This is a genomic window from Acidimicrobiales bacterium, from assembly GCA_035547835.1.
In the GTDB taxonomy this organism is placed as follows: domain Bacteria; phylum Actinomycetota; class Acidimicrobiia; order Acidimicrobiales; family Iamiaceae; genus DASZTW01.
In genome coordinates this window covers 1-56,281 of sequence record DASZTW010000020.1, presented here as the reverse complement: position 1 = coordinate 56,281, position 56,281 = coordinate 1, and the positions used below count along the sequence as shown (strand labels likewise).

56 protein-coding genes (1 of these 56 cut by a window edge) are annotated in these 56,281 nt (G+C 70.5%); 28 read left to right on the top strand and 28 right to left on the bottom strand.

Going from position 1 to position 56,281, the window contains the following annotated elements:
• Positions 1-331, top strand: the 3' portion of a protein-coding gene (locus VHA73_16375) for an SDR family NAD(P)-dependent oxidoreductase (GenBank protein HVX19600.1). The gene continues 482 nt to the left of window position 1, outside the view; the window shows 331 of its 813 coding nt (coding positions 483-813); the start codon falls outside the window, past its left edge; the stop codon is at positions 329-331.
• A 33-nt stretch (positions 332-364) separates the two neighbouring features.
• Here VHA73_16375 and VHA73_16370 read toward each other — a convergent pair whose 3' ends face one another.
• On the bottom strand, positions 365-1,243 hold the full coding sequence (locus VHA73_16370) for an enoyl-CoA hydratase-related protein (protein HVX19599.1): 879 nt from the start codon (positions 1,241-1,243) through the stop codon (positions 365-367).
• Between the two features lie 146 nt (positions 1,244-1,389).
• Here VHA73_16370 and VHA73_16365 point away from each other — a divergent pair, with 146 nt between their 5' ends.
• Entirely contained in the window at positions 1,390-2,208 is an 819-nt protein-coding gene (locus VHA73_16365) for a ribonuclease Z (protein HVX19598.1), read from the top strand.
• A gap of 510 nt (positions 2,209-2,718) precedes the next feature.
• Here VHA73_16365 and VHA73_16360 read toward each other — a convergent pair.
• From VHA73_16360 to VHA73_16330, 7 genes are all read right to left on the bottom strand, one after another.
• On the bottom strand, positions 2,719-3,336 hold the full coding sequence (locus VHA73_16360) for a class I SAM-dependent methyltransferase (GenBank protein ID HVX19597.1): 618 nt from the start codon (positions 3,334-3,336) through the stop codon (positions 2,719-2,721).
• Positions 3,337-3,353: 17 nt separating this feature from the next.
• On the bottom strand, positions 3,354-3,815 hold the full coding sequence (locus tag VHA73_16355; protein ID HVX19596.1) for an SRPBCC family protein: 462 nt from the start codon (positions 3,813-3,815) through the stop codon (positions 3,354-3,356).
• Positions 3,816-3,833: 18 nt separating this feature from the next.
• Positions 3,834-4,310 (bottom strand): limonene-1,2-epoxide hydrolase family protein, encoded by a 477-nt coding sequence (locus VHA73_16350; GenBank protein ID HVX19595.1) that lies wholly within the window; start codon positions 4,308-4,310, stop codon positions 3,834-3,836.
• Between the two features lie 22 nt (positions 4,311-4,332).
• On the bottom strand, positions 4,333-5,172 hold the full coding sequence (locus tag VHA73_16345; protein ID HVX19594.1) for a 5'/3'-nucleotidase SurE: 840 nt from the start codon (positions 5,170-5,172) through the stop codon (positions 4,333-4,335).
• Positions 5,173-5,236: 64 nt separating this feature from the next.
• A complete protein-coding gene (locus VHA73_16340) occupies positions 5,237-5,521 on the bottom strand; it encodes a GNAT family N-acetyltransferase (protein ID HVX19593.1) in 285 nt (94 codons plus the stop codon).
• Positions 5,522-5,585: 64 nt separating this feature from the next.
• Positions 5,586-6,320, bottom strand: a complete 735-nt coding sequence (locus VHA73_16335) for an ABC transporter permease (protein HVX19592.1) — start codon at positions 6,318-6,320, stop codon at positions 5,586-5,588.
• The gene (locus tag VHA73_16330; GenBank protein ID HVX19591.1) at positions 6,317-7,318 is read right to left on the bottom strand and encodes an ABC transporter ATP-binding protein; all 1,002 of its coding nucleotides are present in this window, start codon (positions 7,316-7,318) and stop codon (positions 6,317-6,319) included. Before VHA73_16330 ends, VHA73_16335 begins: the two co-directional genes overlap by 4 nt.
• Before the next feature lie 95 nt (positions 7,319-7,413).
• On the opposite strand from VHA73_16330, the gene VHA73_16325 reads away from it, so the two are divergent.
• Both VHA73_16325 and VHA73_16320 read left to right on the top strand, forming a co-directional pair.
• On the top strand, positions 7,414-7,905 hold the full coding sequence (locus VHA73_16325) for a nuclear transport factor 2 family protein (protein ID HVX19590.1): 492 nt from the start codon (positions 7,414-7,416) through the stop codon (positions 7,903-7,905).
• A gap of 18 nt (positions 7,906-7,923) precedes the next feature.
• Entirely contained in the window at positions 7,924-8,874 is a 951-nt protein-coding gene (locus VHA73_16320) for an NAD(P)-dependent oxidoreductase (GenBank protein HVX19589.1), read from the top strand.
• Positions 8,875-8,912: 38 nt separating this feature from the next.
• Here the strand turns inward: VHA73_16320 and VHA73_16315 are convergent, their stop codons facing one another.
• Together VHA73_16315 and VHA73_16310 are read right to left on the bottom strand one after the other, a co-directional pair.
• Positions 8,913-9,038 (bottom strand): hypothetical protein, encoded by a 126-nt coding sequence (locus VHA73_16315; protein HVX19588.1) that lies wholly within the window; start codon positions 9,036-9,038, stop codon positions 8,913-8,915.
• Entirely contained in the window at positions 9,035-10,012 is a 978-nt protein-coding gene (locus VHA73_16310; protein HVX19587.1) for an NADPH:quinone oxidoreductase family protein, read from the bottom strand. The genes VHA73_16315 and VHA73_16310 overlap by 4 nt, the downstream gene beginning before the upstream one ends.
• Before the next feature lie 110 nt (positions 10,013-10,122).
• On the opposite strand from VHA73_16310, the gene VHA73_16305 reads away from it, so the two are divergent.
• Both VHA73_16305 and VHA73_16300 read left to right on the top strand, forming a co-directional pair.
• Positions 10,123-10,956 carry an MOSC N-terminal beta barrel domain-containing protein gene (locus tag VHA73_16305; protein HVX19586.1) on the top strand — a complete coding sequence of 278 codons (834 nt, stop codon included), beginning with the start codon at positions 10,123-10,125 and terminating at the stop codon, positions 10,954-10,956.
• A gap of 188 nt (positions 10,957-11,144) precedes the next feature.
• Positions 11,145-11,492, top strand: a complete 348-nt coding sequence (locus VHA73_16300) for an FKBP-type peptidyl-prolyl cis-trans isomerase (protein ID HVX19585.1) — start codon at positions 11,145-11,147, stop codon at positions 11,490-11,492.
• Positions 11,493-11,566: 74 nt separating this feature from the next.
• Here VHA73_16300 and valS read toward each other — a convergent pair whose 3' ends face one another.
• Positions 11,567-14,194, bottom strand: coding sequence for a valine--tRNA ligase (gene valS / locus VHA73_16295; protein HVX19584.1), 2,628 nt, complete (start codon positions 14,192-14,194; stop codon positions 11,567-11,569).
• An 89-nt stretch (positions 14,195-14,283) separates the two neighbouring features.
• Here valS and VHA73_16290 point away from each other — a divergent pair, with 89 nt between their 5' ends.
• Complete coding sequence (locus VHA73_16290) at positions 14,284-14,544, top strand: hypothetical protein (protein ID HVX19583.1); 261 nt, start codon at positions 14,284-14,286, stop codon at positions 14,542-14,544.
• 15 nt (positions 14,545-14,559) lie between these two features.
• On the opposite strand, the gene VHA73_16285 is transcribed toward VHA73_16290, so the two are convergent.
• Positions 14,560-15,114, bottom strand: a complete 555-nt coding sequence (locus VHA73_16285) for a TIGR03086 family metal-binding protein (protein HVX19582.1) — start codon at positions 15,112-15,114, stop codon at positions 14,560-14,562.
• 74 nt (positions 15,115-15,188) lie between these two features.
• On the opposite strand from VHA73_16285, the gene cysS reads away from it, so the two are divergent.
• Positions 15,189-16,583, top strand: a complete 1,395-nt coding sequence (gene cysS / locus VHA73_16280) for a cysteine--tRNA ligase (protein ID HVX19581.1) — start codon at positions 15,189-15,191, stop codon at positions 16,581-16,583.
• A 188-nt stretch (positions 16,584-16,771) separates the two neighbouring features.
• Here cysS and VHA73_16275 read toward each other — a convergent pair whose 3' ends face one another.
• Positions 16,772-18,532, bottom strand: a complete 1,761-nt coding sequence (locus VHA73_16275; GenBank protein HVX19580.1) for a zf-HC2 domain-containing protein — start codon at positions 18,530-18,532, stop codon at positions 16,772-16,774.
• Between the two features lie 325 nt (positions 18,533-18,857).
• On the opposite strand from VHA73_16275, the gene VHA73_16270 reads away from it, so the two are divergent.
• The 3 genes from VHA73_16270 to VHA73_16260 all read left to right on the top strand — a co-directional run bounded on the left by VHA73_16270 (position 18,858) and on the right by VHA73_16260 (position 23,216).
• Positions 18,858-20,093, top strand: a complete 1,236-nt coding sequence (locus VHA73_16270) for an acyl-CoA dehydrogenase family protein (protein ID HVX19579.1) — start codon at positions 18,858-18,860, stop codon at positions 20,091-20,093.
• 506 nt (positions 20,094-20,599) lie between these two features.
• Entirely contained in the window at positions 20,600-20,932 is a 333-nt protein-coding gene (locus tag VHA73_16265; protein HVX19578.1) for a transposase, read from the top strand.
• Between the two features lie 1,147 nt (positions 20,933-22,079).
• Positions 22,080-23,216: an isochorismatase family protein gene (locus VHA73_16260; GenBank protein ID HVX19577.1), complete on the top strand. Its 1,137-nt coding sequence runs from the start codon at positions 22,080-22,082 to the stop codon at positions 23,214-23,216.
• Positions 23,217-23,230: 14 nt separating this feature from the next.
• Here VHA73_16260 and VHA73_16255 read toward each other — a convergent pair whose 3' ends face one another.
• Entirely contained in the window at positions 23,231-23,590 is a 360-nt protein-coding gene (locus VHA73_16255) for a hypothetical protein (protein ID HVX19576.1), read from the bottom strand.
• Positions 23,591-23,645: 55 nt separating this feature from the next.
• On the opposite strand from VHA73_16255, the gene VHA73_16250 reads away from it, so the two are divergent.
• From VHA73_16250 to VHA73_16235, 4 genes are all read left to right on the top strand, one after another.
• Positions 23,646-24,692, top strand: a complete 1,047-nt coding sequence (locus tag VHA73_16250; protein HVX19575.1) for a hypothetical protein — start codon at positions 23,646-23,648, stop codon at positions 24,690-24,692.
• Between the two features lie 78 nt (positions 24,693-24,770).
• The gene (locus VHA73_16245) at positions 24,771-27,017 is read left to right on the top strand and encodes a DUF2232 domain-containing protein (GenBank protein HVX19574.1); all 2,247 of its coding nucleotides are present in this window, start codon (positions 24,771-24,773) and stop codon (positions 27,015-27,017) included.
• Positions 27,014-27,805 (top strand): energy-coupling factor transporter transmembrane protein EcfT, encoded by a 792-nt coding sequence (locus VHA73_16240; protein HVX19573.1) that lies wholly within the window; start codon positions 27,014-27,016, stop codon positions 27,803-27,805. Before VHA73_16245 ends, VHA73_16240 begins: the two co-directional genes overlap by 4 nt.
• A gap of 332 nt (positions 27,806-28,137) precedes the next feature.
• Positions 28,138-28,959, top strand: coding sequence for a MerR family transcriptional regulator (locus VHA73_16235; protein HVX19572.1), 822 nt, complete (start codon positions 28,138-28,140; stop codon positions 28,957-28,959).
• A 36-nt stretch (positions 28,960-28,995) separates the two neighbouring features.
• On the opposite strand, the gene VHA73_16230 is transcribed toward VHA73_16235, so the two are convergent.
• The 3 genes from VHA73_16230 to VHA73_16220 all read right to left on the bottom strand — a co-directional run bounded on the left by VHA73_16230 (position 28,996) and on the right by VHA73_16220 (position 32,195).
• Positions 28,996-29,571 carry a TIGR03086 family metal-binding protein gene (locus VHA73_16230; protein ID HVX19571.1) on the bottom strand — a complete coding sequence of 192 codons (576 nt, stop codon included), beginning with the start codon at positions 29,569-29,571 and terminating at the stop codon, positions 28,996-28,998.
• Between the two features lie 93 nt (positions 29,572-29,664).
• On the bottom strand, positions 29,665-30,474 hold the full coding sequence (locus VHA73_16225; protein HVX19570.1) for a DUF1353 domain-containing protein: 810 nt from the start codon (positions 30,472-30,474) through the stop codon (positions 29,665-29,667).
• Between the two features lie 38 nt (positions 30,475-30,512).
• Positions 30,513-32,195 (bottom strand): amidohydrolase family protein, encoded by a 1,683-nt coding sequence (locus VHA73_16220; protein ID HVX19569.1) that lies wholly within the window; start codon positions 32,193-32,195, stop codon positions 30,513-30,515.
• A gap of 160 nt (positions 32,196-32,355) precedes the next feature.
• Here VHA73_16220 and VHA73_16215 point away from each other — a divergent pair, with 160 nt between their 5' ends.
• A complete protein-coding gene (locus tag VHA73_16215; protein HVX19568.1) occupies positions 32,356-33,756 on the top strand; it encodes an aldehyde dehydrogenase family protein in 1,401 nt (466 codons plus the stop codon).
• A gap of 124 nt (positions 33,757-33,880) precedes the next feature.
• Here VHA73_16215 and VHA73_16210 read toward each other — a convergent pair whose 3' ends face one another.
• Positions 33,881-34,882, bottom strand: a complete 1,002-nt coding sequence (locus tag VHA73_16210; GenBank protein ID HVX19567.1) for an alpha/beta hydrolase — start codon at positions 34,880-34,882, stop codon at positions 33,881-33,883.
• Positions 34,879-35,658 carry an enoyl-CoA hydratase-related protein gene (locus VHA73_16205; protein HVX19566.1) on the bottom strand — a complete coding sequence of 260 codons (780 nt, stop codon included), beginning with the start codon at positions 35,656-35,658 and terminating at the stop codon, positions 34,879-34,881. The genes VHA73_16210 and VHA73_16205 overlap by 4 nt, the downstream gene beginning before the upstream one ends.
• Positions 35,659-35,804: 146 nt before the next feature.
• On the opposite strand from VHA73_16205, the gene VHA73_16200 reads away from it, so the two are divergent.
• Positions 35,805-36,629 (top strand): methyltransferase domain-containing protein, encoded by an 825-nt coding sequence (locus VHA73_16200; protein ID HVX19565.1) that lies wholly within the window; start codon positions 35,805-35,807, stop codon positions 36,627-36,629.
• Positions 36,630-36,914: 285 nt separating this feature from the next.
• Here the strand turns inward: VHA73_16200 and VHA73_16195 are convergent, their stop codons facing one another.
• From VHA73_16195 to folP, 5 genes are all read right to left on the bottom strand, one after another.
• On the bottom strand, positions 36,915-38,162 hold the full coding sequence (locus tag VHA73_16195; GenBank protein ID HVX19564.1) for an alpha/beta fold hydrolase: 1,248 nt from the start codon (positions 38,160-38,162) through the stop codon (positions 36,915-36,917).
• A 129-nt stretch (positions 38,163-38,291) separates the two neighbouring features.
• Positions 38,292-39,983 (bottom strand): DUF885 domain-containing protein, encoded by a 1,692-nt coding sequence (locus tag VHA73_16190; GenBank protein HVX19563.1) that lies wholly within the window; start codon positions 39,981-39,983, stop codon positions 38,292-38,294.
• A 119-nt stretch (positions 39,984-40,102) separates the two neighbouring features.
• On the bottom strand, positions 40,103-40,696 hold the full coding sequence (locus tag VHA73_16185; GenBank protein ID HVX19562.1) for a TetR/AcrR family transcriptional regulator: 594 nt from the start codon (positions 40,694-40,696) through the stop codon (positions 40,103-40,105).
• 435 nt (positions 40,697-41,131) lie between these two features.
• The gene (locus tag VHA73_16180) at positions 41,132-41,422 is read right to left on the bottom strand and encodes a hypothetical protein (protein ID HVX19561.1); all 291 of its coding nucleotides are present in this window, start codon (positions 41,420-41,422) and stop codon (positions 41,132-41,134) included.
• Positions 41,419-42,417: a dihydropteroate synthase gene (folP, locus tag VHA73_16175; GenBank protein HVX19560.1), complete on the bottom strand. Its 999-nt coding sequence runs from the start codon at positions 42,415-42,417 to the stop codon at positions 41,419-41,421. The genes VHA73_16180 and folP overlap by 4 nt, the downstream gene beginning before the upstream one ends.
• 49 nt (positions 42,418-42,466) lie before the next feature.
• Here folP and VHA73_16170 point away from each other — a divergent pair, with 49 nt between their 5' ends.
• The gene (locus VHA73_16170) at positions 42,467-43,246 is read left to right on the top strand and encodes an enoyl-CoA hydratase-related protein (GenBank protein ID HVX19559.1); all 780 of its coding nucleotides are present in this window, start codon (positions 42,467-42,469) and stop codon (positions 43,244-43,246) included.
• 3 nt (positions 43,247-43,249) lie between these two features.
• Here VHA73_16170 and VHA73_16165 read toward each other — a convergent pair whose 3' ends face one another.
• On the bottom strand, positions 43,250-43,516 hold the full coding sequence (locus tag VHA73_16165) for a DUF2277 domain-containing protein (protein HVX19558.1): 267 nt from the start codon (positions 43,514-43,516) through the stop codon (positions 43,250-43,252).
• Positions 43,517-43,570: 54 nt separating this feature from the next.
• On the opposite strand from VHA73_16165, the gene VHA73_16160 reads away from it, so the two are divergent.
• Positions 43,571-44,317, top strand: coding sequence for an enoyl-CoA hydratase-related protein (locus tag VHA73_16160; protein HVX19557.1), 747 nt, complete (start codon positions 43,571-43,573; stop codon positions 44,315-44,317).
• 18 nt (positions 44,318-44,335) lie between these two features.
• Here VHA73_16160 and VHA73_16155 read toward each other — a convergent pair whose 3' ends face one another.
• Positions 44,336-45,301 (bottom strand): class E sortase, encoded by a 966-nt coding sequence (locus VHA73_16155; GenBank protein ID HVX19556.1) that lies wholly within the window; start codon positions 45,299-45,301, stop codon positions 44,336-44,338.
• Between the two features lie 156 nt (positions 45,302-45,457).
• Here VHA73_16155 and ccmA point away from each other — a divergent pair, with 156 nt between their 5' ends.
• The 9 genes from ccmA to VHA73_16110 are packed head-to-tail and all read left to right on the top strand — an operon-like array spanning position 45,458 to position 52,525.
• Positions 45,458-46,192: a heme ABC exporter ATP-binding protein CcmA gene (ccmA, locus tag VHA73_16150; GenBank protein ID HVX19555.1), complete on the top strand. Its 735-nt coding sequence runs from the start codon at positions 45,458-45,460 to the stop codon at positions 46,190-46,192.
• Entirely contained in the window at positions 46,182-46,865 is a 684-nt protein-coding gene (locus VHA73_16145) for a heme exporter protein CcmB (protein ID HVX19554.1), read from the top strand. The genes ccmA and VHA73_16145 overlap by 11 nt, the downstream gene beginning before the upstream one ends.
• Positions 46,862-47,674, top strand: a complete 813-nt coding sequence (ccsA, locus tag VHA73_16140; GenBank protein HVX19553.1) for a cytochrome c biogenesis protein CcsA — start codon at positions 46,862-46,864, stop codon at positions 47,672-47,674. Before VHA73_16145 ends, ccsA begins: the two co-directional genes overlap by 4 nt.
• Positions 47,671-47,952, top strand: a complete 282-nt coding sequence (locus VHA73_16135; GenBank protein HVX19552.1) for a hypothetical protein — start codon at positions 47,671-47,673, stop codon at positions 47,950-47,952. Before ccsA ends, VHA73_16135 begins: the two co-directional genes overlap by 4 nt.
• On the top strand, positions 47,949-48,527 hold the full coding sequence (locus VHA73_16130; GenBank protein HVX19551.1) for a cytochrome c maturation protein CcmE: 579 nt from the start codon (positions 47,949-47,951) through the stop codon (positions 48,525-48,527). The genes VHA73_16135 and VHA73_16130 overlap by 4 nt, the downstream gene beginning before the upstream one ends.
• Positions 48,524-50,527 carry a heme lyase CcmF/NrfE family subunit gene (locus VHA73_16125; GenBank protein ID HVX19550.1) on the top strand — a complete coding sequence of 668 codons (2,004 nt, stop codon included), beginning with the start codon at positions 48,524-48,526 and terminating at the stop codon, positions 50,525-50,527. Before VHA73_16130 ends, VHA73_16125 begins: the two co-directional genes overlap by 4 nt.
• The gene (locus VHA73_16120; GenBank protein ID HVX19549.1) at positions 50,524-51,132 is read left to right on the top strand and encodes a redoxin domain-containing protein; all 609 of its coding nucleotides are present in this window, start codon (positions 50,524-50,526) and stop codon (positions 51,130-51,132) included. Before VHA73_16125 ends, VHA73_16120 begins: the two co-directional genes overlap by 4 nt.
• Positions 51,129-51,662 carry a cytochrome c-type biogenesis protein CcmH gene (locus tag VHA73_16115; protein ID HVX19548.1) on the top strand — a complete coding sequence of 178 codons (534 nt, stop codon included), beginning with the start codon at positions 51,129-51,131 and terminating at the stop codon, positions 51,660-51,662. The genes VHA73_16120 and VHA73_16115 overlap by 4 nt, the downstream gene beginning before the upstream one ends.
• On the top strand, positions 51,659-52,525 hold the full coding sequence (locus tag VHA73_16110) for a hypothetical protein (protein ID HVX19547.1): 867 nt from the start codon (positions 51,659-51,661) through the stop codon (positions 52,523-52,525). The genes VHA73_16115 and VHA73_16110 overlap by 4 nt, the downstream gene beginning before the upstream one ends.
• 1,564 nt (positions 52,526-54,089) lie before the next feature.
• Here VHA73_16110 and VHA73_16105 read toward each other — a convergent pair.
• A complete protein-coding gene (locus VHA73_16105; protein HVX19546.1) occupies positions 54,090-55,001 on the bottom strand; it encodes an RHS repeat-associated core domain-containing protein in 912 nt (303 codons plus the stop codon).
• A gap of 751 nt (positions 55,002-55,752) precedes the next feature.
• Positions 55,753-56,281: RHS repeat-associated core domain-containing protein (locus VHA73_16100; GenBank protein HVX19545.1), on the bottom strand; the 529-nt coding region annotated here is incomplete at its 5' end.

Below are 56,281 nucleotides of genomic sequence, written 5' to 3'. Positions count from 1 at the left end.
TCCGGTGTTCGACAACTTCTCCTATGGCCCGTCCAAAGCGGCGGTCCACGCGCTGACCCGCCAGTTGGGCGCGGCGCTGATCCGTCGCAACGTGCTGGTGAACGGCATCGCTCCGGGCGCCTTCCCGACCTGGATGCTCAGCACGGGTGTGGGTACCGGTGGCGACGTGGAGGGCACCGACTGGGACGCGCTCGGCAAAGGCATGGCGCGCGGCCGGATCGGCACGCCCGAGGACGTCGCCGGGGTCACGATGATGCTCGCATCGCGGGCCGGCGCCTTCCTGGCCGGCGAGGTGGTGGTGCTCGACGGCGGCGCGGTGGTGGCCCGCTAGCCCGAAGTCGATCGCGGCCCCCGGCCGCGGCCGTCAGTCGTCGTGTGACTCGACGGTGCGGTAGTCGCCGAACGGCTCGTCGCGGTGTTGCAGCGCCTTGGTCAGGCCGCCGCGCATCTCCTTGATGAACTGGTACATGGTCTCCTGCTTGGTACCGAGCGCGCACAGCTCGGTGCCGGCGCGGATGGCCGAGCGGAGGCCCATGATCTCCATGCCGCGGTGCACCACCCGCTTGTTCAGCTGGGCCATGTCGGGCGGGACCAACGCGATCCGCTTCGCCACGGCGACGACTTCGTCGCCCAGCCGGTCGGCTGGGAACGCCCGGTTCGCCCATCCGAGCTCCACGGCTTCGGTGCCGGAGATGGAGTCGCCGGTGAGCATCATCTCCATGGCGGCCCGCATGCCGCACAACCACGCGTGGAAGTGCATGTCGGGCACCCCGAAGCGGACGGCGGGATAGCCGATCTGCGCGTCTTCGGCGACGTACACGAGGTCGCAACCCGTGGCCAGCTCGCTGCCGCCTGCCAGGCAGTAGCCGTGGACCTGGGCGATCACCGGTTTGGCGAGGTCCCAGATGCTCATCCACCCTTCAGTGACATGGCGGGGCCACTGCCCATCGCCGCCTGGCGTGTAGTACGGCAGGTCGAGCCCTTCGTTGCCGTTGCCGAGCTCGTAGCCGGCCGAGAAGCACTTGCCGGCGCCTCGCACGATCTGCACACGCACCTCGGGGTCGGCGTCGCCGTCACGCAAGGCCTGGAGGATCCCGCCGCGCAGCGCGTGGTTCAGCGCGTTGCGCTTCCCGGGTCGGTTCAGCGTGACGCGCCGGACGTGAGGCGCAGGCTCATCGACCAGGACGACTTCGTCGTGGTGCTCGTGGGTGTTGAAGACGTCGGTCGTGTTGGCGTTGGTCATGAATGCGGTCCTCCCTGTGCACGGCGGACTGTACGACACGAGCGGATCGGGGCAGCCACCGCGTCGGCGCATGTATTGACATAACGACTGTCACAACTTAGGGTCGGCGGCAAGCGGGTACCTGGCGGGCGAGCGGGAGGTGTGGGATGGAAGTGGTCCTGTTGGGGACCGGCAGCCCCTTGCCGGATCCAAATCGGGCGGGTCCGGCAACGCTGGTGCGCGCCGGAGGGCAGGACCTCCTGTTCGACGCAGGCCGCGGTCTCCTGTTGCGGGCCTCGGCAGCCGGCACCGGGCCGGGCCAGCTCGCGACCGTGTACCTCACCCATCTGCACAGCGATCACCTGACCGACCTCAACGACGTGATCACGTCGCGGTGGGTGCTGTCGTTCGAGCCTTCGCCGCTGCGGATCGTCGGCCCACCGGGCACGCGCCAGGTCGTCGACGCGCTGCTGGCCTCGCTGCAGCTCGACATCGGCTACCGCCTGGCCCACCACGAGGACCTCACGTGGGAACCGCCGGTGGTGGTGGAGGAAGTCACCGAAGGCGAGGTCACCAGCGGCGACGTGCGTGTGGTGGCGGGCCCCACCGACCACCGGCCGGTCCAGCCGACGGTTGGCTACCGCGTGGAACACGACGGCAAGGCGGTGGTCATCGCCGGCGACACGGTGCCGTGTGAGGGTCTCGACCGGCTGTGCGCCGGCGCCGACGTCCTCGTCCACACGGTGCTGCGGGCCGACCTCGTGCAGCACGCGCCGGTGCAGCGCCTCGTCGACATCTGCGACTACCACTCGTCGGTCGAGCAGGCGGCGCAGACCGCCGCCCGTGCCGGCGTCGACACCCTCGTGCTCACCCATTACGTGCCGGCATTGGTGCCCGGCGACGAGGACGCCTGGCGGGCGCTGGCGGCGCCGCACTTCGATGGCCGGGTCGAGCTCGGCGACGACTTGCTGACGGTGCAGGTCTGACCGTCCTGCTGTGCGCGCTCAGCCACCTCCCAGGTGGCCAAGTGCTCACAGCAGGGTGTTGGGCAGGCCGGCTGGGCGGCGCGGGCGCTCACTGGTCCGCCGGTCCGCGGTCTGCCGGTCCGCGGTCTGCCGGTCAGCCGGTCAGCCGGTCCGCGGTCTGCCGGTCAGCGGTCCGCGGGTCAGGGGGTCTGCCGGGTCGAGCTCGGCGACGACTTGCTGACCGGTGCGGGTCTGACCGTCCTGCTGTGCGCGCTCAGCCACCTGCCAGGTGGCCAAGTGCTCACAGCACGGTGTTGGGCAGGCCGGCCGGGCGGCGCGGGCGCTCACCGGTCCGCGGTCCGCCGGTCCGCGGTCTGCCGGTCCGCGGTCCGCCGGTCCGCGGTCCGCCGGTCCGCGGTCAGCCGGTCTGCGGTCAGCCGGTCTGCCGGTCCGCGGTCAGCCGATCAGCCGGTCCGCGGTCCGCGGGTCAGGCCGGTCCGCGGTCCGCGGTCTGCCGGTCAGCTGCCCCGCTCAGGACTTGGTGGCCACCCCTCGGTAGAAGTAGCTGAACGACTTGGGCATGCCCGGCGTGTGGCCGGTGTCGAGCTCCGTGAGCTCCAACCCCGCGCCTTCGATGAGGTCCGCGATGGGCCGGTTGAGGTTGCAGCCACCCGCGATCCGTTGCTGGATCGGGTTGAGCCGGTCCTGCCAGCGCACGACTTTGGGGTCCTCGGCACGGCCGTGCTCCACGAAGTGCATGGTGCCGCTGGGCCGCAGCACGCGATTGATCTCACGGAGTGCCTGGTGGGCATCGGGGATGGTGCACAAGGTCCAGGTGATCAGCACCGTGTCGATCTCATCGTCGGCGACCGGGAGCTGTTCGCCGTCGAGCCCGATGAACTCGATCGGCGTCGAGCTGGCGGCGACGTGCTTGCCCGACATCGCGCGGCCCACGGAGGACGGATCGACGGCGAGGACCCGATCGACGGTCCCGGGGTAGTGAGGAACGTTGCGCCCGGAGCCGAAACCCACCTCCAGGACCGTGCCCCGCAGACCCGCCGCCACCTCGGCGCGGATGCCCTCGATCGTCTTGCCTCGAAGCGTCACGTCGACCAGCCGCGGCACGACATGCTTCTCATAGACGCCCATGGCCCCTCCGTTCTCGTTCAGGCCTCGGACTCGGCGACCGCCTTGATCCGCTCGAGGGTGGTGCGCATGCCTTCGGCATTGGTGCGGCCGCGGAGCTTGCCGAGCAGCGCCCAGTAGATTTTCAGCGGCAGGCGCGGTGCGAGCTGGAACCATTCGGTGACGTCGGTGCCGTCGCCCGCGGCCGCGAAGCGGTAGCCCCAGGAGTTGACGGCCTTGTCGCCGGGGCCGACCACGTCGAACGCGAACTCCTTGCCGGGCTCACAAGCCGTGATGCGACACACGGTCCAGTACGTGGGGCCGCGACCGTTGCGTTTGACGTGGCCCCGGAAGCGGACGCCTACATCGGGCCCGGTGGCGCCGTCGAGCCACTCGGCTTCGAACGTCTCGGGGCTGAACTTGCCCGTGTTGGTGATGTCGCTGACCAGCTCCCAGACGCGCTGGGGTGACGCCGACATGTGGACCGTGACCGAGTCCTGCATGGGTGGAACCCTACGACTTCAGCGCTTGCCGAACCTGGCGGTCACCGCGCCGACCGCCGCCCGCACCGCGCCTTTCGCCGTGGCGACCGTGACAGTGGGCCAATCGAAGTAGTCGCGCCACAGCAGGATCTTGCCCTCGCGCACCTCGAACGTGCCGCAGACCCAGAACTCGGCCCGGAACCGGTGTGCCTCGAGGGCGTCGGTCCGCTCGGTCAAGACGGTGTCGCCCGAGGCGGCGATGTGGTGGATCACCGCTTCGAAACCCGTTCCGTAGCGGGCCATCGCCCGCATCTGCTTCTCGAACTCCGCTCGTCCCCGGGCGGGTCGCAGCGGCACGTTCTGATACGTGATGTCGTCGGAAGTGAACGTGAGGGCCCGGTCGATGTCGAGCTCCTCGAGTGCCCGCAGGAACCCACGGACCACGTCGATCGGTTCGGTGGCCGCGGACCCGCCGGATGCGCCGTTCACGGGGATCGGCGTGGTCGAGTTGTCCATCGCTCCAGTATGGGCGCGCCGGTCAGCCCGGCACAGGGGACAGCACGCTCTCGGTGCTGAAGCCGTTGTGGAACGCCACGACGTCGTTCGGCAGGTCGGTCAGGGTCGACGTGCAGTCGGGAGGCTGGATGCTGGCCGCGAGGTGGGCTCTGTCGAGGTCGGCGGGCACCTGCCGCAGACCACGGACCTCGCCGGTCGGACACGTCGGGGAGTTGAACGAGACGATCTCGATCGCCGCGCGCCCGTCGAGCAGTCCGGCGCGGTGCTGGCGGATCCAGTCACCCACCAACGTGGCCGGCGTGGTGTAGTCGACGGGCGAACCGAGGCCGGCGCTCACCGCGATGGCCGGCACATGGCGAGCGACGGCAGCCCTCGCCGCGCCGACCGTTCCCGACAAGTCGACGGCCGGCCCGAGGTTTTGGCCCTGGTTGATGCCCGACACGACGAGGTCCGGTCGCAGCTTCAGGTCGTCGAACGCGGCGCGGATCGTGTCCGCGGGGGTGCCCTTCACCGCGTGGGCGGCGTAGCCGCTCAAGGTCTTGCCGTCGACCGTGACGAGTGGACCGGTCGTGACCTTGGCGCCGGCCCCGCTGTTTTGGCCCTCGGGGGCGACCACGATGACCTTGGTGCCGGGAATCCGGGTGAGGGTGCGGACGATCGCGTCGATCCCTTCGGCGCGGTAGCCGTCATCGTTGGTGACCACCACTTCGAGTTGGCGGGCCGGTTCCGTGGTGGACGTCGGCGCGGCCGAGCCGGTGGTCCTCGTGGAGCCCGAGGTGCTGCAAGCCGCCAGGGCGGTGGCGACCGTGGCGATGGCGAGCACCGCAGTCGCGGCCCGTCGCCTCGCTTTCGTGCAGCGCATCCCTGGTGCCCCCAATGTCGATCCGTGGTCGGACCGCGGACCCTAACGCACCCCCGCCGTGGTCTCAGTGGGCGACGAGGTCGTGGTACTGATCGTGGCGCTCGATGTAGTTCTGGACGTACTCGCACTTCGCCTCGACCTTGCGGCCTGACGCCCGGATGTCGTCGAGCGCGAACGCGACCACCCGCCCGGCGAGCCCCCGACCCTTGTAGGCAGGATCGGACTCGGTGTGCGGCATCACCACGCGGTCACCGTCGACCTCGAACTGCGTGAGCGCGAGCACCTTGCCGTCAGCGTCGGTCAGCTCGTACTGGCCGGCTTCGTCGTTGCGTCGCAGTTCATCGGTCATGCGGGCTCCTCGTGGTCGCAAGATTCGTCGTCTTGATGCCCGGAACGGGTGGTCTTGGTGGTTGTCAGACGCGCTTGGTGTCGCGTTGGTACACGCGCATGGTGACGCGGACGAGCACGAGCGTCCACACGGCGATCACGATCCATGCCTCGAGTGGCCATGAGCCCCGGTCGACCACCGACTGGCTCGCGCGGGTGAGCCAGAACGACGGGAGGAGCTTCTCGATCTTCTCCACCCACGAGCCCTGGGCGCCGAGCGGGCCCCACGCGCCGCCGAGCAGTGCGAACAACGAGGTGATGCCACCCATGGCCGGACCCATGCTCTCGGTGGTGACGAGGTGGCCGATCAACACCCCCATGACCCCGAACGGGATGAGGCCGATCAGCGTCAGACCCGTCATGGTGATCCAGTTGGTGGCGCTCAGGTGCACGCCCATCGACACGCCTGAGGCATAGAGGACCACGATGCTCACGACCGCCATGGCGTAGCCGGTGAGGACCTTGGCGGCCATGTAGACGGTGGGCGACAGCGGGGTGAGTCGGAGTTGACGGTTCCAACCGACGCTTCGCTCGGCTGCGATGCGGGCGCCGCCTGCGATGACCGCGGCCATGGCACCCCACGAGACCATCCCCGACATGTAGTAGAGCGGGAACGGGATCCCGACGAGGTGCGCGTGGCGGTTTGGCCCGGCGATCAGGAAGTACAACAGCACGGGGAACACCAGGGAGAACAGCATGAAGCGCACGTTGCGGAACATGCGCAGCAACTCGAAGCGTGTGTAGGCGAGCGAGACGTTCACCGGGCTTCCTCCACCACGCCGTCGTGCTGCCGGCCGTCAGCCGTCGGGCCATCGCCCGCTCGGCCATTGCTCGTGGGGCCGTCGCTCGTTTGGCCGTCGTCGGCGGTGAGCGCCAGGAACGCCTCCTCCAACCCGGCGCCGCGGACTTCGATGTCGTGCGCGGCGGGGAAGCGGGCGAGCAGCTCGCGCAGCGCCTGATCTGAGTCGTTGCAACTCAACGTGACGGTGGCGCCGCGCTGTTCGACCGAGTCGACGCCGGTCATCGCCTCGAGCGCGGCGAGGTCAGGCTCGACGAGCGTGGCCGAGATCACCCGCCGGCCGACCAGCGACTTGATCTCGGTGGTGGCGCCATCGGCGACGACGCGACCCCCGGCGAGCAACACGATCCGGTCGGCGTGCGCGTCGGCTTCGTCGAGGTAGTGCGTGGCGAACAGGACGGTCTTGCCGCGCCCGGTGACCGTGCGCATCGTGGCCCAGAAGTCGCGGCGGCCTTCGACGTCCATGGCGACCGTCGGCTCGTCGAGGACGAGCAGGTCGGGGTTCGACACCATCGCCACCGCGAAGCGCACTCGCTGCGTCTCGCCGCCGGAGAGCTTGTTGGTGCGGCGGTCGGCGATGGTCTCGACGCCGGCGAGTTGGAGGACTTCGTCGACCGGCGAGGGGTCGGGGTACAGCGAGGCCATCACGGCCACGAGCTCGCGCACCGACACGTCGCGGATCACCGCGCCGGATTGCAGCATCACGCCGATGGCGCCGGCACGGACGGCATCGGCAGGGCTCATTCCGAACAGCGAGACGGATCCCGCGTCGGGCTTGTTCAGTCCCAGCAGCATGTCGATGGTGGTGGACTTGCCCGCACCGTTCGGGCCCAGCAGCGCCACCGTCTGTCCGGCCGGGATCGACAAGTCGACCCCGCGGACGGCGTGCACGGCGCCGAACGACTTGTGCAGCCCTACCGCCACGACTCCGGACGAGGAGGGGGCGTTGGCAAGGGACATGGGGTCAAGGATGCGGGCTGACCCGCGTCGTTGCAAAGCCGTTGGGGTGCGCGCCGCCCGAACCGGCCGCGGTGCCACACGGTACGGTCGCCCGCGTGACACCCGAAGACCTGGTCGAGATCGAGCTCGTGAAGCGGCTGAAGTACCGCTACCTGCGGTGCCTAGACCAAAAGGAGTGGGACGAGCTCGCCACGTGCTTCACCCCTGATGCGACGGCCGCGTACGGGGGAGGGGCGCACCGCTACGACGGGCGCGAGGCGATCATGGAGTTCCTCCGGACCTCGATGGGCGCCACCACCATGCTCACCAGCCATCGGTGCCACCACCCCGAGATCGACCTCACCGGGCCCACCACAGCCGAGGGCACCTGGGCGCTCGAGGACGTGGTCGTGCTCGTCGACGTCGGGGTCACCGTGCAGGGCGCGGCGTTCTACTCCGACCGCTACGTCAAGGTCGACGGGGCTTGGCTGATCGCGCACACGGGCTATCGCCGGACGTACGAGGAGATCTTCCCGAGAGCGTCGATCGAAGGCTTGAAGCTGACCGCGCAGTGGTGGGCCACCGACGGCCGGTCCAAGCTGAGCTGACGGCGCTACGTTGCCTCCATGACCGAGGCTTCACCCGCGACATCGTCCACGTCCCCGGCCGCTGGGTTTCAGGGAAAGCGGCTTCTGTTCACCGGCCCCACGAGCCAAGTCGGCGAGCCGATCGCGAAGGCGCTCGCGGCGGGCAACGAGGTGTTCGGCGTCGCCAGGTTCTCGAACCCGAAAGCCCGAGCTCGCCTCGAGGAGGCCGGCGTCACCTGCATCACGTGCGACCTCACCAGCGACGACTTCACGGACCTGCCCGACGACATCGACTACGTCGTGAACTTCGCCGTCACGCACGGCACCGATTGGGACGCCGACATCGAGGCCAACTGCGTGTCACCCGGCCGCCTGATGTACCGCTACGAGTCCGCCCTCGCGTTCCTGCACTGCTCGTCGACCGCGGTCTACGAGCACGCCGGCCCGGCACCGCGCAAGGAGACCGACCCGCTCGGCGACAACCACCGTGGCTTCATGGAGACGTACTCGATCGTGAAGATCGCGGCCGAAGTGGTGGCCCGCACCATGGCGCGCACGTTGGGCCTGCCGACCACGATCGCACGCCTCAACGTGCCCTACGGCAACAGCGGGGGTTGGCCGCTGATCCACCTCGACATGATGCGCGGTGGCATGCGGATCGACCTCCACCCGGAGCGGCCCAACGTCTTCACGTTGCTGCACGAAGACGACATGGTGCGGATGTTGCCGGGACTCCTCGCCGCGGCGTCGGTCCCGGCCACGGTCGTGAACTGGGGCGGCGAGGACGTCGTCAGCATCGAAGAGTGGTGCGGGTTCCTGACCGAGCTGACCGGGATCGAAGCCGAGTTCGGCGAGAACCCCGCCATGATCGGCAGCGTTGTTCCCGACCTCACCAAGATGCGCGAGTTGGTCGGTCCTGCCACGATCGCCTGGCGCGACGGCGTGCGTCGCATGGTGCAAGCCCGCCGGCCCGACCTGCTCCGCGCCTGACCGCTCGTACGCCGCGGCGACGGCTTCCGCCTTCCCGCTCAGGGGTGGACGGCGAGCAGCACCGCGACAGAGACGGCGGCGACGGCCAGCGCGAGCACCAACCCGCGCACCGGGAGGATCGCGCGTTGCGATCGGGCGCGCTGACGCTGCGCACGCCGGGTCATGGCACCAGCGCCACCTTGCCGGCGACCTGCCGGTCGAGGAGCTCTCGCAACACCCCGGCCACGTCAGTGAGCGGCCGGGTCGACGGTGCCACGGGCAACAAGTTGCCCTGCTCGACCATGTGCAGGAGGTCGCCGAGCAGGGTCGCCTGCTCGCGCGGGTGCTGCAACGCCCAGGCCCCCCAGTCGACGCCGACCACCGACCGGTTCCGCAGCAGGATCTGATTGGTCGGCAGGCTCGCGATGGTGCCCGACGCGAAGCCGATCACCCCGAAGCGACCGCCGTTGCCGAGCGCCCGCAGCGCGGGCTCGGCCAGCTCACCGCCGACCGGGTCGATCACCGCGTCGAGTTGGCCGCCGGCCCATTCGCGGGCCGCCGACTTCAGGTGGTCGGTGCCGAGCGACGTATCGATCGTGAGATCCGCGCCCGCCGCCGCGGCGAGGTCGCGCTTCGCTCCGGTCGACGCCGCGCCGGCCACGGTCGCGCCGAGCGCCTTGGCCACTTGGATCGTGGCCAGCCCGACGCCCCCGCCCGCGCCGAGCACCAACAAGCGTTCCCCCGCTTGCAGGTCGAGTCGGTCGCGCAGGGAGAACAGCGCAGTGCAGAAGCTCTGCGTGAAGGTGGCGGCCCGGGGCGCGTCGAGCACGTCGGGGATGGCGATGGCGGCCGATGTGTCGGCTACGAGCTGGTCGGCGAACCCGCCGAGGCCCGAGCTGACGAGGACCCGCTCGCCGACCCGGCTGTCTTCCACACCGTTGCCCACCGCGCGGATCGTGCCGGCGACTTCGCTGCCGGGCACGAACGGAGTGGGCGGTTTGATCTGGTATTGGCCTTGCACGAACAGCGCGTCGACGAAGTTGACGCCGGCCGCCTCGACGTCGAGCACGACCTGTCGGTCGCCAGGCATCGGGTCCGGCCGCTCTTCGATCTCGAGGTTCTCGACAGGTCCGAACGCCTTGCACACGACCGCACGCATGGTGACGCAGCCTGTCGCGGCCCGGCGCCGTGCGCCAATGGTCCCGCCGAGCACTGCTGTCGGGTCGGGTGGGTTCTCCGCAGACGTCCTGCTCTGGCACGCTGTGGACCATGACCGACACGTCGAGGGCAGCCGACCGCGCCGCGGGCAGAGCGGTCGGCGTGGTCGCGGAAGTCTGGCGGTTCCCGGTGAAGTCCTTCCAGGGCGAGCAGGTCGAGCGGGTCGGTTTCGACGCCCATGCGATGGACGGCGACCGTCGCTACGCCGTGCGCGACCAGCGCGACGGCAAGGTGTGGTCGGCCAAGCGCCATGGCTCGTTGCTCGACGCGTGGGCGGTGACCGACGGCGGCGACGTGCGCATCGGCTTGCCGACTGGCGCAACCTTCTTGGCGTCCTCACCCGACGCCGACGCCCATCTGGCGGAGTGGTTGGGCGGCGGCGTCCACCTCGACCGCGTGTCCGACGACCCCACGGCCGCGAACGGTGTCTACGAGTTCGCGTTCGACATCGACGACGACCCCGACGCGGAGTGGTTCGACATCGACACGCCCGCAGGGTCCTTCGCCGACTTGGCGCACGTCCACGTCCTCACCACTGCGAGCATCGCTGCCGCGGCCGGCGGGCACCCCGACGGTGAGTGGGACTCGCGCCGGTTCCGTCCCTCGGTGCTGATCGACACGGGCGATGCCGCGGGGTTCGTGGAGGACGAGTGGCTGGGTCGTGACCTGGAGATCGGCAGCTTGGTCGTGCACGTCGACTTGCCGACGATCCGCTGCGTGATGCCGACCCGTCCGCAACCCGCGCTCGGCGCGGCGCCGGCGTTGGTGCGCGACAAGCAGATCTCCCGCACGATCGCGGATCTCCACGGCTTCAACCTCGGTGCGTACACGTCGATCGTCACGCCCGGCGAGGTCGCGGTCGGCGACGAGGTGGTGGTCTGGTGACCGGTGGGGGGTCGAGGGAGCGGGTGTCTCGGGTGCGCCGCGGCCTTGCGGCCTTCGGCGTCGTTGCGCTGGTGTCGCTGGTCGCCCTCCCTGGCTGCACCAGCGACGGAGGCGGGGCCATTGGCGGTGACGCGAGTGCGTGCAAGCCCTCGACGGCGCCGTCTGTGCCGGGCAAGCCGGCTGTCACCATGCCCACGCAACGGCCGGCCAAGTTGGTCACTGACGACCTCGAGGTCGGGACCGGTCCGGCGGTCACCGCGCAGTCGACCGTCACCGTGCAGTTCGTGGGCGTGGCGTGCTCGACCGGCCGGCAAGTCGACAGCACGTGGGACGACGGACGCCCGTACACGACCACGTTGGCGAAGGGGAAGGTCATCGAGGCGTGGCGTCAGGGCCTCGTCGGCATGAAACAAGGGGGCCGCCGCGAGCTCGTGGTGCCACCGACGCTCGGCTACGGCGATTCGCCACCGGTGGGCTTCCACCTCGCAGCCGGCGAGACGGTGGTGTACGTGGTGGACCTGCTCAAAGTGAGCTGAGCGCGCTGCCGGATCGCCGGCCCAAACCGAGGTGTGCCGCGGTCGGGAGGCCGGCCCACGCGGGGTGCGGGCGATCAGGCTGGATCCGGCGCCAGCGTGACCTCGATCGAGGCGGCGGCGCCGTCGACCAGCTTCACCGACTCGAGTGCCGCGATCGAGCCGGCCTCTCGCACGTCGACCTCGGCCTCGGCCAGGGCCGACAAACGCGCCGGCGTGTCGGTGATCACGACTCGTTCGACCGGCGCGCGCATCGACCGTTTGGCGTCGGACTTGGCCCGCCGAACCGCTTGCAGCACCTCGGCCGCGACCTCGGCGACCGTCGTGTCGGCACCGGTCGCGGGCGCGAGCTCGGCGGGATCGGGCCAGGACGTGGTGTGCACCGAGCCGTCCTGCCACCACGACCACACTTCTTCGGTGACGAACGGCAGGAACGGCGCGAACAACCGCAGCGTGACCGACAACGCCAGCTCGAGCGTGACGCGTGCGGACCGGGTCGCGGCCTCGCTGAAACCTTCGCCGCCGTACGCGCGGCCCTTGACCAGTTCGAGGTGGTCGTCGCACAACGACCAGAAGAACGCTTCGGTGTGCTCGAGGCAGCGCGCGTAGTCGAACGCTTCGAACGCCGCCGTCGCGTCGACCACCAGGCCGCCCAGCGCAGAGAGCAGCGCCCGGTCGATCGGCTCGGTGACGTCGGCGGGCGTGCCGGACAGCCCGCGGGCTGCGTCGTCGCCCGACTGGCGCAGCGCGAACCGTGATGCGTTGAGGATCTTGATGGCGAGGCGGCGCCCGATCTTCATCTGGCCCTCGTCGAACGCGGTGTCGGTACCGGGCCGCGCGCTGGTGGACCAGTAGCGAACCGCGTCGGTGCCGTACTGCTCGAGGAGCGCGATCGGGGTGACCACGTTGCCCTTCGACTTCGACATCTTCTTGCGGTCAGGGTCGAGGATCCACCCGTTGATCGACGCGTTGACCCAGGGCAGCGTCCCGTGCTCGAAGTGTGCACGCACGACCGTGTCGAACAGCCACGTGCGGATGATCTCGGGGCCTTGCGGGCGAAGGTCCATCGGGAACGTGCGAGCGAACAGGTCGTCGTCTCGGCACCAGCCGGTGGCGATCTGCGGGGTGAGCGACGAAGTGGCCCAGGTGTCGAACACGTCGGGGTCGCCGACGAACCCGCCCGGCTTGCCACGCTGCGATTCGCTGTAGCCCGGCGGGGTGTCGCTGGTCGGGTCGACCGGCAGCGACGCGTCGTCGGGGACGATCGGCGTGTCGTAGTTCGGCTCGCCGTCGGCGTCGAGCGGGTACCAGATCGGGAACGGCGGCCCGAAGAAGCGCTGGCGGCTGATGAGCCAGTCGCCGTTGAGGCCGTCGACCCAGTGCTCGTAGCGGTGCCGCATGTGGTCGGGCACCCAGTGCAGCTCCTCGCCGCGTCGCTTGAAGATCTCGCGCAGGTCGGTGTCGCGGCCGCCGTTGCGGAAGTACCACTGCCGGCTGGTGACGATCTCGAGTGGCTTGTCGCCCTTCTCGTAGAACTTCACCGGGTGGGTGATCTTGTTGGGCTCGCCGCGCAAGTCGCCCGACTCGGCGAGCAGCTCGACCATGCGCTGTTGCGCGGTGAACACCGTGGCACCGGCCAGTTGCTCGTACGCGGCGACCGAGTCGGGGCCGGCGTCGCGGATCCAGTCGGGGACCTCGGTCTTCACGCGCCCGTCGCGGCCGAGGATCGCCCGGGTGGGGAGTTGGAGCTCGCGCCACCACGTGACGTCGGTGGTGTCGCCGAACGTGCAGATCATGGCGATGCCGGAGCCTTTGTCCGGCTCGGCCAACTCGTGCGCGACCACCGGCACTTCGACGCCGAACACCGGGGTGCGAACCGTCGTGCCGAACAGGGGCTGGTAGCGCTCGTCGGTCGGGTGGGCCACCAGCGCGACGCACGCGGCGAGCAGCTCGGGCCGCGTGGTCTCGATCAGCACCGCGTCGCCGCCCCCGGTGGGGTGGAAGGCGAGGCGGTGGTAGGCGCCGGGGACCTCGCGGTCCTCGAGCTCCGCCTGCGCGACCGCGGTGCGGAACGTGACGTCCCACAACGTGGGCGCGTCGGCTTGGTACGCCTCACCGCGCGCCAAGTTGCGCAAGAACCCACGCTGGCACGTGGCGCGGCTGTCGTCGGAGATCGTCTGGTACAGCAGCTGCCAGTCGACGCTGAGCCCGACGCGGCGCCACAGCCGCTCGAACTCGACTTCGTCGTCGGTGATGAGCCGGATGCACAGCTCCACGAAGTTGCGTCGCGAGCACGACACGGTCCCCTTCAGCTTCTTGCCGTCGGGACCCAGGCCTTCTGTGCCCGGTGGCGTGAAGTCCGGGTCGTACGGCAGCGAAGGGTCGCAGCGCACACCGAAGAAGTTCTGGGTGCGGCGCTCGGTCGGTAGCCCGTTGTCGTCCCAACCGATCGGGTAGAAGACCGCCTTGCCCCGCATGCGCTGGAAGCGAGCGATCGCGTCGACCTGCACGTAGCCGAACACCGACCCCATGTGGAGGCTGCCCGACACCGTGGGCGGCGGCGTGTCGATCGAGAACACGTCGGCTCGTTCGGCCGTGCGATCGAAGCGGTACGTGCCGTCCGCTTCCCAGCGTGCGTCCCAGCCCTCTTCGAGGCCGTCGAGTGTGGGCTTGTCGGGAACGGAGCGGCGGGCGCGGACGGTCATGATGGGCAAACGGTACCGGCTCTGTTTGTGCGCTCACGAACCAGAGCGCCGCGGCAGTTCGCCCGTCACTCCCGACCTACGGTTTCGGCGTGGGATGGCGACGGGTGTGGCGCGACGTGCGACTGCGCCGTCCCGCGTTCGACTTGATCGCCGACCCCGACCATCCCGTCTGGTACCGGGGGCGGCCGTTCTCGCTCGAACGTCTCGCGGTCAACGACAGCGTGCGGGCGCGCATCGCCCGGTGGGGGCGCGACGGCGATGCCGAGGGCGGGCGGGAGCTCGCTGCCGAGCTGGCCGATCTGATGCGCGCGCCAGTGGTGTTCGACGGCGAGGTGCACCGCTCCGGTTGAGCGGGCGGCGGACGGTCAGCCGGCCTGCATGGGCCGGCGCCCGAAGAACGCCGCCAGCTCGCCGAGGGGCGGTGCGTCCGGCGGCGGGGTCTGCTCCGGGCCGAACGGCCCGCCTTCGCGCCGCATCTCCGGGCGCAGCATCTGGCGCGACACGACGAGCAGCTCGGCGGCGAGCTCCGGCTCGAAGTCGGATGCCTGGCCGGTTGCCTGCGCCAAGTCCCACGCATGGGCGAGCGCGTCGCTCGTCATCATGTGCACGAGCACGGTGCCCGGCACGTTGCCGAACGGCAGCTCGTACACCCGCTCCATCGCGCCGTCGTCGGCGAACACGGCGTTGGCGGCGTCGGCGCTGGCGCGGTGGCTGGCCAGGGCTTCGGCGACGGTCGAGGGAGCCGCCACTTGCTGGTCCACCAACCGCGCGGAGCCGCCGATCACGTGGACGATCAGGTCACGAACGGCCCACTCCGAACACGGTGTGGGCGAGTCGAGCTGGTCGTCGCGGACACCGCTCAACACCGACGCGAACGCGTCGTGGGCGCGGCGGTGTCCTTCGGGTTGTTGGGTCGCCATGGCAGGGCTCCTCGATCGGCGGTTGTCGAAACCCTGTCTATCGCCCCGGACCGGCGCAGCTACCGTGACCAGCCATGTTGCGCCTGTTCGACACCGCCGAGGGGGCCGTCGTCCCCTTCGAGCCCGCCCAACCCGGCAAGGTGTCGATGTACGTGTGCGGGCCCACCGTGTACGGCCCGCCGCACCTCGGCCACGGGCGCTTCGCCCTCGTGTTCGACGTGTTGCGCCGCTACCTCGAGTGGACGGGTGCCGAGGTCACGTACGCGTCGAACATCACCGACATCGACGACAAGATCATCGCCCGCGCCGCCGACGAAGGCCGCTCCGCGGAGGCTGTCGCGACGGAGTACGAACAGCTGTGGTGGGAGGTGATGGAGGCGATCGGCGTGGCACGCCCCACCTATGACCCGCACGCCACCGCCTACGTCGACGAGATGATCGAGCTCATCGGCCGACTCGTCGCGCAAGGGGTGGCGTATCAGACCAGCGACGGCGTGTACTTCGAGGCGTCCAAGGTCGCCGATTACGGGTTGCTGGCCCGCCAGTCGATCGACAGCCTGCGAGCCGGCGCTCGGGTGGAGGCCAACGAGGAGAAGCGCTCACCGGTCGACTTTGCGTTGTGGAAGAAGGCCAAGCCGGGCGAGCCGTCGTGGCCGTCACCGTGGGGTGACGGCAGACCGGGCTGGCACACCGAGTGCGTCGTCATGAGCCTCGGCCTGCTCGGCGACGGCTTCGACCTGCACGGCGGCGGCCAGGACCTCGCCTTCCCGCACCACGAGAACGAGCGGGCGCAAGCCGTCGTCCTCGGCAACCGGTTCGCACGCCATTGGATGCACAACGGGTTCGTCGAGGTGGCGGGCGAGAAGATGTCGAAGTCGCTCGGCAACTTCACCAACCTCGTCGACCTCATCGAGCAGGTCGATCCTCGTGCCTACCGGCTGTTGGTGCTGCGGTCGCACTACCGCTCGCCGATCGACGTCACGCCGGTGACGACCGCGGATGCTGCTGCCGCGCTGCAACGGCTCGACGCGCTCGTCCGCCGCGCGGGCGGCGCCGGGTCGGGCGCGGGAGCGGCCGATGCCCGTCGGACCGGTGGGTCGGGTCCGGACCCCGATGCCGAGGTGCTCGATCAGTTCCGCTCCGCGATGGACGACGACCTCGACACCCCGGCGGCCATGGCCTTGCTGTTCGACACGGTCCGGCGCGCCAACACCGAGCTCGACGCGGGTGACGGCGCCGGCGCAGCGCCGTTGGTCGGCGCGGTGGAGGAGATCTGCCGGGCGGTGGGCCTGCGACTGGGGGGATCGGCCGAGTCGGTCCCGCCCGAGGTCGCCGATCAGCTCGCCCGCCGCGAGGCGGCACGTGCGGCCAAGGACTTCGTGACCGCCGACGCCATCCGTGATCAACTCGCGCGCGACGGCTGGGTCATCGAAGACGGCCCCACCGGCGCCACCCCCCGCCGCGCCTGACCCAACCCTTCGTGCGGTGAGCACTCAGGAGGCCAGCCGATAGTCGAGCCGACCATCAACACGGCGTCTGTTCGCCAGGCGCGGCCTGGCGAATCGAACGGTGACCCGCGACTCGGGCGACCTATCCGCGCAGGTCCTTCGCCCGCTGTGCGGTGGTCAAGTGCTCACAGCACGAGGTTTCTTCGGGGTCAGGAGCTCCACTTGGCGCAGATGCCGTTGCCGGTGAGGGGACCGGGCGGGAGCAGCCACGTGATGCAATGCCGTGCGGTCGTGGGGGGCGACGGCTTCGTGGTGGTCGTCGCCGGTGCGGTGGTGCTCGGCGACGCGGCCGTGGTGGATGGCGCGCGGGTGGTGGGTGCCGCGGTGCCGGGCACGGTCCCGCCCTGGCGAGTGGCACGACCGGAGCCGGCGGGCAGCACCGAGGTGCTGGGGCCGTTGAGCCAAGCCTCGAGCGCCGCCAGATCGACGCCGCTCGGCAGACCGGCCAGTGCGCCCGGAGCCGTGGTCGTCGTGGCGGGCTGGGTGGTGGTCGAGCGGGTGACGACCACCTGGCCGGTCGCGCCGCCGTCGGTGGCGAGCGCCGAGCGGACGTCCTGGCTGGGGGTGCGGTGCACCGCCGCGCCGATGCCGCCGGCGAGCACGAGCGCGGCGGCCGCCGCGGCCACGACCCGGCGACGGTTGCGCGACGGGGCGACGGGTCCCGGCTTGGCGAGTGTCCGCTTCCACCGCTCCATCGTCGGCTCGGGCATGTCGAAAAGCGCACCGCCGCCTTTGGTCGAGGCGATGCGGTGCTCACCGGTGGTGCCGTTCGACCCGTTGCGGACGATCGGGATCCGACCGGTCTGCACCAGTGGGAGCCCCACCTCTTCGCGCCAGTGGTTGAGGGTGTCGCGTTCGAGCGCGGGAGGAAGCTGCGGGACCATCGCCCCCAACTCATCGGCGATGCTGATCAGGCGTGCACGGCGCTCGCGGCATGCTTCGCAACCGGCGAGGTGCTCGTGCACCGCTTCGTTGCCGAGGTCGTCGAGGTGGCCGGCGAGCAGGTCGCTGAGCTGGCTCGAGACCAGCGCGCACTCCGGGTCGTCGATGCTCAGCCGCGCCTGCACGTTCTCGTGCAGCGCCTCGCGGGCGCGGGCAACTGTGGCTTCGGCGTGCTCGGGCGTGGCGTCGAGTGACGCGGCGAGCTGCTCGTCGCTCATCATCTCGACGTCGGACAGCCACAGCGCCGACCGCCACACTTCCGGCAGCTCGGCGAAGGCAGCCGCATCGGTGCTGGGCCGGACCTCGGCGCCGACCTCGTCGCTGGCGCCGGACCCGATCAACGAGTCGAGGTGGTCGTCGAGGTGGTCGCCGCACTCGAGCGCCGCCGCGCGGGTCGCGCGCAGCATGAGCGGCCGGAAGCCGCGGGCTGTCACTTCCTCCGAGGTCGGCGGGGTCACCGCGGACACCCCGGCCGCATCGGCTCGGGCCGTGTCGCTCGCTGATCCGCCATCGACGGCCGCCGCAGGCTCGTCGCTCGCGTCGGCGTCTCCTGCTCGGTCGGCGGCGTCGTCGGACGCTTCGGCTTCGTCGGTGGCCGTCTCGCCGGCGGGCTCGTCGGAGTTCGCGGGCTCGTCTGTCTCGTCGGCGGGTTCGCCGGCGACCGCATCGGTGGTCGGCTCGGCCGCATCCTCGACCGGGGCTGGCACGACGGTGGGCGCGTCGCTCGCCGGGACGGCTGAGGGCGACTCGCCGCGCAGTTGGCGCATGGCGCTCCGGAAGCCCTCGCGGACGGCCGTGCCTGCGTCGTCGGCCGTACCGGTGACGACGAACGCGAGGCTCCACGCGCCCGGCGCCGAACGGCGGTACAGCTCCTTGGCGGCGTCTCCGTCGTTGCGTGCGACCCGCTCGAGCAGTTCCGGCTCCTCGAGGTGTTCGACTGGAGTGCGACTGCGGGTCCTGTCGGCCATGTGCCTGACTGCTCCTTGCCGGTCGGTGCCGGTTGGTCGTGCCGGCCGTTCCCCCGACCGGTGGCGGTCCCGTTGTTGCCCCTACGACGGCACCACCGAATGCTGCCACTTTCGGGGACCCCGGCCCCATGTCCTGCCCCTGCTGTGGTGATTTCGGGTCATCCGACCGCTCTCCGTGTCCGGTTTGAGGAGGTCATGGCGGGTTGTCCGACTTGGCGCGCGGTTCGCCGAGGGGCGGGTCCGCGGGCTTGGCTGGTGGCGGTGCCCCGGAGTACGGTGAGTTACCGATCGGTAACTTATGGGGGCCATTCGGAGGTGCAACCCGATGCCTGACTTCTCGCTCGCGCTCAACGACGACCAGGTGCAGATCCGCGACTGGATCCACGAGTTCGCGGAGACCGTGATCCGCCCCGTGGCGGCCGACTGGGACGAGCGGGAGGAGTTCCCGTGGCCCGTCGTCGAGGAAGCCGCCAAGATCGGTCTCTACGGCATGGAGTTCATGGCCAACGCCATGCTCGGCGACCCCACCGGCCTCACGTTGCCGGTCGCCATCGAGGAGCTGTTCTGGGGCGACGCCGGCATCGGTCTCGCCATCTTCGGTTCCGGCCTCGCCGCCGCCGGCATCTCCGGCAACGGCACGCCCGAGCAGGTGATGGAGTGGGTGCCGCAGTGCTATGGCACGCCCGACAAGGTGCAGCTCGGCGCCTTCTGTGTGAGCGAGCCCGACGCCGGCTCCGACGTGTCGTCGCTGCGGACCCGTGCCGTGTACGACGAGGCCAAAGACGAGTGGGTCATCAACGGCACCAAGTCCTGGATCACCAACGGCGGCATCGCCGACGTACACGTGGTCGTCGCGTCGGTCGACCCGGAGCTGAAGGGACGCGGCCAGGCCAGCTTCATCGTCCCGCCCGGCACCCCCGGCATCAGCCAGGGCCAGAAGTACTCGAAGCTCGGCATCCGGGCGTCGCACACGGCTGAAGTGGTGCTCGACGACGTGCGCGTCCCGGGCGCGTGCCTGCTCGGCGGCAAGGAGAAGCTCGACGAGAAGCTCGCCCGTGCCCGTGAGGCGCTCGAAAACCCCAAGAGCGCCGCGCACTCCGGCAAGCAGCCGGCCATGGCCACGTTCGAGGCCACCCGTCCCGCGGTGGGCGCGCAGGCCATCGGGATCGCCCGTGCGGCCTACGAGTACTCGCTGCAGTACGCCAAGGAGCGCCACGCCTTCGGTCGCCCGATCATCGCCAACCAGGGCATCGCCTTCATGCTCGCCGACATGGCCACCGAGATCGACGCCGCGCGCTTGCTCGTGCACCGTGCCGCATGGCTCAGCCGCAACGGCAGCTACGTCAACGCCGAGGGCTCGATGTCGAAGCTCAAGGCCGGCCGCGTGGCCGTGTGGGTCACCGAGCGAGCCATCCAGATCCTCGGCGGCTACGGCTACGTCAAGGAGTACCCCGTCGAGCGCTGGCACCGCGACTCGAAGATCTACGACATCTTCGAAGGCACCGAGCAGATCCAACAGCTGGTGATCGCCCGAGCCATCTCGGGGATGCGGATCGAGTAGCTCTGACCTGGGGCTTCTGCTTCTTCTATCGCTCGGCCGGTGCCTCCCGGGCGCCGGCTGGCGGCGATTTTCGGGCCCATCCCTCGCCCGTTGCGTCGCCGGGTCGTTCACCGCAGGCCCACCGATAGCGGCTGGTCGGCGCGCGGTGGGCGACCTGGCGCCAGGCCCGCAAGCGGTCTGGGATCGAGCCGTCGTGGCGCCTGCATGACCTTCGGCACTGGTCGGCGACGATGGCCGTGCGTCGCGCTACGACGTGCGGACCGTCGCGAACCGGCTCGGTCACGCCGATCCAGCCATGACCTTGAAGGTCTACGCCCATGCCCTGGAGGCCAGCGATCGCGCACTCGCCAAGACCATGAGCAACTTGCTCGAGGGTCCGGGGGCAGGCCGGTGAAGCGGCTCGCCCTCCGCAGAGCCGCCCGATTGGGGCGGATGGCAACCAGACCACCGCGACCACGCTGAGCGCGACCGGGTCCGCGAATCGGACCGGCGCCGGCGCGGACGTGGTGGCTACCACCGAGTACTTCGCGGACGACACCGTCTACCAGTCGACCGCGGGCTCGACCTCGTTCACCGATGAGTTCAAGCATGACGCGGTGGCGATGGTGCTCGACGATGGCAACAAGATCGCCGAAGTCGCTCGTCGCCTCGGGATCGGCGAGGGCACGTTGGGGAACTGGGTGGCGCAGGCCCGCACGGACCGGAACGAATGTGCCGGGTTGACGACGTCGGAGAAGTCAGAGCTCGCCGAGTTACGCAAGGAGAACGCGCGGCTGCGGATGGAACGAGATCTGCTCAAACGAGCGACGGCCTCTTGGGTGAAGGAGTCGGGACAGTGACCCGCTACCGCTGCGTCGCTGCCCGGAAGGCCGAGGGCTTCCCGATCACTGCTGCGTGCAAGGTGGCCAAAGTGGCGCTTCGGACTTGAGCGGGGTCCCGTAGCGGCCGTGCAAGACGTGGCTCCACCCACGGGCCGAGGAGGAGACGCCGCCGTCAGCGGCCCCACCCGGCCGCCGGGTCGCTGAGGACACCCGTCCGCTCGGCCCAAGCGCATCAGGGCACGAGGCGGTAGCCGCGGCGGGGGATCGTCTCCACGGCACGGCCCAAGGGGCCGAGCCGGCGACGGAGGCGCGCGACCGTCACGCCGACCGCAGGGGCGCAGGCAGCGCGAACCGATGTTGCGCGAGGTGCGCGGGTCTATCGAGCGGGCACTCTAGGCAAGAGCCAGGTATCCGAGGGTCAGTTCTGGGCTTTGGAGCACCCTTCGACTCCCGGCTACGCAGAGCGCTATGGCATCCCGGAGGAGAACATGCACAACTACGACTTCGTTGAACAAGGTCGTGTCCCAGAAGGCTCGCCATTCGTCACGCGCCCGGCACCCGGTGTCGGCACCAACGGGGGTGGCGCTATCGAGGTTGTGGTGCCCCCAGGCGGCGTTGATCTTGACTGGTTCTCTTACGTTGGTCCGAAGGGGCTTCAGCCGTGAGCAGCAACCTATATGCGGACGCGCAAGCGCTCGGTGCTGACCTCGCTGATGCGGGCTATGACAATTGGGAATGTCGCATCAGCGACGCAATCGCCGCGGGCGCAACGAGTGGAGAGATTCTGATGGCTTTGCGTTGGACTCTCAGCCAACTGATCGAGAGGGTGCCGAGACTGGAGGCGGCACTGCGACTACGGGCGGCGGAGCTGGTAGAGGAGATCGACCGTGCCTTCAGTTAGCTCGAGCCTGTCAGGTTGCCTGTGTAAGTGACGTTGGTCATGGTGGTGAGTCGTCCCGGGTTTGGTGCAGTCTCCATTCCGTGGCCGTCGGGCTGCGGGGAAGGAGACTGCTGTCATGGCACGTCCATCGAAGTACTCGCCGGAGCCGAGCTCGTCGCCGACGCCGTGCGGATGGCCACCTGGCGGCGACAACCCGCACCCGGTCACACCATCGCTGCCCTGACCGACCACCCCCGCCCCGGTGCCCTGAGCAAAGCTGTCGGGATGCAACACGACTGGTCGATCGAGGAGCGTGAGTACTTCCGCCAAGAGGAGCGTCGGGGCCGGCGCCACGCGTTCGCATCACTCGAGCCTGCTCGCACGGCCCTTGTCGTTGTCGACCTCGTCGCGTTCTTCATCGACGAGAACGCCTACGCGAGGGGCATCGTCGCCAGCGTCAACGCGCTCGCGGATGCGCTGCGCGGAGCCGGTGGCACGGTGGCATGGGTGGTGCCGGCTGCCTGGCAGCCGTCGTCGATGAAGCTGGAGCTCCTGGGTCCGCGTGTCGAGGAGCTCTATCGCAACTCCGGCGGAACGGGTTCGCCGCGCGACCGGTTGTGGGGCGAGCTTGCAACAAGCGACGCCGATCTCTTCGTGGAGAAGGCCGCATCGAGCGCCTTCTTCCCTGGTCGCTGCCCGCTCCACGAGCTCTTGCAAGCCCGCGGCATCGACACGGTGCTCGTCACCGGAACCCTGGCGAACGTGTGCTGTGAGGCGACCGCGCGAGACGCCAGCACCCTTGACTACCGCACGATCATGGTCGCTGATGCCAACGCAGCACGCCGCGACCAGGATCTCAACGCGACCCTCTACACGATCTACCGCTCCTACGGCGATGTCCGCACCACAGACGATCTCCTCGCGATGATCACAGCCTCTCGCGACAGCGAGGACCGCACGGTCTACGAGGCTGCGGGCGGGGCAGACGGGATGTTCCGGCTCGCTCACGCGTGGCACGAGCGCGTGATGGCCGACGACGTGGTGAGCCACGCATTCAGCCACGGCTTTCGCGCTGATCACACCGAGCGCCTCGCCGCGTATTGGGCCGAGGCGCTCGGCGGCCCAGCCGACTACTCGGCGAGCTACGGCGATGAAACGACCGTGGTGCAGATGCACAGCGGCAACGGCGAGCACGACGAGATGGATCGCCGCGCCATCGCGTGCTTCGACCAGGCGATGGCCGACATCGGCCTCACTGCCGACGAACCCACCGCGCGGGTGCTGCACGACTACTTCGCCTGGGCGACCACCACGACCATGGGTCGCTACCACCGCTCGGCCGACGACGTGCCGCACGGCTTGACGCTCCCCAAGTGGTCATGGGATGGACTGGTGGCAGGAACCGGTCCCGACGATGCCTGACGTGACCTTGAGGATCAGCCGGGCCTGTTCGCGACGACGGCAGCGGCGCTCACCGCGAACGGGATCGGTGTCACGCCCACGCAGAAGGCGGACCCGCCGGCCATCAACATCGCGGCGACGCGCTGCGCGGTGAGCTCGGTGGTGGTCAAGCGGTGGGCGCGCAGCCGTTGCCAGCCGTCGACCAGCAACCCCACGGCCAGCACGGCGAACACGCACGGAACCGGCCAGGTGAGCCAGCGGGCGGTGCGCACCCAGGCGTGCGTGTGGAACGGGATCCCGGCGAGCCCGGCGACGGTCGCCCACACCGGCCACGCTAGCATGTAGGCCGGCAGCGCCAGCGCGACCCCGCGGGCGAAGCGGGTGAAGTCGAACATCAGCGGGGTTCCCGAGGGTCGTGCACCAGGGCGGCAACGTTAGGGTGGCGGCTCCGTGCGCGAGGGGGACTTGCGCGACGACACGGGGGAGTGTTGCCCGATGGCCCGGCCAACCGACATGGACGAGTACTTCGTGCACCAGGTGCCTGAGCTGTTGCCACAAGTGGAGACCCGGTCGCCGCACTGGCGCGAGAGCCACTTCTACGACATCCACAGCCTCGACGGCACCGGCGACGCCATCTTCTTCACCATGGCGCACTACCCGGCCCGGGCAGCGTTCGACTCGCTGCAGATGGGGCGCGTCGGCGGCCAACGCACGGGCGGCATGCAGGCCCGCGACGACGCCGGCGACCCGCACACGCTGGTGGCCGGCGGCGCCCGGATCGACATCGTGCGGCCCTGGCAGGAGGTGCGGCTGTGGGCTGACCCCGACCAGTGCGCGATCGGCCTGGACCTCACCTTCACCGCCCGCACCCAGCCCTACGGCCTGCGCCGAGGCACCATGCGCGCCGCCGACGGGGTGGTGTGGGACCAGGCGCACACGCTGCAGTCCGGCACGTACACGGGCACGTACACCGCGGAGGGCACCACCTACGAGGTCGACGGATGGATCGGCCAGCGCGACCACTCGTGGGGTGTGCGCGACCACGGTCGCTGCCCGATGTGGATGTGGTTCCAGATCCAACTCGACGACGGGTTTCTCGGCGTGTGGCACTGGGAGTACGAGAACGGCGCGCCCGTCTACACCGACGGCTGCTGGGCCGGCACCGACGGCAGCGACCCGATCCCGGTCATCCGGTTCGACCACGAAGTGGAGTGGCTCGGCGCCGACGGCGAGCCCGGGGTGTACGGCGAGCACGGCGACGACATCGCTGGGCTGCGGGGATGGAGCGCGTTCACCTTGGCCGACGGGCGACGCATCGAGGTGACCGCCGACGGTCGCTTCGACAACCCCTATGAGCCGTTCCACCGCGGCGGGCTCAGCCAGATGCGGGTGCAGACGAACGACGGCCGGTCGGGCACGGCCATCTATGAGATCACCGGCGCCCGCCACCACCGCTACTTCCCCGACGCGACGGCGCCGGAGCTGTTGCCGCAGTAGCACCGGGCCCCAGCAGCGCCGGGTCGCCCCGACACCATCGGGAGACCATCCCGCTCAGGTCGTGGGAGAGTGACCGACATGGCTGGAGGGGACCGCCGCCGAGAAGGGCTGACCGCGGCGGCGATCGCCGAGGCGGCGGTGCTGATCGACGTCACGGTCGCGTTGTGCCTCGTCGGCTGGGTCGTGCCGTACGGCACGGTGCTCCTCGCCGCGGCCGTCGTACCGATGGCGGCGCTGGGTGACCGGCGTGGTTGGCGCACCACGGTGCTGGCCGGTGCGATCGGCGGCGCGGTGTCGTTCGTGGTGATGGGGTCCGGGCCCGCGTCGAACGTGATCGGTTGCGCAGTGGTGGGTGGGCTGGTCGGCGCGGGCTTCCGGCGCAGGTGGAGCTTGGCGCGCACCACGCTGGTCGGCGCCGTCACGATCGGCCCGCTGTTCACGGCAGGCGTGGTCGGGTTCCTGGCCGTGTTCGCATCGCTGCGACGGCTCGTGTTCAAGAACATCCGGATCACGTGGCACGGCGTGTCCAAGACGCTGGAGCAACTGCACCTCCACGGCGTCGCGTCGGGCGGCGACCGGACGATCGAATGGATCACGACGCACTGGCTGGTGGTCGTGCCGCCGGTCCTGCTCGTGTCGACGGCCGTCACCGTGTGGCTCGCTGCGGCGACGAGCCGCCCGGTGCTCGTGCGTCTGACTCGGGCGTTGCCTCCACACGACGACTGGTTGTCCGTGGCGAACGCGGCCGATGAAGCGGGCGTCGGCGATGACGGCGAGCGCCATGGTCGCGGGCGCGGCGCTCGAGCCGGGTCGGCCGCGCCGTCGAGCGGGGCAACGCCCGAACCCGTGCCGGTGCCGGTGGCGTTCCACGACGTGACGTTCCGCTATCCGGGCGCGTCGATCGACGCGCTGGCGGGCGTGTCCCTCGCAGTGGAGCCTCACGAGGTGGTGGCCGTCGTGGGACCCAACGGTTCGGGCAAGTCGACGTTGGCCCGTCTGCTGTGCGGCGCGCCGCCGTCGTCGGGCCGTGTCGACCGGGCTGGTCCGGTGGGCGTGGGTCGCCAGGGCGGCACGGCGATCATCTTCCAGCGACCCGAGTGCCAGGTGCTCGGGGTGCGGGTGCGCGACGACGTGGTGTGGGGGCTCCCGCCGGACCACGATGTCGCGGTGGCGCCGCTGCTCCAACGGGTGGGCCTGGGCGGCATGGGCGACCGCGAGACCACCACCTTGTCCGGTGGTGAGCTCCAGCGCCTGGCCGTGGCCGCGGGCTTGGCGCGCTCGCCGCAGCTGCTGATCTCCGACGAGTCCACGTCGATGATCGATCCCGAGGGTCGCCCGTTGCTCATCGACCTGTTCGCGGGGCTGGCGGAGCGAGAAGGCATCACGGTCGTGCACATCACCCACCACGTCGCCGAAGCGCAGCGGGCCGACCGGGTGCTCGCGCTCGAGCACGGCCGAGTGGTCGCCGCGCCTGCGGCCGTTGCGACGCCGGTTGGCCCACCGCCGCCGGTCGAGCCTGGGCCGGTGCTGGTGTCGCTGCACGGTGTCCGACACACGTTCTCGCCCGGCACGCCCTGGGCGCACGTCGCGCTCGACGGGGTCGACTTGAAGATCCGCGCTGGCGAAGCGGTGCTGATGATGGGCCACAACGGCTCCGGCAAGTCGACCCTCGCGTGGCTGATCGCCGGCCTGCTCGTGCCCACCGAGGGGTCGGTGGTGGTGGAAGGCCGAGCAGCCTGGGAGATGGTCGGCCATGTCGGACTGTCGTTCCAGCACGCCAGGCTGCAACTGCTGCGCAGCACCGTGATCGACGAGGTGAGGTCGGCCGGTGGCGTCGGCGCCGACGAGGCGCTCGCGGCGTTGGCGTTGGTGGGACTCGGTGCGGGGCTCGCCGATCGCCGGATCGACCAGCTGAGCGGCGGCCAGCAACGGCGGGTCGTGCTCGCCGGCCTGTTGGCGGCCAAGCCCGCGGTGCTGGTGCTCGACGAGCCGTTCGCGGGGCTCGACGAGCCGTCGCGCCGCGGCTTGCTGCAGCTGCTGGCGGAGCTGCGAGCGACCGCCGGGATCACGTTGATCGTGGTCACGCACGACCCGACCGACGCTGACCTGCTCGCCGACCGCGTGGTCACGTTCGCCGATGGTCGGGTGGTCGACGACCGGGCGCACGAGCCGCTCGGGCGCGGCGGCGAGGGCTCCGACGGTGGGGTGGTCGACGACCGGGCGCACGAACCGCTCGGGCGCGGCGGCGAGGGTTCCGACGGTGGGGTGGTCGACGCCCGGGCGCACGAGCCGCTCGGGCGCGGCGGCGAGGGCTCGACGCGATGAGCGCTCGGCCACCTCGCCCGATCGAGCTGCCGTGGCTGCGTCCGATCCCGGGCGACACGCCGATCCACCGCCTGTGGGCCGGCACCAAACTGCTGGCGGTGATCGGCTTCGGACTTGCCCTGTCGATCAACCCGACGTGGGCGGCGATCGGCATCGTCACCGCCGTGGTGGTGGTCGCCATCGGCATCGCCCGCATCCCCCGCGGCGCCCGGCCGCGCCTGCCCCGACTGCTGTGGCTGCTGTTCCTGGTCGGCGCGTTGCTCGCGTTGAAAGGCGGCGGGTCGCCGTCGGTCCACGCCGGTTCGCTCACCATCGAACTCGGCGGCCTCGACGCGTGGTGCCGCGTGCTCGCGATCCCGGTGGTGTTGCTCGCAGCCGGCGCCATGTTGACGTGGACCACCCCGCTGGGCGAGATCGCGCCCGCCTTGTCGGTGTTGTTCGGTCCGCTGCGGCGGCTACGGGTCCCGGTCGACACGTGGGCGGCCGGCGTCGCGCTCAGCCTGCGCTGCTTCCCGACCCTCGTCGACGAGATGCGCACCCTGATCGCCGCCCGACGTCTCCGCCCCAAGCCCGCAGGGGTCAGTTGGCGCCACCGTCTCGCCGGTCCGCACGACCTGCTGTCGGCCGCGCTGCTCGTGTCGTTCCGTCGCGCCGCCGACATCGGCTTGGCGATCGAGGCCCGCGGCGGCACCGGCACCATCGCCGACGCGCCCAGCGGCCCACGCCCCCGTGACGCGATCGTCATCGTGCTGCTCGTCGCCGTCACCGCCGCAGCCATCGTCGTGTGAACCCCGAGCCCCCAACTTCGGGGGTCAGGCCAGACGCAGACCGGGGACTTGGGGGTTGTGGGCTGGGCGGAAATCCCACCGAAACGGTCGGATTGTCGCCCGACCTCGGGGATCAGTGCTCCGCGACGAGGGTCAGGCCGGGGGCTGCGGTGCTCGTGGCGGTCGCGAACGGCTTCGTGGTGCAGATGACCGTCGACCCCGACGGTGCCTCACTGCCGGCGCTGGCGTCGCAGTTCGGCGGCCTGATGCTCGCTGCCCGCCAGCCGCGCTGACCCACGCCCGAAAGATTGGCCCTTGCTCCTGACGCGACGTGAGGTCGTACCGTCGGCTCCATGACGGCAACGGACGGCGCGAACGGGGGCGACGGGGGTGCGGGGCGGCGGGTCGGTGACCTGGCGGCCAGCTCAGGGCTGACGGTCCGCACGCTGCACCACTACGAGAACATCGGGTTGCTCGTGGCATCCGGCCGCACCGCGGCAGGCCACCGCCTCTACACCGACGGCGACGTGGCTCGCCTGTACCGCATCTCGCTGCTGCGCCAGCTCGGCCTGCCGTTGGCCGACATCGCCCGTGCGCTCGACGAGCCCGACGGCTCCGTGCGCCCCACCCTCGCCCGCCACCTCGCGGAGGTGGAGCGCCAGCTCGCCGCCGCCAGTGCCGTGCGCACGCGCCTGTTGCACCTGCTGGCTGTGCCGGACGGCGACCGGGCCGAGCCGGCCCCCGACGACCTACTGCACCTCCTGGAGGAGATGACCACCATGGCCACCACCGTTTCGAGCCGCATCTCGATCCTCGTCTACGCCGACCTCGAGGCTCGCTTGCACGAGCTGATCGACGTGTTCGGGCTCGGCCCCGGCGAGCTTGTGCGCGATCCTGACGGCAACGTGGTGCACGGCGAGGTGCACGCCGGCGACGGCACCATCTGGCTGCACACCGAGTCCGATGAGTTCGGCCTCTCGTCGCCGCGCACCGTGGGCGCCGCCACGGCCACCACGGCCGTGATGGTCGACGACGTCGACGCCCACTTCCGCCACGCCCGCGACCACGGCGCCACCATTGTGTACGAGCCCACCGACCAGCCCTACGGCTATCGCGAGTACGGCGCCCGCGACGCCGAAGGCGGCCTGTGGTCGTTCATGAAGCCCCTGGCGTGATCGGCGGCTCCGGTGTAGCCATCGCCGGGCGCGGCTTCAGCCGGGCGGCGACCAGGCGGGGTCGCGGCCGGTCAGGCCGAGCAGTTTGGCGAACGGCGACGCGGTGTCGGGCACGTCGACGATGGGTCCGAACAGTTGGCCGTCGCGTGGGGCCTCAAAGCCGACCACCATGGCCGCGGCTGCCTCGACGTGGGCGGGCAGCGGCTCGTACGGCAGGCCGAGCGACACGGCGAGGTCCCAGCCGTGTACGACGAGCTCGTCGAGCGCGATCAGGCCGGCCACCTCGCCGGGGAGGTCGAGCCCGGCGATCAAGGTGAGTCCTTCCCAAGCGCCCGGCTCGCTCCAGGCTTGCGCCAGCGCGCCGAGCGCAGTGAGCGACTGCTCGCGCCAGTCGTCGCCGAGGTTCCCCTGGTCGGGCATCGGGGGTGGGCCGGCGAGCGCTTCGCGGTCCTTGCGGGCGGCCGCTGCGAACACCACGCTCAACGAGCGCACATGGTCGACGAGATAGCCGACGTCCGCCGCCGGGCACGGCGTGGGCGCCGAGAACTGGCCCGTGTCGATGGCGTCGAGCAGGGCGGCCATGCGGGTGGTGGCGGGGGTGAGATCGAGCATGGTTGGTAGACGGGTCGGCGGTCCGAGACTCATCGACCGTTCCGCAGCGTGGAACGTCGAAGGCTGGGCGCGAGTCCCACCGACACGGTCGGATTACCGCCCAGCCTCGGGTGTACCTGGCGCGGGGGCGGTCGTGTGGTCGACCACGTCGGTGCTGACCGGTGGCGGGGCGGGCGGCTTGTCGGCCGGTGGGCGCTTCGCGGTGTCGAAGGGCTCGAGGGCGCGCTCGAGCGAGCGGTACACGCCCAAGGCGAGGCAGATGGCAACGATCGGCACCGCGAACAAGAAGGCCGCGTACCCGCTGATGACGCCGACCAGGTAGCGCCGGGGCCACAGCGCACCGAGCACGAGCGGGCCGACCACGGCGATACCGACGGCGACGAGCAACGGCACGTGCACCAGCCAGGTGAACGGCGGCTCGTGCCAGGCGGCGAACGGCGGCGTGACCCGGAACGCCACAGCCGCCCAGAACGCGAACCACACGACCAGCAAACCGATGATCCACTTGCGCGCTGCCCAAACCGTGCGGGTGCTGACCGCTGCCCACATGATCCAGCGCATCACCAGCGCCACGCCTTGCTCGCCCATCGCGTCGCGGAAGATCCGATCGGCGCGCTCGGGCTGGTCCTTCAGGTCGTGATGGATCAGCTGGTCGTGCAGGATCGCCGGCAGCGTGTGGCGGCCGTAGCGCGGCACGACCCACAGCAAGATCCCGGGCACCGACGCCAAGTCGGTGGTCTCGTCGGCCCACCGCGGGTCGGGCACCACGTACTCGGCGAGCTGGTGTCCGGCGGGGTCGAGCTCCACGTAGCGGAACGGGTCGACCACCCGGAAGCGCGTCGCGTCGAGCTGTTCGAGAACCACTTCGGCAGGGGCGTCACCATCGAGTGCGTAGAACGGCATGGCGGCGTGGCGCTCGGGGCCAGAACGCGTTGCCTGCGCTACCGCAGGACCACGCCGGGGCGGGACTGATCGGGGAGAGGGAGCTGCTCGCCGTCGCGCCGGATGGCGGTGCCGTTGACCAGCACGTGGCGCATGCCGGCGGGGGAGTCGTACGTGAGGCGGTCACCGTCAGCCGGGAGGTCACGTACGCGGCGCACCGGGCCCGGATCGACGGTGCCGGGCTCGAACACGGCGAGGTCGGCCGCTTTGCCCACCGCCACCTCGCCGCGGTCGGCGAGGCCGTACACGCTGGCGGGCTCGCCGGTGAGCTTGTGGATGGCGCGCTCGAGCGGCATCACCGCGCGCTCGCGCACCCAGTTGCCGAGCAAGTCGGTGGCGAAACACGCGTCGCACAGCTGGCTGAGGTGCGCACCCGAGTCGGCGAGACCGAGCAGGACGTGGTCGCGTGGGAGCAGCCAGGCGATCGCGTCGGGGTCGTTGTTGGCGAACACGACGGTGAACCGGGCGTCGAGGTCGTCGGCCAACGCCACGTCGAGCAGTGCGTCGAGCGGCGTGACGCCTCGCTCGGAGGCCAATTCCTCCACGCGGCGGCCCTCCAGCTCGGGGCGACTGGCGCACTCGGCCACGAACATGTCGTGCCAGTTGAGCGGCGGCAGCCCGGCAACCCGCGAGCCCGGACCGGTCTCGGCCCACGCCCGCTCGCGCCACGCGGGGTCGCGGTAAGCCGCGATGCGCTGCTCGTCGGTACCGGCCATCAACGCCTGGAAGGCCGGCCGGGTGTTGAGCGTGAACGGTTCGCGCAGGTTGATCTGGAACGTGAGCGGCCGGCACGACACCTGCGGCCACACCTCGACACCGGTGTCCCACGCCTGATCGTGCTCGGCCACCACCTTCTCGTGGTAGGGGATGCCGGCGAGCGTGAGCAGCGCGGTCCAGGTGAACGGACGCCCGACCTGGCGCTGCAGGTCGAACACCTCGGCGTTGGAGAACACCCCACCCGGCAACAGCGCGACCACGCCCTTCCCGCGCTGCCGCAGCGGTTCGAGCAGGGCGCGCAGCTCGGTCAGGTCGCCGACACGGGACGGCACCGGTCGCCCCCGGTCGCCGTTGTGGGTGGGCGACGCGCTCGACGCGAACCCCATGGCGCCGGCGGCCATCGCGTCGTCGACCACCGCGGCCATGCGGGCCAGCTCGGCGTCGGTTGCCGGCCGCTCGTACGCGTCGTCGCCCATCACGAACAACCGCACGGCGGTGTGGCCCACATAGCAGCCGAAGTTCAGGCCGACACCCACCCCTTCGACCGCGTCGAGGTAGTCGGCGAACGTCTCGAAGCGGTCCCACGGGACCCCGGCGCGGAGGGTGTCGAAGCTCATGTCCTCGACGTGTTGGAGCGTGTGGGCGACCAACTCGACGCCGTCGGCGGTGACCGGCGCGATCGAGAACCCGCAGTTGCCGGCGACCACGGTGGTGACGCCGTGGAAGGCCGAAGGCGTGAGCGCCGGATCCCAAAAGACCTGCGCGTCGTAGTGCGTGTGGATGTCGATGAAGCCCGGCGCCACGACGTGGCCGGAGGCGTCGAGCTCGACATCGCCTCGGACGGTGTCGCCGAGCGCCACGATGCGGCCGTCGGTCACACCCACGTCGGCCACCACGCCGGGCGCTCCGGTGCCGTCGATCAGGGTGCCACCCCGGATCGCGAGGTCGGCTCGTTGGTCTGCCATCTCGTCCCTCCCCCGAGGCACGCCGTTGGTGGGCGGCGCCGCCGTCCGCACCGTAGCGCCACCACCTGAGGTGGCCCCCGCCCGTGGCCCGTGCGAAAGTGGGGCAGGAAACGAACGGGCCGGACCGGCTCCGTTCGGCGAACCAAGGGGGATGCCCGCCGTGACCGAGTACACCATGACCATCGCGGGCCAAGCTGCGCCCACCGAGGCCACGTTCGACGTGATCGACCCGTCGGTCGGCGAGTCGTTCGGCACGGCGCCCGATTGCACGCCCGCGCAGCTCGACGCCGCGTTCGAGTCTGCTGCCAAGGCGCACCAGGACTGGAAGCGCGACGAGCAGGTCCGCCGCGACGCGCTGAACGCCGCCGCTGGCGCGCTCATGCAGCACATGGCCGACATCGGCGCCGTGCTGAGCCAGGAGCAGGGCAAGCCGCTGAACGAGGCCACGATGGAAGTGATGGGCGCCTCGATCTGGCTCCAGTACTACGCCAACCTCGAGGTCGAGCCGGAGGTGCTGCGCGACGACGACAACGCCCGCGTCGAGGTCATCCGCCGCCCGCTCGGTGTTGTGGCGGGCATCACGCCGTGGAACTTCCCGCTGATCCTGGCGTCGTGGAAGATCGCTCCCGCGCTGCGGGCGGGCAACACGATGGTGCTGAAGCCGTCGCCGTTCACGCCGCTCGCCACACTGGCGCTCGGCGAGGCGCTGCGGGGCGTGCTGCCCGACGGCGTGCTCAACGTGGTCAGCGGCAAGGACCCGCTCGGCGCGTCGATGACCAGCCACCCGGTGCCGCGCAAGATCTCCTTCACCGGCTCGGTGGCCACCGGCAAGAAGGTGGCTGCGGCCGCGGCCCCCGACCTCAAGCGGGTCACGCTCGAGCTCGGCGGCAACGACCCGGCGATCCTGCTCGACGACGTCGACGTGGCCGACGTGGCCGAGCGTCTCTTCTGGGGTGCGTTCCAGAACAACGGTCAGGTCTGCTCGGCCATCAAGCGGGTGTACGTGCCCGAGGCCCTGTACGACGATGTGGTCGACGCGCTCGCCGAGAAGGCGCGCAGCGTGAAGGTCGGCAAGGGCACCGAGGAAGGTGTGCAGCTCGGCCCGATCAACAACAAGCCGCAGTTCGACCGGGTCAGCGAGCTGGTCGACGACGCGCTGTCGTCGGGCGTCACAGCGGTCACCGGCGGCAAGCCTGGCGATGCCGGCTACTTCTACGAGCCGACGATCCTGGCCGGCGCGACCGACGGTGTGCGCATCGTCGACGAGGAGCAGTTCGGCCCGGTCCTGCCGATCGTGTCGTACCGCAACATCGACGAGGCGCTCGAGCGGGCCAACGCCACCCACTACGGCCTGTCGGGGTCGGTGTGGGGCACCGACGCCGACCGGGCCGCCCAGTACGCTGCGCAGCTCGAGTGCGGCACGGCGTGGGTCAACACCCACCTCGCGCTCGCTCCCGACCAGCCCTTCGGTGGCGCCAAGTGGAGCGGCATCGGCGTCGAGAACGGCACGTGGGGCCTGGCCTCGTTCAGCGAGCCCCAGGTGCTGCACCGGGCCAAGTAGCCCGAGCTCCGCTCCACCTGTCGAACGACGAACGACCCCGGTGCGCGAGCGCCGGGGTCGTTCGCGTGCAGTGGTCGAGGCCCACGGCCGTGGGGCGGTGCGGCGTCCGGCTGGCCGCCGTCACTCAGGTGGCCGTGGTGGCCGTGGTGGCCGTGGTGCACCACGCCAGCAGGCGATCCCACAAGCGCGCCCTCGTGTTCGCCATGTTGTGGCAGTGCGCGCTGCCGGGCAGCACGAAGAGGGTCACGTCGGGGCTCGCCGTGAAGAAGGTCGGCTCGGCGTGGGGCGCGGGCGAGATGTCGACTTCGCCGTAGGCAAGGAAGACCGGTACGTCGATGGTCGACGCCTGGTCGCGAGCGATGCCGGGGATCGAGGCCGACAGGCCGGCGCGGCGCACGACTGCCGTGAGGGTGGTGGCGTCGTCGGCGGCGATCACGTCCGCGGGCACGTCGGTTGCGTGGAACCAGTCGTGCATGGGCGTGCGGTCGCCGACCAGGTAGCGGTCGCCGTCGCCGAGCGATGCGATGAGCTGGTCGGCCAGCGCGGCACGGCCTTCCGCGGTCGCGGCGGCCTCGACCATCTCGTCGGGGATGCCGAGCTGGACGACCTGGTGGTTGGTGGTGCCGAGGATGGCGACGGCGTCGTAGCTGCGGTGGGCGGCCTGTTGGTACATGGCCACGTAGCCGCCCAACGAGTGCCCGATCCCCACGAATGGCCCGGCGCGACCGACGAGGTCAGGCAGTTGGTCGACCGCACTCGCCACGGCCGCGCCTTGGTCGGACAAGTCGACTTCGCGGTCGGGCTGGCTGCTGTCGCCGGTGCCCAACATGTCGAACGCGGCCACCGGGAAGCCGCGCTCGGCCGCGTGCCGGGCGAAGCTGTAGCCCGTTCGGCCCGGCACCTCGAGGTCGTAGTACCGGTGGTTGTAAGTGCCGCCGGGCAGGCAGACGAGCACCGGGCGGTCCCGCTCGGCGGCCGGGCTCGTCGCCGGGAACCACGTGCCGGCCAAGTGCTCGGCCTCGCCGGAGGGTGTGGCGCGCCCGAGGTCGACCCGCAACGGGCGCGACGGTGACTGGTTCGAGGCGCCGGCGCCCGCGCTGGCGGCGTCGCCCGCGCTGGTGGTCACCGGCCTTCGTAGACGGGGTCGCGCTTCTCGCTGAACGCGGCCACGCCCTCGGCGAAGTCCTTGGAGCGCATCAGGGACATGAACTCGGCGAGCACGTGGTGCGCGTTGGCGTCGAACGACGAGTCGAGCCCGAGGCGCATCGTGCGCTTGGCGGCACGCAGGGCGAGCGGTGCCTGGCTGGCGAGCTCCTTGGCCCACTTGTCGACGGTCGTCTCGAACTCGTCGTGCCGCACGACAGCGTTGGCGAGGCCGAGTCGTTCGAGCTCGTGCGCGTCGAGCTTGCGGCCGAGGAACGTGACCTCACAGGCCTTTTGCCAGCCGATGAGGCGCGGCAGCAGCCAGGTGCCGCCGCTCTCGGGGATCACGCCGCGACGGATCGGCGGCGCGAAGACCGCCGTGTCGGATGCCACCACCAGGTCGCAGCCGAGCGCCAGGTCCATCCCGTAGCCGGCGGCTGCACCGTTGAGGGCGCACAGCACCGGGGTGTCGAGGCGGCGCAGCACGAAGGGTGGGGTGTCGTCGATCCGCAGCGTGACGTCGCCGCCGAGGTTGCCGAGCCCGCCCTGCGACGCGACGTCCTGCAGGTCGAGACCCGAGCAGAACCCTCGGCCGGCGCCCGTGAGCACGATGACGCGCACGTCGCGGCTGGCATCGGCCTCCACGAACATCCGCGACAGGGCGGCGAGCATCGGGCCGCTGATCGCGTTGAGTCGGTCGGGTCGGTTGAGGGTGATCGTGGCGACGTGGTCGTCGACGCTCATCAGCACATCGGACATCGGGACTCCTGTTGCGGTCGTGCCCCCGCCGGCCGGGGCCCGGGGCCTGATCACGGGATCGTGGCACGTGGCGGGCGAGCTCTGGAGAAGGTCTCATATATTGATATCAATGTCTCGTAAATCAGGACTTACGTTAAGGTCAGCGCATGAACCCATCCGGAGAGCCCACACCGGCGGGCACGTACACGCACGGCCACCACGAGTCCGTGCTGCGCTCCCACCGCCAGCGAACGGCCGCCAACTCCGCGGCCTACCTGCTCGCCGACCTCCGGCCGGGGCAGTCGCTGCTCGATGTGGGTTGCGGGCCCGGCACGATCACGGTCGACCTCGCCCGCATCGTCGCACCTGGGCGGGTCACCGCCCTCGAGGCCACCGAGGCGGCCCTCGACCTCGCCCGCGCCCACGCCGCCGATCTGGGGTGCGACAACGTCGACTTCGCGGTCGGCGACGTCCACGCGCTCGACTTCGCCGACGCCACCTTCGACGTCGTCCACGCGCACCAGGTGCTGCAGCACGTCGCCGACCCGGCCCGGGCGTTGCGGGAGATGCGACGGGTGTGCCGGCCGGGCGGGGTGGTGGCCGCCCGCGACAGCGACTACGCCGCGTTCGCCTGGTTCCCGGAGGTCCCCGAGCTCGACGAGTGGTTGGACCTCTACGAGCGTGCGGCCCGCGCCAACGGCGGCGAGCCCGACGCAGGCCGCCGCCTGCTGTCGTGGGCCCACCAGGCGGGGTTCCGCGACGTGCGCGCCACGTCGAGCACGTGGTGTTGGGCCACTCCCGAGGACCGTGCCTGGTGGGGTGGCATGTGGGCCGCGCGGATCACGGAGTCGGCCATCGCCGACCAGCTCGTGGCGGCCGGGTGGGCGGCGGCCGCCGACCTCGAGCGGATTGCCGACGGCTGGCGCCGGTGGGCCGTCGACCCCGACGCCTGGTTCTCGATCCTCCACGGCGAGATCCGCGCCCATCCCTGAGAAACCACCCTGCTGTGAGCGCTGGGCCACCCACGAGGTGGTTGGGTGCTCACGGCTCGGGATGGTGCTGCGGTGGCCTGTTCTGTTGTGAGCGCTGGGCCACCCACGAGGTGGTTGGGTGCTCACGGCTCGGAATGGTGCTGCGGTGGCCTGTTCTGTTGTGAGCGCTGGGCCACCTACGAGGTGGTTGGGTGCTCACGGCTCGGGATGGTGCTGCGGTGGCCTGTTCTGCTGTGAGCGCTGGGCCACCCACGAGGTGGTTGGGTGCTCACAGCAGGGGATTGTTTACGCGGCGGGGTCGAGCCAAGTGGGTGGGGCGAAGCCGCGGTCGCGCATGAACCTCGCCATGCGGCGCAGGTACGACGCCTGGTTCACGTGCAGCACGTGGTTGCCCGGGAACCAGTGGAACTTGCAGCGGTCCCAGTGCTCCCACAGCAGCTCGGCCTGTTCGGGCGGGGCGAGACGGTCGCCGAGCCCGCAGATGACGAATCGGCGGTCCTTGGCGATCGCGGCCGGGTAGTTGAGCGGGGAATGGAACGCCATGCCGGCGCGGACGTCGTCGTCGGACATGCCGACCACGCGGCTGGCGGCGCCGAGCAGCGTGCCGGCGGGCTTCCAGTCGGCCATGACGGTGGCCATGTCGGTGACCGGGACGTTGGGGACGGCTACCGCCAGCCGCGGCTCGACCGCGGCCAACAAGGCGGTGGTGTAGCCGCCCAGCGAGATGCCGGTGACCCCCACCTGCTCGACGCCGGTGGACTCGAGGTGGTCGATGAACAGCCGGAGGTCGTGCATGGCGTGTGCCATTGCTTCGGACAGCACCCCGAGGCCGTGCGAGAAGTACCCCGCGCCACTGAAGGGCGAGGTGCGCTCCTGGCGAGCGCCGTGGAACGGCAGCGTGAACAGCAAGACGTCCCACCCGGCCCGGAAGAACCACGGCAGCGAGAAGAACGCGCCGTTCAACAGGTACGGCGACCCCATGAAGCCGTGGATCACGAGGAGCGTCGGGCGGGGCCCGTCGTCGTGGCGCCAGTGTTGGGCGTGGGCGATGCGGTTGCGCCGGAAGCTCGCGTACTCGCTGCGCAGTTCGGGGTTCACCGCAACGAACGGGCTCTCGAACGTGAGCCGCTCGACGACGCCGTCGGGGAAGCGGAAGTGCAACCGCCCCGCCCCGGCCCGCCGCACGTCAGGCCGGGCTGTCGGCCGGGGGAACGAGCGCTCGGGGTCGTGGTGGGTCGCCAGGTCGGCGTAGAACCCGAGCCGCTCGCGCTCGCGGCGCACTCGGCGAGGGTTGGTCGTCAGTGGCACGATCGACGCGGTCACCATCGACGCGGCCGCGGTGCGCAAGCCGATGTCGGCCACGGCCGAGCCGGCGACCAGCGCGCGGGCCGCCAGAGGGAGGTCGCGCCGCCGCGGCAGCCCCGCGCTGCCGGCGTCCGCCCCCGTCGCGATCCGTGCGAGGACGGCACCGGCTTCCGTTCTGGCCACAGGGGAGGGACCGGCGGCGGTGTGGTTGGCGCGCTCACGTGGCATGGCGAGGTGTTCTAGTGGCTCCGGCAGGCGCGGGCGCGCTTCACCGCCCGAGCGGCCCGGTGTCGGAGCGGCCCGGTGTCCGGCGGCCAGGCCGGTGTGAGGCCGGCCCGGTGACGCGCCGGCCCCGGGTCACGCCGCGTGTGACCGCACCCAACCGTCGACCAGGTCGCCGAGGATCGGCAGGCTGACCGCACCGGATCCGAGCACGGTGTCGTGGAACCCCTTGATGTCGAAGCGGTCGCCGAGTTGCTGCTGTGCGAGCCCCCGCAGCCGGAAGAACTCGCGCTGGCCGAGCTTGTACGACAAGGCCTGGCCCGGCATGGCGATGTAGCGGTCGACCTCGACGGTGAGCTCCTCGATCGACACCGGGGTGTACTTCGCCATGAAGTCGATGGCTTGTTGGCGGGTCCATCCGAGCGCGTGGAGGCCGGTGTCGACCACCAGCCGGCAAGCCCGCCAGGAGTCGGCGGCGAGCATGCCGATGCGGTCGAGGTCGGTGAGGTACAGGCCCATCTCGTCGGCCAGGCGTTCGGCGTACAGGCCCCAGCCCTCGACGTACGCGGTGTTCGACAACGACTGGCGCTGGAACGTGGGCACGTCGTCGAGCTCGTTGGCGATGGCGATCTGGAGGTGGTGGCCGGGGATCGCCTCGTGGTACGCCACCGACGCGGCTTCGTAGCGGTTCTTCTGGGTCGGCTCCCACGTGTTCACGAAGTACGTGCCCGGCCGGCTCCCGTCGGCCGCGGGCGGGAAGTAGTACGCGCTCGGCGAGTCGGGGGCCAGGAAGTCGGGCACCGGCTCGATGTTGCACGGCGCCTGTGGCAGGCGCCCGAACCAGTCGGCCATCGCTGCCCGGGCCCGGTCGATGCCGTCGTGCGCGTCGGCCACGATCTCCTCGGCGGAGCCGTAGCGCAGGGAGTCGTCGCCTTGCAGGTGGCGGAACACGTCTGCGAGCTCGGTCACCCCGAACAGCCGGCCGCCGACCTCGGCGTACTCGCGGGGGAGCAGCTCGGTGGCTTCTTGCAGGCCGATGTCGTGGATCTCCTGCGGCGAGAGGTCGAGGGTCGTGTGGTGGCGCACGAGCGTGGCGTACACGGATTCGCCGTCGCTGCCGAGGTGGCACAGCCCGGCGTGCTCGTCGTCGCGGGCCGAGGGCTCGAGCCGTTCGGCCAACGTGGCGCGGTGGACACCGAACGCGGGGCGGACCACGTCGCGGGCCAGTTCGGCGAGGGCGTCGCGCCACGCCGGGTCGCCGTCCCACGACGCGGGCCCCGGGATCTTCGTGAACGGGTCGTCATCGAGTGGCGAGGCGAGGTAGCCGTCGAGGACGTTGAGCGTGCGCTCCAGGCAGATGCGTGCCGGCGTGCGGCCCGCGGCGAGACCCGCGGTGTAGCGGTCGGCGGCCTGCTGGAGCATGGCCGGGACCTGCCGGTACCGCTCGACGAGCCGCCACGCGTGGTCGGGCTCGGGGGCGTTGAGCACCGGCACGGTTTGCAGCAGCTCGACCGCCACGCCCTGCATCTGGTCGTAGCGGAACTCGATGAGCCGCTGGTCGATCCCCTCGATGCCGTCGCGGGTCTCGGCAAGCAGCAGCCCGCGGGTGACCTGCTCGCTCTGGCTGAGGTGTGCGGGGTCGATGCGCTCGACCCGGTCGTGCAGCGATTCCCAGTGCTCGCGGAGCTGTTGCTCATAGGTGGCGGACAGGTCCTCGATGCGGTCGTCGTAGCGGTGGTCGCCGACGAACGTCGCGAACGTCGGGCTCGCCTTGAGCAGTCGCTCCCAGTACTCCTCGGCGATGGCGCGCAGGTCGTGGTCGGTCATGGGGGATCCTCCGGCGGCGGCTGCGCCCATCCTGCCCGACGCGGAGCCCCAACCGCCCAGCCACCTCGGCGTGCACCTCGGCGGGCTCCACCGCGGGCTCAGCTGGGGCGCGTGATGTGTCAGCCGGCCTGCACGCCGCGAAGCCCCGCCCAGGCCAGTTCGGCCATGCGTCGGGCGAGCGTGGCGACGTCGAGGTCGTCGGCGAGGTCGCCCGCCACCCAGTGGCGACTGGTGGCCTCGGCGATGCCGACGACGCCGTGGGCGAGCAGCCGCCGTTCGCTCTGCGCCAGTCCCGGCACGTCGATCAGCTCGGCGAGCAGTGCGGCGATGGCGGCTTCGACCCGGCGGGCGGTCTCGGCGAACTCGTCGTCGTGGCGGGTGCCCGACCCGAACAGGAGCTGGAACGACTCGCGCTCCGATTCGACGAACGCGAAGTACGCGCCGAAGCCGAGCTCCACCTGCTCCCGGGGGCCACCCGCCTGCGCAGTGGCCTTGGCGATCTGCTCCTCGAGTCGGTGACCGACGTCGGCCAGCAGCTGCGCGTACAGCTCCCGCTTGGACGCGAAATGTTGGTACAGGACCGGTTTGGTGACGCCCGCCGCGTAGGCCACCTGGTTCATCGAGGTGGCGTGGAAGCCCCTGCGGGCGAACACGTCGAGCGCGACGTCCATCAGCTGGCGGCGGCGTTGCTCGGCTGGCAGTCGGATCGACACAGGCGCTCCAGAGGTCGGTCCCAAAGTTACCGGCCGGTCACCGCGGTCCGGGAGACCCTGCTCGCCGGACGTCGACGCGGTGAGCGTTACGGCCGATGCAGAGGCCGTGTTGTGTACCGACGACCGACCGTTGGCAGGTCGGTTCGCGCCGATGCGACCCGTCTGGCCGGAATGCGCCCGCGGGTGGCGCCGAAATCGTCGCCTACCTGGGAGGGAGCCGCCACACCGGCGGCGAATCGACGGGCGTGGCAGGCCCCCGATCTGTTCCCGCGACCCCCACGCGGCGTCCCCCGCAGCCGTTCCGGCCCTTGCCGGCCAAGCGGCTCGGCGTGAGCTTGCTGCAGGTCAAGGCGCGTCGTCGACGCTTCCGGCCGAGCTTGCCGCCGACTTCCGGCGAGCGAGGCGGCTGGTAGGCCGACCGGGTCGCCCGCTCGCTCACCGCGCCTTCGGCCCGCGGGCTTCTCGTGCCGCTCGTTCCTCGCGCTCTTCCCGCTCGGCGGCGCGCACGCCGTAGCCGAACACGATGGCGGGCGCGAGCACGATCGAGCTCACCACCAGGGCCACCACGATCGCGGTGACGAGCCAGCTCGTGAACCCCGCGAAGTAGCCGACGACGAACGCCACCACTGCCGCGAGCAGCACCGAGTAGCCCAGCCGCTTGCCGGTCTGCACGAGCTTGGCGATCCGGGCCCGCTTGGCGAGGATCGGGTCGGTGGGTGCCGTCACGGTGCCACCTCTGCAGCCGGACCGGTCGAGGCGGCCGTGGGCCGGCCCGGGGTCGAGCCGGGGTGGGTCCGGCGCCGGAGGTGCTCGGCCAACATGAGGTCGGGGTCGACTTCGGTGCGGCCCTCGAGCGCGGCGAGCACCGTGAGGAAGTCGACGGCCTCGGCGACGTCGTGGAGCCGGTAGATCATCCCCGGTCCGGTGCCCGCATGGGCGACGGCGGCGAGCGTGCCAGCGAGGCGGTCCTGGGGCGGGCGGTTGGTCAGCGCGCCCACGAAGTCCTTGCGCGACAAGGCGAGCAGCACCGGGAGACCGATGGCTTCGACGTCGGCGAGCTCGCGGAGCAGCACGACCGACTGCTGCGGGGTCTTGGTGAAGTCGATGCCGGGATCCACGATCAGCGACTCGTCGGCCATGCCCCGTTGCCGGGCGACGTCGAGCCGCCCGCGCAGCAGGGCCACCACGTCGGCGGTGACGTCGCCGCCGTACAAGTCCCGGTCCTGGAGCCGTTGCTTGGGGCGCGCCCGGGTGTGCATTACCACCAGCGCGGCGCCGCGCTCGGCGCAGATCGCGGCGACCTCGGGGTACAGCAGCGCGCTGACGTCGTTGATGATCGACGCGCCGGCCCCGATCGACGCGGACGCCACTTCGGGTCGGTACGTGTCGACAGAGATCACCGCGTCGGGTCGGCGCCGGTGGACTTCCCGGACCAGCGGGATGACCCGGCGCAGCTCCTCGGCCACTTCGATCTCGGGCACCTTGGTTATGCCGGACTGGCCGCCGATGTCGAGCAGGTCGGCGCCGTCGTCGAGCAGCCGCTCCGCCAGGTCGGCCTGTTGCTGCACGCCTTCGTGGTCGCCGCCGTCGGAGAACGAGTCGGGGCTGGCGTTCACGATGCCCATGATCAACGGCCGGCTGGTGTCGAGCCGCACGCCGCACGCCACCAATGGCGGGCCCGTCGGTGTTGCCGTGGCGGAGGTGCGGGGCTCGCGAGGCACGCCGCGACGATAGGGCGGCCTCGGAGGGTGAGCGGTACGGTCCCAGCTCATGGCGTACGAGGAAGTCCTCTACGAGACGTCGGATGGGGTGGCTCGCATCACGGTGAACCGTCCCGAGAAGCGCAACTCGCTGTCGTGGACGGTCATGGCGGAGCTGAGCGACGCGTTCGGGGCGGCCGCCGCCGATCCCGACGTGCGGGTGGTGGTGCTGACCGGCGCGGGTGACCGGGCGTTCTGTGCCGGCGCCGACCTCGGCGGGATGGCCGCAGGGGCGAGCTACGCCGACCTGCACGACGCCCGCGGGCAGCTCCCGCGCCTGTTCCGCCAGATGTGGGAGCTGGGCAAGCCGATCGTGGCCAGGGTGTTCGGTTACTGCCTGGCCGGGGGCTTCGGACTGGCGCTGGCCTGCGACTTCATCGTGGCCTCCGACGACGCCACGTTCGGCACGCCGGAGATCGACATCGGCCTGTGGCCGTACATGATCACCGTGCCGATGCGGCACTCGATGCCGCCGAAGAAGGCGCTCGAGCTGATGATGACCGGTCGCCGGGTCGACGCGGCCGAAGCCGAGCGGATCGGGTTCGTCAACCGGGTCGTACCGGTGGGCGAGCTCGACGCCGCGGTCGACGAGCTCGTCGCGGCGCTCGCCGCCAAGCCGCCCGTCGCCATGAAGCTCGGCCGCGACTCCTTCTACGGCACGTGGGACCAGGCGGCAGACGAGGCGCTCCCGCTGCTCCACGCCTTGCTCACGGTCACGGCTTCCACCGAGGAAGCGGCCGAGGGCCTGGCCGCGTTCGCCGAAAAGCGCCCCCCGGCCTGGCGGGTGTGAGGTTCAGCGGGCGGCGAGGCGGGCCCGCACCTCGGGTCGGCGCAGCGGCGGCACGGTCTTCGGGGGTTGCTTGCGGGGCGGCAGCTCTGCGAGCAGGGCGAGGGTCGTGGCGGTGACCTCGGCGACGGCGCGCTCGAACACGTCCTCGGTGGCGGGCGACGTCTTTTGCACCCCGCTCACCTTGCGGACGTACTGACGGGCTGCGGCCTCGACTTCGGCGACCGTGGCGGCGGGGACCAGGCCCCGGAGAGTGGTGATGTTGCGGCACATGCCCCCAGTGTCGCCGGTCGGGGCTCGAGCGCGCGGCGCGTATCGTCGGCGGCCATGGCCGTGCACGTGGAACCCAGTGGCGACGGCGACGCGATCCGCGTCGTCACTCTCGATCGACCGGAGCGCCGCAACGCCCTCGACCACGCCACGTTGGAGGCGCTGCTCGGCGCGCTCGGCGACCTGCCGGCGGCCACCCGGGCGGTCGTGCTCACCGGCGCCGGCGGGTTCTTCTGCGCGGGAGCCGACCTCACCACCGTCGAGGACGAGGGGTTCGTGGCGCTGCTCCGGTCGGTGTTGCAGGCCATGCGCAGCGTGCCGGTGCCGGTGCTCGCGGCGATCGAAGGCCCGGCGTTGGGTGCCGGCACGCAGCTCGCCCTGGCCGCCGACCTCCGGGTCGCCACGGCCGACGTGTCGTTCGGGATCCCCGCCGCAAAGTTGGGCCTCACCGTCGACCAGTGGACGGTCGACCAGCTCGTGGTCGCGGCAGGCGACGGGCCGGCGCGGGGGCTCCTGCTCGGGGTCGAGGTGCTGCGGGGGAGCGACCTCCACCGCACCGGCTTCGTCCACCGCCTGGTCGAGCCCGGCTCAGCCCTCGACGCGGCCTTGGCATGGGCCACGGAGCTGGCGGACCTGGCGCCGCTCACGCTGGCCGCCCACAAGCTCATGTTGGCCGCGTCGACCGGTGTGGTCGGCGCGGCCGAAGCGGCGGCCGCCCGCGACCGGGCCTGGGCGAGCGCCGACCTCCAAGAAGGCCTCGCCGCGTTCCAGGCCCGCCGTCGCCCTGACTTCACCGGCCGCTGACGCGACCGGGACCGGGCGTCAGAAGTTCGACGGCAGCAACGTGGACACTTGGCCGAAGAAGGCCCACAAGGCCAGCAGGAACACCGGCACCCCGGCCACATACGGCGCCCACCGGCGCCAGCCCAGCGCGAAGCGCCGGTCGAGCTCGCGTGACGCGGCCCACGTGACCGCCCAGATCGCGGCGCAGAGCAGGCCCCATCGGATCATCGGCAGGTACTGACCCCAGCCGATGTCGATGTGGAACCGCATGGCCTGCCCTTGGTGTTGCCCGGCGAGCGGTTGCACGGGTGGCCCGACCAGCTTGGCCTGCACGATGATCCGCTTGGCTGCCGAGTACCGGGGATGGCAGGCCGTGAGCGTCAGGCGGTTGTCGCCGAAGTCGTCGAGCACCTGCACGTCGGTGGGCGCCACGATCAGCGGGTCGCCCATCACCTTGTAGTAGAAGGTGCCCTGCACGGTCTCGACGACGATGTCGTCGCCGGCCTCGAGCTGGTCGATGTCGGCGAAGGGCGCGCCGTACGTGGTGCGGTGGCCGGCGATGCCGGCGTTGCCCCGCTGGCCCGGGAGCGGCGTGCTCGGGTAGTGGCCCGGCCCTCGGCGCAGCTCGGCATCGCTGACACCCTCGACCATGGTCTTGTCGACGTGGATCTTCGGGATCTTGATCACGCCGATCGGGTCGCCGATCTTGGGCGCCGGACCGTTCGACGCGGCGGGCTTGCCGTTCGGCAGGTTGAGCGTGGAGTTGTCGGTGTCCGGCGTGGTGGTGCCGGTGGTCGGCGTGGTGGTCGACGATGCGCCCACCGACTGGCGCAGCTGCTCGTAGCGGTGCTCCAGCGTCTTTTGCGCGCTGGCCTCGTTGAGGTTGGTGCCCCACAGCTCGTAGCCCACGAACAGGAGCAGCAGGACGCCGATGGCGATGAGGGCACGCCCGAGGACGAGCGCAACGTGTGCCACGACGGGGCCCAATCGCCTTGGTTCGGACATCAGCCGCTCATCATGCACCCTGGCCGCCACCCGATCGGATCACGACGCCTGCGTCGGCGGCCGACCTGGGTGGGGCGCCGGCCGCGGGAGCGGCGGTTTCGGCCTTGCGTGCATTGGTCCGCCCAGGGGGGTCGTCAGTAGCGTGGTGGCGTCCCCATGGAGCACGTCATCCACTTCCGTCAGGCGGTCTCCCTGTTGGGTCGGTTCCCTGCGCTGGCCGGCGTCGACCTCGACGTCGCCCACGGCGAGATCGTCCTCGTACAAGGCGCCAACGGCGCGGGGAAGACGACCCTGCTCCGGAGCTGCGCGGGCCTGCTGCCGATCGTGTCCGGCGAGGCGTCGGTCCTCGGCCACGACTTGCGCGTCGACCGCCGCGGAGTGCGGCACCGGGTGGGGATGTTGGGTCACGCCACGGGTTTGTACGACGACCTCACCGTGGCCGACAACGTGCGCTTCTGGGCTCGCGCCGTGCGTGCCCGCGACGTCGACGCGGGGGCGGCCATGGAGCGTCTCGGGTTGAGCGGTCGCCTCGCGGGCGTGCTGGTCGGTCGCCTGTCGGCGGGCCAACGGCGCCGCACCGCGCTCGCGTGCCTGGTGGCGCGCCGTCCCGAGCTGTGGCTGCTCGACGAGCCGCACGCCGGTCTCGACGCGGCCGGTCGCGACACCATCGACGAGATCGTCCGGGCTGCGGCGGCGGCCGGCGCCACCGTGTTGGTGGCATCGCACGAGCTCGAGCGCGCCGGCGGGCTGGCCGATCGGCGCATCGTGTTGAGCGGCGGGATGGTGGTCCACGACGAAGCGGTCGAGGCGGCGCCGGCGTCGGCGCCGGCAGCGCCCGCTGACGCCGAGGCCGAGGCCGAGGTCGCACCGGCGGTGACCTGTGCTTCGTGACCGACCGCTGCACGACGCGGTGTTGGTGGCGGGCAAGGACTTGCGGCTCGAGTGGCGGTCGCGCGTGGGGCTCGGGCAGATGGCGCCGTTCGCGCTGCTGATCTTGTTGCTGTTCGCGTTCGCGCTCGACGACCAGCGCGGCGTGCTGCAACGCGCGACGCCCGGCCTGTTTTGGATCATCGTGCTGTTGACCTCGCTGCTCGCGGTGCAGCGGTCGTTCGGCGCCGAGGCAGCCGACGGCGCCCGCGACGCACTGCGCCTCTCGCTGCTCGACCCGGCGGGGATCTTCCTCGGCAAGGTGGCCGGGGTGGCGGCCCAGCTGCTGGCGATCGAGGCGCTGCTGTTCGCCGGCGTGGCCATCTTGTACAGCACCGACCTGGCCGGTGGTCTGCTGCTCACGGCCACCTGCCTGGTCGCGACCTTGGGGATCGCAGCGGCCGGTACATTGTATGGCGCACTCGTCGCTGGGGTGCGGGGCCGCGAGACCCTGCTCCCGTTGCTGTTGCTCCCCGTCGTGGCGCCGGTCCTGATCGGCGCCACCCAGGCTTTCGAGGCCGCGCTGGGCACCAGCTCCACCAGCGGTTGGGCCTGGCTCGGGCTGTTGGGCGTCTTCGCCTTGGTGTACGTGGCGTTTGGCATTCTCGCTTTCGGATCGGTCTTGGAGGAATCGTGAACGCGCTCGGTACCGGCTCCCGCGGGAGCCGGATCCTCGGTGCTCTGACGTTGGTGAGCATGGTGTTCCTGGCCGTGATGGCGCTGGTCGTCACCCCGGCCGACGAGAACCAGGGCGACGCGGCCCGGTTGCTGTACCTGCACGTCGGCTCCGCGCTCACCGCCTTCCTCGCGTTCGGTGTCACCGCGCTCGGGTCGATCCTGTACCTGTGGCGCAAGACGGAGTTCTGGGACCTGCTGGCGGGCGCGTCGGCCGAGGTCGGCGTGGTGCTCACCGGCCTGTGCCTGATCTCGGGCTCGTTGTGGGGCCGGCCGGTCTGGGGCGTGTACTGGACCTGGGACGCCCGCCTCACCAGCACGGCCCTGATGTTCGTGCTGTTCTGCGGCTACCTCGCGCTGCGCAAGGTGCTGCTCGGCTCGCCGTCGCGGGCGAAGTGGAGCGCCGTGGCGGGTCTGATCGCCGCGGTCAACCTGCCGATCGTGCACTACTCGACCGTGTGGTGGAACTCGCTGCACCAGGGGCCCACCATCACCCGCCTCGACCCGCAGATCGAGGGGTCGATGCTGTTCACGCTGATGTTCTCGATGTTCGCGTTCACCTTGGCGTACGGCTGGCTGCTGCTGCACCGCTTCCGCGTCCAATACCTCGAAGTGCGGGCCGAAGACCTCGGGCTCGACGTGGCGCTGGCCGAACGGCGTGCCGAGGCCGAACTTCCGCCGACGAGCGGAGGGGTCGGGGGCGGCACGGGCGACGGGGTGGGTGGCCCTGCGCCGGGTGGCAAGGCGCCGGTGGCGGAGGTGGCCCGATGACGGTGCTCGCTGTGCTCGTGGCCGCGGCCGACGATGTGCCGCAGGACCCGTGGCCGTTCGTGATCGTCGGCTACGTGATCATGGGTCTCGGCCTGATCGCGGTGGCGGTCCAGACCGTGGTGCGCGGTCGCCGCCTCGCCCGCCGCGTGCCTGCGGGTCAGCGGCGCTGGCTCGAGGTGCGCGCCGCTGAGGTCGCTCGGCGAGATGCCGCGCCGGCCCCCGCCGCGGCGACCGGCGCGCCGCCCGCCGACGCCCCCGAAGCGACCGGCGCCAAGTGACCGGGCACGACCCGGGCGCGCCCACCGAGGACCCCGGCAGCGGCGAGGGCGTCGACGCAGAGCTCGAAGGCGGCCTCGGCCGCCCGGTCGCAACCGCCGACACGCTCGAGCTGAGCCCTCGTTCGGGCCCGACGTCGCCCGCCGCCAACCGCCGCCGCCACCGCCGTCGCCTCATGGTGGGTGGGGTGCTGGTGGTGCTGGTGGCCGCCGCCGCCTTCCTCATCACCCAGCTCGGCTCGGCGACCACCTACTTCTACAACGCCGACCAGGCGGTGGCGAAGAAGGCCAGCCTGGGCGCGCGCACCTTCCGGATCCAGGGCACCGTCGTCGCCAAGCCGGTGAAGGTCAGCGAGCAGGATGGCGAACGGCTCACGTTCGACATCGCGTTCAACGGCGTGCGGGTGCCGTGCAACTACTTCGGCGGTGAGCCGTCGTCGCTGTTCAAGGCCGGTGAGCCGGTGGTGCTCGTGGGCCACTTCGACGGTGACACGTTCCGGGCGCACCAGATCCTCGTGAAGCACGACGCCACGTACAAGGCGAAGCATCCCGACCGGGTCAGCTCGGACGCACCGTGAACGCCTCGCTCGGCACCCTCGGTGTCGTCATCGCGTTCGTGGGCAGCGTCCTCGGCGTCGTCACCCTCGTGTGGGCGCTGCTGAAGCGTCGTGACGACGTGTTGGCGACCAGCCCCTGGTTCGCCGGGGTGGTGCTGGTGGGCGGCGTGGTGGCGGTGGCCGCCATGCAGCGGGCGCTGATCACCCGCGACTTCACGGTGAAGTACGTGGCCGACAACGGGTCCTCGCGCACGCCGCGGTTGTTCAACATCGCCACCATGTGGAGCGCGCTCGAGGGCTCGATCCTGCTGTGGGGTCTCGTGCTGGGAGGCTTCATCGCCGCGGTGGTGTGGAAGTTCCGCAAGCGCCTCACCGACCCGCTGTTCGGCTGGGCGATGGTCACCATGTTGGTGGTCGCGGCGTTCTTCTTCGGCCTCATGATGGGCCCGGCCAACCCGTTCCGCCGCTACAACCCCGGGCCCGGGTTCGATGGTCCCGGCCCGAACCCGCTGCTGCAGAACAACCTGCTGGTCGCGTACCACCCGCCGATGCTGTACCTCGGCTTCGTCGGCTTCACCGTGCCGTTCGCGTTCGCCATCGCCGCGCTGATCACCGGCCGCGTCGGCGAAGGCTGGCTGCTCGAGACCCGCCGGTGGACGCTGCTGGCGTGGGCGTTCCTCACCGCCGGCATCATCCTCGGGGCCTGGTGGAGCTACGAGGTGCTCGGCTGGGGCGGCTACTGGGCGTGGGACCCGGTCGAGAACGCGTCGTTCCTGCCGTGGATCACCGGGACCGCGTACCTCCACTCGGTCATGGTGCAAGAGCGTCGCGGCATGTTGCGGGTCTGGAACTTGTCGCTGGTGTGCGCCACGTTCTCGCTCACGATCCTGGGCACGTTCCTCACCCGATCGGGCGTGCTCGACTCGGTCCACGCGTTCTCCGACTCCACGCTGGGGCCGCTGCTGCTCGGGTTCTTCGCGGTGGTCGTGCTGGTCAGCGTGACCCTCATCGGGTGGCGCGGCGATCGCTTGCGCTCGCCCGGCCGCATCGACTCGCCGGTGTCGCGCGAAGGCGCGTTCTTGATCAACAACCTGCTCTTCGCCGCGTTCGCGTTCGTGGTGCTGTTGGGCACGGTGTTCCCGCTGATCGTCGAAGCGCTCCGCAACAACCGCATCAGCGTCGGCTCCCCGTACTTCGACCGCCTCTCGATGCCGATCGCGATCGCGCTGCTGTTCATGATGGCCGTGGCGCCGGTGCTGCCGTGGCGCAAGGCGTCGATGGAGACCTTGCGCACCCGCTTGATCATCCCGGGGTGGTGTGGCGCGGCCGCGATCTTCATCGCCGAAGTCGCGGGCGCGCGGGGCCTCGGTCAGCTCGTGGCGTTCGGGCTCGGCGGGTTTGCGGCGGGCGCGGCGGGCCGACAACTCGTGCTCGCGACGCGCCGCAACGGTTGGCGTGGCCTGGTGGGGCGCACCAACGGTGGCATGGTCGTGCACCTCGGGGTCGTGATCTTGGCGGTCGGGATCGCCGCGTCGTCGAGCTACTCGACGCATCAGGAGTTCACGCTCACACCCGGGCAGACCGTGGTGGTCGACGGCCACCGCATCACGTACCACCAGACCCGCACCGTCGCCGAGAAAGCGCGCACGTCGGTGATCGCGGCGGTCAGCGTCGACGGCGCCACCAAGCACCCGGCGCTGCGCCAGTTCCCCAACGCCAGCCAGGCGATCGGCAGCCCGTCGGTGCAGTCGAGCTTCACCCAGGACGTGTACCTGGCGTTGCTCGACAGCGACACGTCGACCGGCAAGATCACGTTGCGGGTGATCGTCGAGCCGCTGGTGAGCTGGATCTGGGCGGGCGGAGCGGTGATCTTCGGCGGCTCGCTGCTCGCCGCCTTCCCCGGCCGGCGCCGCCGGCCCACCGCTCCGGTGTCGGAAGGGCTGGGCACCCCGGCTGCGCCGGTCGACGAGCCCGAGGCTGACACCGATCTCGAGCCGGTCCCCACCGGCGCGCCGACATGACGCCCGAGCGGAGCTCCGCGACGCCACCTGGGCCGGCGCGCCGCCGCCCCCGCTGGGCGGCGCTGGCGGCCATCCCGGTCGGCGTGGTGGTGGTCGTGTTGATCGTGGTGCTCGCGGTGTCGAAGCAAGCGGGCGACTCGGCCGACTCCAACTTGGTGGGCAAGGCTGCGCCGGGCCTCACCGGCAAGCTGCTCGACTCGGCCAGCGGCAAGGTGACGTCCACGTCGTTCGACCTGCCTGCGCAGCCGGGCAAGTGGGTGGTGGTGAACTTCTTCGCGTCGTGGTGCGTGCCGTGCCGCGACGAAGCCCCTGAGCTCAAGAAGTGGGCCGAAGCGCACGAGGCGGCCGGCGACGGCGAGCTGGTGCAGATCGTGTACCAGGAGAGCCCGTCGGACAGCGCCCGGTTCTTTCGCGACAACGGCGGGTCGTCGTGGCCGGTGGTGGTGGGCGACACCGGGAACTTGTCGCTCGACTGGGGAGTGGCGAAGGTGCCCGAGACGTTCCTGGTCGACCCGTCGGGCCGGATCGTGCTCAAGGTGATCGCGCCTGTCACGCAGGCCTGGCTCGACCGCCAGATCGCCGAGTTCCAACAGGCGGCCGGATGACCCGAGCGGCCAAGCAGCGGTTCCCGTGGTGGTTGCCGTGGGGCCTGCTGGCGATCGCGGTGGTGGTGCTGCTGGTGATCGGCGCGCAGCCGCGGCATCACCTGTCGCTCGACGAGCGCACCGACCGGGTGGCGCGCACGATCAAGTGCCCGGCCTGCACCGACGAGTCGGTGGCCACGTCCGACGCGCCGGTTTCGCGTGCGGCGCGCAAGCTGATCCGTCAGCAGCTCGCCGCCGGACGGTCGCCCGACCAGATCCGTGCCTACTTCGTGAGCCGTTACGACCGGTCGATCCTGCTGACGCCCAGCCGCTCGGGGTTCGACAGCCTGGTGTGGATCCTGCCGGTGGTGGTGGGACTGCTCGGCGCGGGCGGTCTCGGGCTCGCGTTCTGGCGCTGGCGCCAGCGCGACCCGGCCGCGGTGAGCGACGACGACCGTGCCCTGGTGGCCGCCGCGCTCGCGGCGGACGGAGGGGGTGCGTCGGGTGGGGGCGCGGGTTCGCCGGGCAGCCGCCCGGAGACCGACGCGTGACCCGGCCGGTGTCGAGCCCGACCTCCCGCCCGTCCGGGGGCGCGCCCCGGCCGCGTGCAAAGGCTGGCCGCCTCGATCCCGACGAGTTGGCGCGGCTCGAGGAGGAGCGGGCGTTCCTGCTCGGCAGCTTGGCCGATCTCGAGCGCGAGCGCGAGGTCGGCGATCTCGACGACGACGACTACCGCACCTTGCGCGACGACTACACCGGCCGCGCGGCCGAAGTGCTGCGGGCGATCGACGAGCGCCGCGCGGCGATCGAAGCAAGCCACCGTCCACGTCGACCCGGCCGTGTGATCGCCACCGCCGCGGCGGTCGTCGTGCTGGCGGTGGGCGCCGGCATCTGGGTGGCCCACTCGTCGGGCTCGCGCAAGCCCGGCCAGACGATCAGCGGCAACGCCAACGTGACCGACAGCGCCTCGCCCACTACGGCCGGATCTGGGTCGACGACCGCCACCACCAGCCCGGCCACCAAGTGCATCGGCGAGATCAGCAGCGACGCTCTCGGCGCGCTCAAGTGCTTCCAGACCGTGCTGGCCAAGGCGCCAAACGACCCGGTGGCGCTCACCTACCGGGGCTGGGCGCTCACCCTGGCCGCCGAGTCGGCCACGAACCCGACGCAAGTTGTCGAGCTGCGAAACGCCGCCGAGTCGAGCCTGAAGCGAGCCGTGCAAGTGGCCCCGAAGCTCGGCGACCCCAAGGCGTTCCTGGCGATCCTGTACACCAACGCAGGGGAGTGCGACGACGCCCGCCAGCAGGTTGCCGCGCTCGACGCCCTCGGTCTGCCATCCGACTCGCAGATCATGCAGCTCGTCGACACCCAGCTCCGCCCCCAACTCGCCAACGGCGCCTGCCCACCCGGCTGAGGTTCCCGGGCGGGCACGAGATCGGGTCTGTCGGACACCACTCCGAGGTCACGCCCGTTGGTACTCCTCAGGTAGCGCGTCGAGATGTGAACTCCTCGCGGCGATGATCTGGAACAGTCGCGTCTCGTCTCGAAGCCCATCGGAGACACGTACTTCCGGCGGCTGGTCAGCCCTACGAAGCCGACCGAGCGACCGCCGAAAGTGGTCCGCGCCCCGACGAGCTCGGTCCACGGCTTGACGGCGGCGATGCAGTCGTAGCCCCCGGCGGGCATCGAAACGGGCGGTCAACCACCCGGCGCCCAAGGTCATCGTCGCGTCGTGAGCGGCCGGGGCGCACGCCGCCGTTCTGGCGCCGAATGACCATGACGGCGACGCCGCTGACACCTGCTGGCAGGGCACCCCACCGCAACGAGATCTCGCGTCCGGCCGCCACGACGAGCTCGTACAGCATCCACCGCCAGCCACGTCGCGACACGGCAGACCGACCGGCGACCCCGTTGGAAGGCCATCATTCACACCTACCGTCGATCAGACTTGGCGCGAGCACGACAGGTGCTGACAACCAGGCCGACGGCAGGGATCCAGAGGAAGGCGTTGCAGGCGACTCGGACCCAGGACGGGCCCCAGAGGTTGCCGACGCCAAGCAGGACGAGTCCGATAGCCCAGGACATCCCGTCGGTCCCGGCTATCGACCGCACGGCCCGATTCGTGAACAAGGACGGCGCGGTCCCGAGGAGCAGTGCTGCCGCGAACGGAACAGCCAGGTAGGCGAACGCCGTCGACAACAGCGGCCGATACTCATGTCGCAGCAGGAGGACTACGACCGAAGCAGCTGTCAGGAGGCCAAGGAGGGCCTTCGCCCATGCCGGAACGGCCACGGCATGCCAGATGGCCCGGCGGTGCCGGTCCTCAGTCGGCGGCATCGGTGTCCCGCTCGGGAACGCCCACAATCCAGTACCACACAGCGACGATGATCGCGCCGTACCCCTGTGTGTCGGCGCTTCCAGGAGCGTTGCTGGCCTCCCATGCCTCTCGGAAGCTCTGTCGTAACGTGACGCGTCGCCTGCTCACAGGTGGCGCCCAAAGTAACAGTATGAAGGGGCGTCATTGGAGACGAGCATCGGGATAGCAGTGATCACACGGAGGATCCGCCTGACCCATCTGACACAGCGGTGCTGCGGATCGGGATGAGCGAGGTGAGAACCATTCATTCTGAGTCTCCAAGTGGCAGGAAAACACAATATCGCTTGCGGAGGCGAGGTATAGTGAGGCTGGATTCGGCTTGGATACTCATTACGTCTCGTCGCGTAAGTGCGCGTAAGCGGTTCGTAGCTGGCGGAACCCGATATACGCGCAGAGAACCTCAAAGAGGCATCCCACGACCACAATGGCGATGGCCGGTAAGCCGGTGGTCGTTAGTCCAACGCAGAAGACAATATTTATCACCGTGGTGATCAGTATCGAGGCTTGCAGAGAATGCCTTGCCGCCCACTGGCGGCGGCCCTCAAGTGTGGCAAACGACGGTCGAGATCCCATGCCTATCCGAACCTCTCGCTATGTACGGTTATCGTGGAAGAATTGGCGCGCCCGGCGGCATGCCCGGGTTGTTCGCCTGCGCGGCGCCATAGCCGCACCCAGCCAGACCGCCAGCCAAGCCCCCGAACGGAATGGCCTCAGGTCCGAGCTCCGCGGCAGCGGCTCCACCACCAATGGACCCGAACGGAGCGGCCTTTGCGCATCCGATCACACCCTTCACGATTGCCTTTCCTACGGAGAAGACCGTCCGGAGCGGCCCCCAATTCATCCTGCCAACCGTCGACCCATGTCCGATTCCGCCCATACCTTCACGGCTGCAGCGTATTGATCGTCGGCTCTCCCCTGGGGCGTGTTCGGCACCTGGACGGATGATGTGAAAGCCGCCGTTCATGACTCCCTGGTCGATGATGCGCCTTCTCTGGCGGTCTCGCTCCCGGAGGATCTTGCGTGCGACTTTGCCGATGGCGCCTTGGTGGCCGTGGTTGCAGTTGGTGGTGCCGGTGGCACCGCACGGCATCAGTAGGCCGCCTAGGTCGGTGGCGCCGATGGGGTTTTGGTTGGTGTAGTCGTAGTTGTTGGCGGTGCCGCCGGGGATGGGGTCGATGGTGAGGAATCTGCCGAGCGCGGGGTCGTAGGGTCGGGCGCCCATCTCGATGGTGGGTCGGAGGCCGGGTTGGTGTTCGACGGGGCGGGTTTTGGTGCCGAGCCAGGCGTAGTCGTAGTCGCCGGGCAGGTTGTCGGCGACACCGGCGAGCGGGTTACCGAACGGGTCATACCGCAGCGTCGGGCTGGTCTTGACACCGGCACTATTGGTGGTGGCGGCGACGTCGCCGTGAACGTTCGGGTAGCTCCACACGTCACCGCTGGCCTGGCGGGTGACGGTCACCCCGCCCGGCAACCCCAACATGCGGGCCGTCACCACCCCGGCGCTGTCCAACACAGCAATGATCGTGGTATGGGCGGTATCGGTGACGATGATCGCGCCATGCCCCTGCGTGTCGGCGCTTCCAGGGGCGTTGCTGGCCTCCCACGCCTCTCGGAAGCTTTCTCGCAACGTGACCCTGTGCCGGCTCACGGTTCGCGGCCCTTGTGGTCGCCCTCCCGCGCCCATTATCACTGAGATGACTGATACTCGCTCGCTCACTCGGCGAGCGTGACGGTGAGTCTTGCATCCGGCATTATTGCCATGCGTACACCCGCCCCAGACGAATAGGAGTCGGCGTGCCCGCCAGCAGCGCGCGTTCATGACGGTCGTATTAGGTACACTCCCGCACCTACGATCGCGAGGAGGACCAGCCGTGCCGGGCTTGACGACCCGTTGATTCGTAGGGCGACCTCAAACGCCGCTGCCACCCAAAAGGCGCGCACAGTCCACCGCCAGGTGCGTTTGTTCATCGCGAGCCGACCCTTGGCCCACATCCTCTTTGGCGGAACGCCGCGGGCTCCCTGTTGCCTGGTCCCGGACGGACCGTCGAGCGGTACGCGTGTCTGCACCCGGTAGATCAAGAATGCCATCGATGTACCACCGATCATCAAGCCAACAATGCCCGCCATCTGATGCCTCCACACAGCCACGTAACATCCGAGCCCAAATATGAACAGGCCGCCAGCGAAGAACCCGGCTAGCACTGCCAGTTCAGGAGAGTCCATATTGTGGAGACGAGCGCGGAGCTCTCGCGCGGAGTGGCGTCTCATTTGATGTGGTTGAACAACAGCTGACCGCCCGACACGAACGCACAACCGAGTATCGCTCCGGCCACGTTGCCAAGGATCGGAACACCCGAGCCGTAGGCTGCTCCAAGGAACCCACCCTCTAGGCAATCACCGGAATAGTTCGCGACTGTCTCCCAGTTGATCTTTGGATCTGGAACTCTCTTGTACTTATTGGCGACAATGTGAGGCGGTTCGGGCACGGGTTCGTATCGGCGGGTTACCGGGTTGCGTCGATACAAGGGGAGCGGCGTACGGCTAACGACGGTTCGGTAGCGTCGCCCGTTAATGACATAGTGCTTGACGTAGGTCGTCGGTGCCGGATTGCTGAAGTAGCCGGCGATGTCCGGCGGTAGCAGCTTTCCGTCGAGGTCGGTGGCGCCGATGGGGTTTTGGTTGGTGTAGTCGTAGTTGTTGGCGGAGCCGCCGGGGACGGGGTCGATGGTGAGGAATCTGCCGAGTTGAGGGTCATACGGTCGGGCGCCCATCTCGATGGTGGGGCGTAGCCCG

Coding starts and splice junctions, on each gene's coding strand:
- VHA73_16320 (HVX19589.1), top strand. CDS start 7,924: ATGACCGAGGCTTCACCCGCGACATCGTCCACGTCCCCGGCCGCTGGG.
- VHA73_16300 (HVX19585.1), top strand. CDS start 11,145: ATGCCCACGCAACGGCCGGCCAAGTTGGTCACTGACGACCTCGAGGTC.
- VHA73_16120 (HVX19549.1), top strand. CDS start 50,524: ATGACGCCCGAGCGGAGCTCCGCGACGCCACCTGGGCCGGCGCGCCGC.
- VHA73_16275 (HVX19580.1), bottom strand. CDS start 18,532: ATGGCCGACAGGACCCGCAGTCGCACTCCAGTCGAACACCTCGAGGAG.
- VHA73_16195 (HVX19564.1), bottom strand. CDS start 38,162: ATGCCACGTGAGCGCGCCAACCACACCGCCGCCGGTCCCTCCCCTGTG.
- VHA73_16245 (HVX19574.1), top strand. CDS start 24,771: ATGGCTGGAGGGGACCGCCGCCGAGAAGGGCTGACCGCGGCGGCGATC.
- VHA73_16345 (HVX19594.1), bottom strand. CDS start 5,172: ATGCGCTGCACGAAAGCGAGGCGACGGGCCGCGACTGCGGTGCTCGCC.
- VHA73_16370 (HVX19599.1), bottom strand. CDS start 1,243: ATGACCAACGCCAACACGACCGACGTCTTCAACACCCACGAGCACCAC.
- VHA73_16305 (HVX19586.1), top strand. CDS start 10,123: ATGACCGACACGTCGAGGGCAGCCGACCGCGCCGCGGGCAGAGCGGTC.
- VHA73_16240 (HVX19573.1), top strand. CDS start 27,014: ATGAGCGCTCGGCCACCTCGCCCGATCGAGCTGCCGTGGCTGCGTCCG.
- VHA73_16330 (HVX19591.1), bottom strand. CDS start 7,318: ATGTCCCTTGCCAACGCCCCCTCCTCGTCCGGAGTCGTGGCGGTAGGG.
- VHA73_16365 (HVX19598.1), top strand. CDS start 1,390: ATGGAAGTGGTCCTGTTGGGGACCGGCAGCCCCTTGCCGGATCCAAAT.
- VHA73_16225 (HVX19570.1), bottom strand. CDS start 30,474: ATGCCGTTCTACGCACTCGATGGTGACGCCCCTGCCGAAGTGGTTCTC.
- VHA73_16350 (HVX19595.1), bottom strand. CDS start 4,310: ATGGACAACTCGACCACGCCGATCCCCGTGAACGGCGCATCCGGCGGG.
- VHA73_16285 (HVX19582.1), bottom strand. CDS start 15,114: ATGGCGACCCAACAACCCGAAGGACACCGCCGCGCCCACGACGCGTTC.
- VHA73_16360 (HVX19597.1), bottom strand. CDS start 3,336: ATGGGCGTCTATGAGAAGCATGTCGTGCCGCGGCTGGTCGACGTGACG.
- VHA73_16200 (HVX19565.1), top strand. CDS start 35,805: ATGAACCCATCCGGAGAGCCCACACCGGCGGGCACGTACACGCACGGC.
- cysS (HVX19581.1), top strand. CDS start 15,189: ATGTTGCGCCTGTTCGACACCGCCGAGGGGGCCGTCGTCCCCTTCGAG.
- VHA73_16260 (HVX19577.1), top strand. CDS start 22,080: ATGCAACACGACTGGTCGATCGAGGAGCGTGAGTACTTCCGCCAAGAG.
- VHA73_16310 (HVX19587.1), bottom strand. CDS start 10,012: ATGCGTGCGGTCGTGTGCAAGGCGTTCGGACCTGTCGAGAACCTCGAG.
- VHA73_16205 (HVX19566.1), bottom strand. CDS start 35,658: ATGTCCGATGTGCTGATGAGCGTCGACGACCACGTCGCCACGATCACC.
- VHA73_16135 (HVX19552.1), top strand. CDS start 47,671: ATGACGGTGCTCGCTGTGCTCGTGGCCGCGGCCGACGATGTGCCGCAG.
- VHA73_16235 (HVX19572.1), top strand. CDS start 28,138: ATGACGGCAACGGACGGCGCGAACGGGGGCGACGGGGGTGCGGGGCGG.
- VHA73_16170 (HVX19559.1), top strand. CDS start 42,467: ATGGCGTACGAGGAAGTCCTCTACGAGACGTCGGATGGGGTGGCTCGC.
- VHA73_16230 (HVX19571.1), bottom strand. CDS start 29,571: ATGCTCGATCTCACCCCCGCCACCACCCGCATGGCCGCCCTGCTCGAC.
- VHA73_16340 (HVX19593.1), bottom strand. CDS start 5,521: ATGACCGATGAACTGCGACGCAACGACGAAGCCGGCCAGTACGAGCTG.
- VHA73_16165 (HVX19558.1), bottom strand. CDS start 43,516: ATGTGCCGCAACATCACCACTCTCCGGGGCCTGGTCCCCGCCGCCACG.
- VHA73_16115 (HVX19548.1), top strand. CDS start 51,129: ATGACCCGAGCGGCCAAGCAGCGGTTCCCGTGGTGGTTGCCGTGGGGC.
- valS (HVX19584.1), bottom strand. CDS start 14,194: ATGACCGTCCGCGCCCGCCGCTCCGTTCCCGACAAGCCCACACTCGAC.
- VHA73_16190 (HVX19563.1), bottom strand. CDS start 39,983: ATGACCGACCACGACCTGCGCGCCATCGCCGAGGAGTACTGGGAGCGA.
- VHA73_16160 (HVX19557.1), top strand. CDS start 43,571: ATGGCCGTGCACGTGGAACCCAGTGGCGACGGCGACGCGATCCGCGTC.
- VHA73_16355 (HVX19596.1), bottom strand. CDS start 3,815: ATGCAGGACTCGGTCACGGTCCACATGTCGGCGTCACCCCAGCGCGTC.
- VHA73_16315 (HVX19588.1), bottom strand. CDS start 9,038: ATGACCCGGCGTGCGCAGCGTCAGCGCGCCCGATCGCAACGCGCGATC.
- ccmA (HVX19555.1), top strand. CDS start 45,458: ATGGAGCACGTCATCCACTTCCGTCAGGCGGTCTCCCTGTTGGGTCGG.
- VHA73_16220 (HVX19569.1), bottom strand. CDS start 32,195: ATGGCAGACCAACGAGCCGACCTCGCGATCCGGGGTGGCACCCTGATC.
- VHA73_16255 (HVX19576.1), bottom strand. CDS start 23,590: ATGTTCGACTTCACCCGCTTCGCCCGCGGGGTCGCGCTGGCGCTGCCG.
- VHA73_16270 (HVX19579.1), top strand. CDS start 18,858: ATGCCTGACTTCTCGCTCGCGCTCAACGACGACCAGGTGCAGATCCGC.
- VHA73_16155 (HVX19556.1), bottom strand. CDS start 45,301: ATGTCCGAACCAAGGCGATTGGGCCCCGTCGTGGCACACGTTGCGCTC.